A 56,553-nucleotide genomic window follows, 5' to 3' on the forward strand; every position below is an offset into this window, starting at 1 on the left:
GGGTGCGGGCCTCCCGGTAGACGCCCGACAGATACTCGCTCGCCTCCTCCCCCGCCATGAAGACCACGCGGGTCAGGCCACCCCGGATGCGCTCGGACCGCAGCACGACCACCGGGGCGGCCAGGCTGGCCCGGGGAACGTGGGTGCCGCCGCAGGCACTCACGTCGAAGGGGGTGCCCCCGGCGTCGCGGAAGATCACCAGCCGGACGTTCCCGCGCACCTTCGCCTCGCGGCGCAGGGGATAGCGGTGCAGTTCGGTTTCGGGGACCGTGGGCGTGTCCAGCGTCAGGTCGGTGCGGGCAAGCGTCTCCCGCAGCAGCGCCTCGGCGGCCTGGATGTCGGCCTCGGTGGGGTCGCCGGTCAGGTCGAGGGTGCCCTCGGCATTCCGCATGCTGACCGCCGCCACCCCGAAGGCCGGATTCACGCGGTGAAAAGCCTGGGCCAGCAGATGTTCCGCGCTGTGCCGCGCCATGTTGCGCCAGCGCCGCGCCGCGTCCACCTCGCCGGTGACGGGCGTGCCGACCGCAGGCACAGTTCCCGCAGACACACCTCCCGCAGGCCCTGCCAGCTCATGCCAGATCATCCCGCTCGCCCGGTCTTTGCGGGTCTCGCGCACCCGGACCTCGCCCCCAGGCCAGCGCAGCACGCCCGCGTCCCCGTTCTGGCCGCCGCCCTCGGGGTAGAAGGCCGTGGCGTCCAGCGCGGCGGCACCCTCCCGCACCTCCGTCACCGTCGCCGTGAACGTCAGGCGGGTGGGGGCTTCGTGGTAGAGGGGCCGGGTCACGCGGGCCGGTGGGGGCGCGGTGTCAGGCCCTGCGTGCGCACCAGCTTGCGGACCTCCTGGCAGCGGCAGCCCGGATAGGTGCAGAGCAGCGCCTCGGGGTCCTGGGTCAGCAGGCGCACGGTGGCGTCCACCAGGTCACGGACGCGGTACAGGCGCAGCGTGGCATTTCCGACGCGGGTGGACCGGCCGCGCACCTGCGGAGCCAGCCGCTCGAAGTCCGCCGAGCAGTTGGGAAAGGCGGTGGGCAGCACCTGACCCTCCAGCGGCACGTAACGCGTGAGCAGCGGCATGCCCGCCACGTGTTCGCCGTAATGCACGGACGTATTGCTGCCAAAGTCCACGCCCATCAGCAGGGCGTATCCGTTCAGGTCGTACAGCGCCCCGATGGGCTGGTACGGACTGGCGAGCGTCTGCGCCGCCGTGACCCGCTCCGCCTCCGCGCCCAGGGCAATGAAGCTGAGAGTGGGATGGAAGCTGCGCAGGGCGTCGGCCCGTTCCACCAGTTCCTGCGGCACCCGCCCGATATCGCGGCTGACCCTGGAATCCCGGTGAAAACGGGCGTGGACGGGGGACGTGGCGTGCCGCAGCAGGGTCTGGTAGGTGAAGGCCGGGGCCACCAGCGTGGCCGTCCGCGTGGCCAGCGTCTCCACCACGGTCCGCGCGCCGCCTTCCAGATGTCCGAAGGCCTTGAGGCTGGCGTGGACCATGACGTGCTGTGAGCCGTCCAGCCCCAGCTCGGCCAGTCCCGCCGCGAGGCTCTCGGGCGTGACGGACGGCTTGCGCAGCATGTTCAGCACAGCGTCAGTCTACCAGCGGTCAGCCGCCAGGATCAGCCGTCATGACACAGAACCTGCCCGGCGCAGAAGGGAGCCGTCCGGACGCGGACAGCTCCCCTGCTTTTTTTGCCGGGCTTCTTTTGCCGGAGGCGGGCCGGCAAAGGCCGAACGCTACTTCACGAACAGCAGTTGCCGGTAGGTCGGCAGCGGCCAGTGCCGGTCGGCCACGACCTTTTCCAGCCGGTCGGCGGCCTGACGCACCTCCCGCATGGCGGGCAGGACGTGGTCACGGACGTGGTGGGCCTTCTCGTGAATCTCGTCGCCGCCGAGTGCCCGGTTCTGTTCCCGCAGGGTCTGGAGGGCGTCGTACAGTTCGTCGGTCAGGCCCGCGACTTCGGTGGCCGTGGCGTCGAGGGCACGGCTGGGGATCTTCACGGCGCCGAGGTCGGCCAGATACCCGGCGGCGGCCGGCAGGATCAGCGTCTGGGCGATGTGCTCGGTCGTCTCGCCCTCGATGTTCACCGTCTTGAAGTAGATGTCGTACATGATTTCCTGACGGGCCGCCAACTCGCGCCCGGTCAGCACGCCGAACTTCTCGAACAGCGCCACATTCTCGGGATCGGTCAGGTGCGGGATGGCGTCCAGGCTGGTGCGGAGGTTCAGCAGGCCGCGTTCCTGTTCGGCCTCTCGGTGCCACTCCTCGCTGTAGCCGTCGCCGTTGAACACGGTGCGTTTGTGCCGGGTGTAGGTGGCCCGTACGATCTCACCGACCGCCGTATCGAGGTCCGCGCCGCCGTCCAGCTTCGCCTTCAGCTCGGCGGTGAGGCCCTGCACCGCGTCCGCGACGATGGTGTTCAGCACCGTGACCGGAAAGCTGATGCTCTGGCTGCTGCCCGCCGCGCGGAACTCGAACTTGTTGCCGGTAAAGGCGAAGGGGCTGGTGCGGTTGCGGTCCCCGGCGTGGCGCGGAATGGGCGGCAGCACGCTGGAGCCGAGGCCCAGCAGGCCCGCTTCGGTCCCGCGTCCGCCCTGACCGCTTTCCAGGCGGTCGAGGATCTCGGTCAGTTCGCTGCCCAGAAAGATCGAGATGATGGCGGGCGGGGCCTCGTTCGCGCCGAGGCGGTGGTCGTTGCTGGCACTGGCGACACTGATGCGCAGCAGGTCCTGATGCTCGTCGACCGCCTTGATGACCGCCGAGCAGAAGAACAGGAATTGCAGGTTCTCGTGGGGCGTGTCGCCGGGTTCCAGCAGGTTCTCGCCCGCGTCGGTCGCCATGCTCCAGTTGCAGTGCTTGCCCGAGCCGTTCACGCCCGCGAAGGGCTTTTCGTGCAGCAGGCACACCAGGCCGTACTTGCGGGCGGTGTTACGCAGCACTTGCATGATCAGCTGCTGGTGGTCGGCGGCCACGTTGCTGTTCTCGTAGATCGGGGCGATCTCGAACTGGCCGGGCGCGACCTCGTTGTGGCGGGTCTTGACCGGAATCCCCAGGGCGTACAGTTGCAGCTCGGCGTCGGTCATGAAGCTCAGCACCCGGTCGGGAATCGCACCGAAGTAATGGTCTTCGAGTTCCTGCCCGCGCGGGGGCTGCGCGCCGAAGAGGGTGCGGCCCGTCATCACCAGGTCGGGGCGGCGGTAGAAGTATTCCTCGGCAATCAGGAAGTATTCCTGCTCGGCCCCCAGGCTGCTGCCCACCTGCGTGCCCAGGGTGGCCCCGAAAAGGTGCAGCGCGGGCGTGACAGCCCTGTTCAGCGCCTCGCCGGAGCGCAGAAGCGGCGTCTTGTTGTCGAGCGCCTCCCCCGTCCAGGACGCGAAGACGGTCGGGATACACAGGGTCGCGCCGTTGGCGTGGCGCATGATGAAGGCCGGGCTGCTGGGGTCCCAGGCGGTGTAGCCGCGCGCCTCGAAGGTGGCGCGCAGGCCGCCGGACGGGAACGACGAAGCGTCGGGTTCGGCCTGAATCAGTTCCTTGCCGCTGAAGGTCGCCATCGCCAGGCCGTCGCCGTTGGGCGACACGAAGGAATCGTGCTTCTCGGCGGTCGCGCCCGTCAGCGGCTGGAACCAGTGAGTGTAGTGCGTCGCGCCCTTCTCCATCGCCCACGTCTTCATGGCGAGGGCGACCATGTCGGCAATCGCCGGGTCGAGCCGCTCGCCGCGCTCCACCGTCGCGCGCAGGCTCTTGTAGTCGGGCTTGCTGAGGCGGGTCTTGAGTTCTTCGAGGGTGAGCACGTCACTGGCGAACAGTTCACCGACGACCTGGGCGGGCGGCATGGGCGCGGGGGCATCAACGCGCCAGTTGCGCGCGGCGGAAATCACGTCAAAGTCGTGGTTCATGCGGGCTTCCTCCAGGCAGGGTGAGAGCGGGCGGAATCCTCCCTGCGACGCCGCGAGTATAGGCGCGGGCAGCAATCCGGTCAATGAAGGGGTGACAAGCTGCACAGATGAATCTTTTCATGTGAGTCCAGTGCCGGGCATTTTGCAGTTTGTTCCCGTCTTTCTGGGCGGAAAGCCATAAAGTGGGTGACAGAGCGGACGCCGATTGCCCGGCAGGCTTGCGCGGCTCCCCTCGCGCCCGCTACGGTCAGCGCAGCCCGGAGGCTTTGATTCCATGACACTCACCCCGTCCCCCCCACAGACTGCCCAGGACCTGCTCGCCACCCTCAGCGCCGAGGGCGTGGAATTTCTGCGCCTGCAATTCACCGATATCCTCGGCACCACCAAGAACGTGGAAGTGCCGCGCTCGCAGTTCGAAAAGGCGCTGCGGGGCGACGTGACCTTCGACGGCAGCGCGGTCGAGGGCTTTACCCGCGTCGAGGAAAGCGACATGCTGCTCTCGCCCGACCTCTCCACGTTCCTGATCTATCCGCCCTTCTCGCCCGAGGACGCTCTGGGGGGCCGGATCGCCCGGTTGATCTGCGACGTGACCTTGCCGGACGGCGCCCCTTTCGAGGGTGACCCCCGCTTTGTGCTGAGGCGGCAGGTGGAGCGCGCGCGCACCCTGGGCTTCGAGATGTTCGTGGGCACCGAACCCGAGTTCTTCCTGTTCGAGCGCACCGCGGCAGGCGTGGGCAGCACCGTCACGCATGACCGGGCCGGGTACTTCGACCTGGCGCCGATCGACAAGGGCGAGCGCATCCGGCGCGAGATCACGCAAAAGCTGGTGCAGATGGGCTTCGAGATCGAGGCGGCCCACCACGAGGTCGCCCCCGGCCAGCACGAGATCGACTTCCGTTACGCCCCCGCGCTGGAAACCGCCGACCGCATCGCCACCTTCAAGTTCGTGGTCAAGCGGGTGGCGCTGGAACACGGGCTGCTGGCGAGCTTCCTGCCCAAGCCCATCGCGGGCGTGAACGGCTCGGGGATGCACTGTCACCTCAGCCTCTTCCGGGAGGGGCACAACGCCTTCGCGGACCCGGCTGGTGAACACGGCCTGTCGGCCACGGCGCGGCACTTCATCGCGGGGGTGCTGGAACACGCGGGCGGCATGACGGCCATCACCAACCCGCTGGTGAACAGCTACAAGCGGCTGGTACCCGGCTATGAGGCCCCGGTGAACGTCGCCTGGAGCACCAGCAACCGCACGGCCCTGATTCGCATTCCGGCCAAGCGCGGCAATTCCACCCGCGCCGAGGTGCGGATGCCCGATCCCAGTTGCAACCCTTACCTGGCCCTGGCTGCCATGCTGGCGGCGGGTCTGGACGGGATTGCCCAGGAGCTGGAGCCGCCCCCCGCCATCGCCCGCAACATCTTCAGGATGACCGTACGCGAGAAGCGGCACCACCGCATCCGCGAATTGCCCGCCGACCTGCGCGAGGCCGTGGACGAGCTGGAAAAGGACCCTGTGGTGGCGGGTGCACTGGGCGACCACGTCATGGAGCATTTCGTGGCGGCCAAGCGGGCCGAGTGGCGCGAATACAGCACGACGGTCCACCCCTGGGAACTGGAACGCGCCCTCGACCTGATCTGAGGGCGTCCAGGCAGCACACCTTGCCCCCAGCAGCACCCCCCATCCGCCCGTCACCAGCCTGTGAGCCAAGTGTGACGGGCTTTAACCCGAGAGATATTGCTGCTTCTTACCGGACTACGCAACTCAGTATTTCCAAAGGGAATCTGACCACTCTCTTATTGCCCATTCGCTCATGAGTGCCACATTGACTTCCCTTTAAGACCTCCCTAGAATTGGTCGCATCTCAACACAGGCGCGCAAGCGCAGCAATATCCCCTGGAGGACGCATGAAGAAAACCGCCCTGAGCATTTCTCTGCTGGCCGCTCTCGCACTCGGCAGCGCCCACGCCGCCACGGTCGTCAAGATCGCCACCATCAGCCCTCTGTCGGGCAGCAGCAGCAACCTGGGCCTCCAGATCAAGAACGGTGCCCAGCTCGCCGTGAACGAGATGAAGCCCCAGTTCGCCAAGGCCGGCATGACCCTCGAACTGGTCGCCTACGACGATCAGGGCGACGCCGCCACCGGCACCGCCGCCGCCCGCCGTGTGGGTGCCGACAAGAGCATTCTCGGTGTGGTGGGCACCCTGAACAGCGGCGTGGCGATTCCCGCCAGCGCGGTGCTGGCCCCGAGCCACGTGGTGATGGTCAGCCCGGCCAACACCAACGAGAAGGTGACCGACCGCGGCCTGAAGAACATGAACCGCATCTGCGCCCGTGACGATTCTCAGGGGCCGGCGGGCGCCGACTTCCTGCTGGACACCCTCAAGGCCAAGCGCATCTATGTCCTGAACGACAAGACGCCCTACGGCCAGGGACTGTCCGAGCAGGCCGAAAAAGAGCTGAAGGCCAAGGGCGCGACCATCGTGCAGAGCGAGGGTGTCGCCGCCGAGGAGCGGGACTTCACGGCCATCATCACCAAGCTTCAGGCCCTCAAGCCCGACGCGATCTACTTCGGCGGCCTGTACGGGCAGGTCGGTCCCTTCGCCAAGCAGCTGCGCGACAAGGGCATCCAGACGCCCATCATAGGCGGGGACGGCTACGACAGCGATGACCTGGTCAAGCTGGCGGGCACCGGGGCCACCAACATCTACTTCACGACGGTCGCGCCGCCCGTGGACGCGGTGCCGGCGGCCAAGGCCGTCGCCGCCAACTTCAAGAAGACCTTCGGGAGCGACATCCAGGGCTTCGGCGTGATGGGCTACGACGCTGCCAAAGTGGTACTCCAGGGCATCCTGAACGCCTCCAAGGCCGCCGGAAACAAGGCGCCCACCCGCACCCAGGTCGAGACGGTGGTGCGGGCCGGCACCTACAACGTGCTGACCGGGCAGGTCAAGTTCGACAAGAACGGCGACCGCACCTCCGCCAAGATGTACGTGATCGCCGTCAAGGACGGGAACCGCAGCACCGCCGGGACCGTCACGATCACCCGCAAGTAACGCCTGTCAGGGCGGCGACCCGCAAGCCGCCGCCCACCTTGAGGATCAATCCGGAACAGAGTCACGCGGTCGGTTGTGCCCTGGAGAGGGGTTCACTCTCCTGCACAGTCGGCCGCGTGGCTTTTCTGAAGACAGGCCACCATGTTCCCGCACCCCGAGGTTCCCCGAAAACACCAGCCGTCGAAAGCGCTGATTTTTAGACCCGGCGGATTCCCGACCCTTTGGGGCAGACACCAGCAGCTCGCGCAACTCGGAATCGTCATCCTCAACTTTTTGGCAACAATAGAGCCTGGATCCGGATGAAAAATTGTACCGGTTGCAGGATTTTTCATGAGTTCCCCATTGACTTGATCTTTAGGCGTCCCTACAATCGGGCATCTCATCAAGGCGCAGCGCGCACTATTCCGGAGGACGTATGAAGAAACCCACCTTGAGCGTTGCCGTCGTGGCCGCCCTGGCTCTGGGAAGTGCCCAGGCCGCCACCGTCGTCAAGATCGCCACCATCAGCCCGCTGTCGGGCAGCACCAGTAACCTGGGCCTCCAGATCAAGAATGGCACGCAGCTGGCCATCAACGACATGAAGGCCCAGTTTGCTAAGGCCGGCATGACCCTTCAGCTGGTCGCCTACGACGATCAGGCCGATCCGGCGACCGGGACGGCGGCGGCCCGCCGGATCGTGGCCGACAAGAGCATTCTGGGGGTGGTCGGTCCCCTGAACAGCGGCGTGGCGATTCCCGCCAGCGCTGCCCTGGCGCCCAGCCACGTGGTGATGGTCAGCCCCTCGACCACCAGCAACACGGTCACGGACCGGGGCCTGAAGAACATCAACCGGCTCTGCACCCGCGACGATGCCCAGGGGCCAGCGGGCGGCAACTTCGTGGCAGGAACTCTCAAGGCCAAGCGCGTGTACGTGCTGAACGACAAGACCCCTTACGGTCAGGGGCTAGCGGATCAGGCGGCCAAGACCATGCAGGCCCGGGGCGTCACCATCGTGCAAAACGAGGGTGTGGCCGATACGGAACGGGACTTCACGGCCATCATCACCAAGCTTCAGGCGCTCAAGCCCGACGCGATCTACTTCGGAGCGGTGTACGGGCAGGTCGGTCCCTTTGCCAAGCAGCTGCGCGACAAGGGCATCCAGATTCCCCTGGTGGGCGGCGACGGCTACGACAGCAACGAGCTGACCAAGCTGGCGGGCAGCGGCGCCAACAACATCTACTTCACCACCGGAGCGCCGCCTGTGGACGCGGTGCCGGCGGCCAAAGCGGCGGCGGCCAGCTACAAGAAGACCTTCGGCAGCGAGATCCAGGGCTTCGGTGTCATGAGCTACGACTCGGCGAAGGTCGTGCTTCAGGGCATCCTGAACGCCTCTAAGGCCGCCGGGAACAAGGTGCCCACCCGTGCCCAGGTCGAGACGGCCGTGCGCGGCAGCACCTTCAACAACCTCCTGACCGGGCAGGTCAAGTTCGACAAGAACGGCGACCGCACCACCGCCAAGATGTACGTGATCGCCGTCAAGGACGGCAAGCGCAGCACGGGCGGTATCATCAACGTCAGCCGCAAGTAAGGGACGTTCTCCCACGTTGTAGGGAGCGCGCGGGTCAGACCGTTCGCTCCCCTCAGCAGTGGGCGGCAGTCCAGGCCACGGTTTCCAAGGCAACGGTTCTCGAGCGGTACGGTCAGGTGAGACATGGATCTACAGACGGTCGGTAATATTCTGCTTCAGGTGCTGGTCGGCGGCCTGAGCCTCGGCGTGCTGTACGCCATCGTGGCCCTGGGCTACACGATGGTGTACGGCGTGCTGCAACTCATCAACTTCGCGCACAGCGAGGTCTTCATCACGGGCGGGATCATCGCTTACCTGGTCTTCAGCGGCCTGCAGGGCGTGGCGATGAACGGCTACGTGAAGCTGCTGCTGGCGGGTCTGGCGGCGATGGCCGTGTCGGGCCTGCTGAACGTGCTGATCGAGCGGCTGGCCTACCGGCCCCTGCGCGGCGCTCAGCGGCTGGTCCCGCTGATCACGGCCATCGGCGTCTCGCTGGTCTTGCAAGACCTCCTGCGCTTTCTGGTGGGGCTGCGGGGCCAGTTCGACCTGAGTGTCCCGCTGCCGCAGGGCTTCGCCAATCCCATCACGTCGGTCCTGGGCATCAACATCAGTGTGCTGAACCTACAGGTCAAGGACGTGATCTTGATCGTGGTGGCGGCGCTGATGCTGGTCGGCCTGAACCTGCTGGTCAACCACACCCGGCTGGGCCGCGCGATTCGCGCCGTCGCCCACGACCGGCAGACCTCGGGCCTGATGGGCATCGACGCCAACCGCATCATCAGCCTGACCTTCCTGATCGGCGGGGCGCTGGGCGGCCTGGGCGGCGTGATGTTCGCGATGAAGTACCAGGCCCTCAACGCCTACAGCGGCACGGTGCCTGGCCTCAAGGCCTTTACGGCGGCGGTGCTGGGCGGCATCGGCAACATTCCCGGCGCGGTGCTGGGCGGGCTGGTGCTGGGCTGGCTGGAGACGCTACTGGGCGTGATCAGCCTGTTCGGCAGCATCCCCGGCCTGGCCTGGCTGGGGGCCATCAAGGCCGAATACAAGGACATCGGCGCGTTCCTGGCGCTGATCCTGATCCTGTTCCTCAAACCCGCAGGCCTGCTCGGCAAGGCCACCACGGAGAAGGTGTAACGTGACCAGCCTTTCTGCATCTCCACGCGGCCTCGGGGGCGACCGGACCCTGGCGCTGCTCGCCTACACCGCCGTGACGGCCCTGCTGCTGATCTTCATGCGCGGCTTCGTGGCCGACGGTCCGGCGCGGCTGCTGGCGCCCGTCCTGTTCGGCGCGTTCCTGCTCTCGCTGCTGTTCGCGTACCAGTGGCGCGCGGCGGGTTGGGCCAAGACCCTGGTATTTGCCGTCGGCATCGGCTTCGTGCTGCCCTTCATGGGGCGCGACAATACGTCCTACTTCGATCTGGTGATCCAGATGCTGATCTTCGCGGCGCTGGCACTGGGGCTGAATATTGTGGTGGGCCTGGCGGGCCTGCTCGACCTGGGCTACATCGCCTTTTTCGCGGTGGGGGCTTACTTGTGGGGCGTGTTCGGCAGCCCGCAGCTCGGGGCCGTCACCGGGAACCCGGTCTTTGCCAACGGCGTGAATCCCAACCTGTTCTGGCTCTTTATTCCGCTGGGGGTGCTGGCGGCGGCGCTGGTGGGCGTGCTGATCGGCCTGCCCGTGCTGAAGCTGAAGGGCGATTACCTCGCCATCGTGACGCTGGGGCTGGGCGAGGTGGTCCGCATCTTCGCCAACAACCTCGACGTAACAAACGGGCCGCAGGGCATCACGCCCATCGAGAGCGCGCCGGTGCCCTGGCTGAACACGCTGGCGCAGAACCTGGGCTTCTCGGAAGACCAGTACCGGCTGTTTTTCCTGTACTTCCTGGTGCTGGTCGTGATCGCCGTGGTGATTCTGGTCAACTACCGCCTCGACCGCTCCAAGATCGGGCGGGCCTGGGTCGCCATCCGCGAGGACGAGATCGCCGCGCAGGCGATGGGCGTGCCGCTGCTGCGGACCAAGCTGCTGGCTTTTGCCACCGGCGCGAGCTTCGCCGGGGCGATGGGCGTGATCTTCGCGGCCAAGCAGAACTTCATCGACCCCAAGAGCTTCGACTACTTCCAGTCCATCGGTGTGCTGAGCATGGTGATTCTGGGCGGCATGGGCAACATCGCCGGGGTGTTCCTGGGCGCGGTCGTGGTCACGCTGCTGAACCTGATGGTGCTGCCCACCCTGTCGGAAGTGTTGCAGCAGAGCTTTCCCAACCTGAACCAGAACCTCGACCCCAGCAAGTACCAGCGCCTGATCTTCGGGCTGGTGCTGGTGCTGATGATGCTCTACCGCCCCGAAGGGCTGCTGCCCAGCGCCCGGCGCAAGGCCGAGATGCACGCCGACGAACCGGCCCCGGACAGTCTGGTGACCCAGAACCAGCTGGAGGGCGACACCGGGAGCGAAGTGTTCTCCCCCGGCCTGAGCACCATGAAGGAAAACGACCGCACAGGAAGTGAACGATGAGCCTCCTCGACGTGCAGCACCTCACCAAGACTTTCGGTGGCCTGACCGCCGTGAACGACGTGACGTTCCAGGTCCCCGAGCGCAGCATCATCAGTGTGATCGGGCCGAACGGGGCAGGCAAGACCACCTTTTTCAACCTGATTACCGGCATCTACGCGCCGGACAGGGGCACGATCACGCTGGCGGGGCAGAATCTGGTGGGGCTGCGGCCCGATCAGGTGGTCAGCGCCGGCATCGCGCGCACTTTCCAGAACATCCGCCTGTTTCCCAGCATGACCGCCGAGGAAAACATCATGCTGGGGCGCGGCACTCGGCTGAAGACGGGGTTCTGGGACGCGGTGTTGCGCAACCGCACCTTTCACCGCGACGAGGACAACGCGCACGAGACGGCCTCGGTGCTGCTGGATTTCGTGGGCCTGAGCCGCTGGCGGGGCGAACTCTCCACCAACCTGCCCTACGGCGACCAGCGCAAGCTGGAGATCGCCCGCGCGCTGGCGACCACCCCCAAGCTGGTGCTTCTCGACGAACCGGCGGCGGGCATGAACCCCCGCGAAACCGAAGACCTCAAGGCCCTGATTCGCCGGATCCGCGACGACCTGGGCGTGACGGTGGTCCTGATCGAACACGACATGCGCCTGGTGATGACCTTGTCGGAAAACATCACCGTGCTGGATTACGGCACCAAGATCAGCGAGGGCCTGCCCCATCAGGTCCGCAACGACCCGCGCGTAATGGAAGCGTACCTGGGGCGCGGCGCGGCGGCGGGCGAGTACGGCAAGGAGGCGGGGCAGAATGCCTGAGACGCAAGTGATCGCGGGAACCCCCCGGACGGTGGGTGCCCCCATGCTGGAGTTGCAGAACATCCACACCTACTACGGCCAGATTCAGGCGCTCAAGGGTCTGAACATGACCGTGAACACCGGCGAGATCGTGGCCCTGATCGGCGGCAACGGCGCGGGCAAGACGACCACGCTGCGCACCATCAGCGGCATGATGAAGCCCCGGACCGGGACCGTGACCTACGAGGGCCAGAACGTGACCGGCGTGCCGTCCTACACGATCATGAGCCGGGGCATGAGCCACGTGCCCGAAGGCCGCCGCATCTTCCCGCAACTGACGGTGCGGGAGAACCTGGAAGTCGGCGCGTATACCGTGATGGACCGCCGCCTGATCGAGCAGCGCATTCAGGAAGGCTTTGCGCTGTTTCCCCGCCTCAAGGAGCGCGAGTCGCAGCTGGGCGGCACCATGTCGGGCGGCGAGCAGCAGATGCTGGCGATTGCCCGTGCGCTGATGGTGAATCCCCGGCTGCTGCTGCTGGACGAACCCAGCATGGGCCTCTCGCCCCTGTTCGTGGAGGCGATCTTCGACATCGTCGAGCAGCTGAACAAGGAACGCGGCACCACGATCTTGCTGGTCGAGCAAAACGCCAGCATGGCCCTGGCGATTGCCGACCGGGCTTACGTGCTGCAAACCGGCGAGATCAAACTCAGTGGCCCCGCCGCCGATATCGCGCAGGACGAGAGCGTCCGCAAGGCGTACCTGGGCGACGAGTAACCCGGACCGCAGCAGAAGGCGGGGAAGGCGAGCGCGAACAGCTCGACCTTCCCCGCCTTCTGCCAGCTTGACCACCATCGTTAGCACTCCATAAACTTGACATGACCACACTCAAGTCCCAGAATGGAGGGACTTGAGGAGGCCATCACTTTGAATCCCGAACGCTTTACCGAGGCGGCGACGCAGGCTCTGGCCGGCGCACAGCAACTCGCACAATCCAACCAGCAACAGACCTTGACCGTGGCGCACGTCCTGCGCGCGCTGCTCGACAACGACACCGCCGCCCGCGCGCTGACGGCCGCCGGGGGCGACCTGGCGGTCATCCGGCAGGCCCTCGACGCCGAACTCGCCAAACTGCCGCGCGTGCAGGGGGGCGGGGAAAACCTGTATCTCGATCCGGCGCTGAACCGCGCCTTGCAGGGGGCCGAGAAGGAAGCGCAGGCCCTGGGGGATTCATTCATTGCCGCCGACACGCTGCTGCTGGCCCTGCGCGCCGAGAGTCGTGCCCCCGGCCTGCCCCCCGAAGCTGTCCTGCGGCAAGCCGTGACGGACGCCCGGAAAGGAAAAACCGTGACCACCAAAACCGCTGAACAGCAATTCGACGCGCTGGAAAAGTACGGCACCGACCTGACGCAGCGCGCCCGCGACGGCAAGTTCGACCCGGTGATCGGGCGCGACGAGGAAATCCGGCGCGTGATGCAGATCCTCCTGAGGCGCACCAAGAACAATCCCGTGCTGATCGGTGAACCCGGCGTCGGGAAAACCGCGATCGCCGAGGGCCTCGCCATCCGGATCGTGAAGGGTGACGTGCCCGAGGGCCTCAAGGACAAGCGCATCGTGTCGCTGGAAATGGGCAGCCTGCTTGCCGGGGCGAAATTCCGGGGCGAGTTCGAGGAACGGCTCAAGGGCGTGATCGACGAGGTGGTGCAGTCGGCGGGCGAGGTGATTCTCTTCGTGGACGAGATTCACACCATCGTCGGCGCGGGCAAGACCGAGGGCAGCCCTGACGCGGGCAACATGCTCAAGCCGGCGCTGGCGCGCGGCGAACTGCACCTGATCGGCGCGACCACTCTGGACGAGTACCGCGAGATCGAGAAGGATCCCGCCCTGGAACGCCGCTTCCAGCCCGTCTTCGTGGACGAGCCGAGCGTCGAGGACACCATCTCGATCCTGCGCGGCATCAAGGAGCGCTATCAGGTCCACCACAACGTGGAGATCACCGACCCCGCACTGGTGGCCGCCGCGCAGTTGAGTAACCGCTACATCACCGATCGGCAGCTGCCCGACAAGGCCATCGACCTGATCGACGAATCGGCGGCCCGCCTGCGGATGGCGCTGGAAAGCAGCCCCGAACGGATCGACCAGCTCGAACGCCGCAAACTGCAACTGGAGATCGAGCGCGAGGCCCTCAAGCGCGAGAAGGATCAGGACTCGCAAAATCGCCTGCTGGACATCGAGGAGGCGCTGAAGGCCGTCACCGACGAGCTGAGCGAGGTGCGCAGCCGCTGGGAGGCCGAGCGACACGAGGTGCAGGCCCTGCGTGAGAAGCGCGAGGCGCTGGACCAGGTGCGGACCGACATCGAAAAGGCGCGGCGCGAGTACGACCTGGGCCGGGCCGCCGAGCTGGAATACGGCAAGCTGCCGCAACTAGAGCGTGAGGTGCAGGAGCTGGAGCGCAAGCTCAAGAGCGCAGAGTTCGCCCACATGGAAGTCACCGAGGAGGACATCGCCGCCGTCGTGAGCCGCTGGACCGGCATTCCGGTCAGCAAGCTGATGGAGGGCGAGCGTGAGAAGCTGCTGCACCTCGAAGAGCAGCTCCACAACCGGGTCATCGGGCAGGACCGCGCCATCGTGAGTGTGGCCGACGCGATTCGCCGTGCCCGCGCGGGTCTGAACGATCCCAACCGGCCCCTCGGCTCCTTCATGTTCCTGGGACCGACGGGCGTGGGCAAGACCGAGCTGGCAAAGGCCCTCGCGGAACTGCTGTTCGACTCGCCCGACGCGATGATCCGCCTCGACATGAGCGAGTACATGGAAAAGCACACTGTCGCCCGGTTGATCGGTGCCCCTCCCGGCTACGTGGGCTACGAGGAAGGCGGCCAGCTGACCGAGGCGGTGCGCCGCCGTCCCTACTCGGTGATTCTGCTCGACGAGATCGAGAAGGCGAACCCGGACGTGTTCAACGTGCTGTTGCAGGTGCTGGACGATGGTCGCCTGACCGACGGGCAGGGCCGCACGGTGGATTTCCGCAACACGCTGATCATCATGACCAGCAATATCGGTTCGCCCCTGATTCTGGAAGCCCAGGCGCGGGGAGACAGTGCCGAGAGCATCCGCGAGCAGGTGCTGAACGTCCTCCAGCAGAACTTCCGCCCCGAGTTCCTGAACCGGGTGGACGACATCATCGTGTTCGACGCGCTGACCGCCGCCGACCTGCACCGGATCGTGGACATCCAGCTCAGTGGCCTGCGCCGCCGCCTCGGTGAGCGCCGGGTGACGCTGCACCTGACCGACGCCGCCAAGGATAAGCTGGCCCAGATCGGGTACGACCCCGCCTTTGGTGCCCGGCCCCTCAAACGCGCCATTGCCCGCGAGATCGAGACGCCGCTGGCCCGCGAAATCCTGCAAGGCCAGGTGCCGGAAGGCAGCACGCTGAACGTCGACTACGACGGCCAGAAGTTCCGGTTCGAGACGGGTGTGCTGAACTGACGCCTTGAGGAAAGCCCTCAGGAAAAGCCGCCGCCCTCAACAGGGGCGGCGGTTTTTTTTGGATATTCAGCGGCGGGTGGTGGTGGTCGTGGTGGCCGCCGGCCGGGTATCCACGTAGCGCCTGCCACCCGACAGCCCCGCCAGACCGATTAGGCCGGCCAGCCCCAGCCAGCCCCAGTCGAAACCATTGCTGCGGGTCGTGGTGTTGGTGGTGGTCGTCCCCGTGGTAGCGGTGGTGCCTGCCGTGCCAGTGGTGTCGGTGCTCGTGGTGCCGGTACCGGTGGTATCCGTGCCGACCGTCCCCGCCGTATCGGTTGTTCCGGTCCCCGTGGTATCGGTCCCCGTCGTGTCGGTCCCGGTGGTATCCGTGCCAGTGGTGCCGGTGCCGGTCGTATCGGTCCCCGGCATCCCCGTGGCGTCGGTGGTACCCGTCCCCGTCGTGTCGGTCCCGGTGGTATCTGTCCCAGTCGTGTCAGTCCCCGTCGTGTCGGTGCCGGTCGTGCCGGTCGTATCCGTCCCGGTGGTCCCCGTGGTACCGGTCGTGCTGGTTCCGGTCGTGTCGGTCCCCGTCTGGGCCAGGGCACTCACGGGCAGAGCCAGCAGAGCGGTGAGGGTCAGGGTCTTCAGCGTCTTATTCATAGGTGACGCCAGTCTGATCCAGAATTCTGGTCAACACATTGCAGAGGGCAGGCCTTTCCTTGACCAAATCTCTATCAACAATTGAGCTGGACCCCCGCCTAGGCTTTCACCTTCCAGAGCAGACCCACGGCCTCCTCCACGCTGCGGACCCCCTCACGTCCGTCCAGGCCGGGGGGAACGATCAGGCTGCGGTAGCCGGCGCGCGTGGCTTCCTCGGCGCGGCGGAGTGCGCCCTGTGTCGAGCGGACCTCGCCCGCCAGGCCGACCTCTCCGAACACGGCGACGTTGCCCGGCAGCGCGCGGCCCACGACGGCGGAATACACCGCGAGGGCGACGGGCAGGTCGAGGCCGGGATCGGGCACCTTCAGACCGCCCGCCAGATTCACGTAGATGTCCAGTCCGCCCAGCGTGAGGTCGAGGCGGCGTTCCAGCACGGCCAGCACCACGTCCACGCGCCGGGGATCGAGGCCGACCACCACGCGGCGCGGGTTCGGGTAGGGCGTCTTGGCGGCCAGCGCCTGCACTTCCAGCAGCATGGGCCGCTGCCCGTCGATGGTCGCGGCGACCACGCTGCCGGGCACGCCCACGGGCCGCTCGGCCAGGAAGGCGGCACTGGGATTCTCGACCGCGACCAGCCCCTCGCCGCGCATCTCGAACACGCCGAGTTCTCCGGCCTGTCCGAAGCGGTTTTTCACGCTGCGCAGCAGGCGAAAGGCCCCCACGGTTTCCAGAAAGACGGTGGTGTCCACGATGTGTTCCATCACCTTCGGCCCGGCCACGGTGCCCTCCTTGGTCACGTGGCCGACGAGGACGGTCGCGGTGCCGGTTTCCTTGGCGGCGCGGGTCAGCAGAGCCGTCCCCTCGCGCACCTGGGCGACACCGCCGGGGGTCCCGTCGCCCTCCACCGTCACGGTCTGGATGGAGTCCACGATGCACAGGGCGGGCCGGTGTTCGGCCATCAGGGCGGCGACGTGTTCGGCACGGGTGTCGCGGGTCAGCTGAATCTCGGCGGACACCCCCAGGCGGTCGGCGCGCAGGCGAATCTGTTCCAGCGACTCCTCACCCGCCACATACAGCACGGTCGCGCCGCTGCGCGCAAGTTTGTCGGCCACCTGAAGCAGCAACGTGCTTTTGCCGATGCCGGGTTCACCGCCGATCAGCGTCACGCCCCCCGCGACCAGGCCCCCGCCCAGCACGCGGTCGAGTTCCGGGATGCCGGTGGGTGTGCGGGGTTCCTCACGCCGCCCCACGGTCGAGAGGGGCGTGAGTTTCCCGCCCGTGACGCCGCCGTAGCCCCCCGCTCCGCCCGCACGGGTCTTGCCCGCCGCCACCGTCGGCACTTCCTCCTCGAAGGAATTCCAGGCCTGGCAGTTGGGGCAGCGGCCCAGCGGCTTGGCCGACTGGTAGCCGCAGGAGGTGCAGACGTATCTGGTGGTGACTCTAGCCACGGCGCCTCCTAGCCATTCGGTCGGCTGTCCGCCCGCCAGTAGCTGCCGTCCTGCACGGCCAGGTAGTCACCGTCCACGAGTTCGGTCAGCAGGACGCCGGGTTCTTCCAGCGTGCTGTGGTCGCGCAAGATCGCCTGCACCTCGGCCTCGCCATACCGGCGGCCCGGCTCGAACAGGCCGGTGAGGTAATCGAGGATGGCGAGTTGATGCGCGCGGCGGCGGTCGGAGGGCCAGCCGGTGATGCGCCCGTGTTCGTCCTGGAAAGCGGCGATGCTCTTGGTCATAGAGACGCATCCTAGCGGCTCCGCACGCAGAGCAACGTGCCACATGCAATACGGGATTGCTCTGATTCCAGAACATCCGGGACACCACCAGATGTTCTTCCATCGCCGCCATCCCGTACCTTTTGCCACTCGCTCCGCTCGGTTGATTCCCAGGAATCAACGCCATTTCGTATAAGAGGGCCAGACGCAGGAGGCGGGGGCCAAGGTCTGCACCCTGGCCCCCGTCTCCCCCTTTCTTTTCTCCTGCTGGCCCTTCCGTCAGGCCAGAATCTGGGGCGGCGCCGCCTTGCCCCGCTCGAACTGGATGCCGTCGGTACCCAGCACCACGCGCAGTTCCTCGCCCGCATTCCCGATCAGTTCGAGGGCCAGCGGGTCCTCGATTTCCTCGCGGACCAGGGTGCGGAGCTGGCGGGAACTGCCGACGGCGTGCTTGGGGCTGCGGGCCTTGAGCTTGCCCACCAGCCAGGCGGCGATGGCCGGGTCGAAGGTCACGTTCAGCTCGCGGCTGGCGAGTTCTTCCCGCATCTCGCCCATCAGTTGCTGGGCCACCCGCACCAGTTCGTCCTCGCCCAGCGGACGGAAGCGGATCACGTCGTCGAGGCGGTCGAGGAACTCGGGCGTGAAGATGTGCCTCAGCGGCGTGTTGCTGTCCTGCGTGACCGGGCTGAAGCCCACCGTCGGGTTCACGTTGAAACCCGTGTTGCTGGTCATGATGATGATGGTGCGGCGGAAGTCCACCGTGCGGCCCAGCCCGTCGGTCAGGCGGCCGTCGTCCAGCACCTGGAGGAAGGTGTTGTACACGTCCGGGTGCGCCTTCTCGATCTCGTCGAGCAGGATCACCGAGAAGGGCTGACGGCGCACCGCCTCGGTCAGGCGGCCGCCCTGCTCGAAGCCCACGTAGCCGGGAGGCGATCCGATCAGCTTGGAGATGGAGTGCGATTCCTGAAACTCGCTCATGTCCACCCGGATGAGGCTGCGCTCCGAGCCGAACAGCGTGCGGGCCAGCGCCTTGGCGAGGTGGGTCTTGCCCACGCCGCTGGGGCCGACGAACAGGAAGCTGGCGGCGACGCGGGTGCGTCCGCCCAGGCCCACGCGCGCGCGGCGCAGGGCACTGGACAGCGCCTTGATCGCTTCGGGCTGGCCGTACACCTGATCGGTGAGCTGGTCTTCAAGGTCACTGAGCTGCGCCGCCGATTCCTCGGAGTAGATGCCGCCCATCGAGTTGATGACGCTCTCGATGTCCTCGCGGGTCACGAACGGCTCGCCGTCCTCGTTCTCGGCGACGGGCAGGCCTACGCTCATGTTCAGGCGCACGCGGCTAGCGGCCTCGTCGATCAGGTCGATGGCCTTGTCCGGGAAGTTGCGGCCCGGCAGGGAACGCTCACCGATACGAACCGCCAGTTCGAGCGCCTGATCCGGAATCTGCACGCCGTGGTGTTCCTCGTAGCGGGGACGCAGGCCGCGCAGAATCTGGAGCGTCTCGGCGGGGCTGGGTTCCAGCACGATCACCGGCTGGAAGCGGCGTTCCAGGGCGGCGTCCTTTTCGATGTAGCGGTGGTATTCGCCGGTCGTGGTGGCGCCGATCACCTGAATCTCGCCGCGTGAGAGGGCAGGCTTGAGGATGTTCGCCGCGTCCAGCGTGCCTTCCGCGCCGCCCGCCCCGACCAGGGTGTGCAGCTCGTCGATAAAGGCCATCACCTTCGCGTTGCGGAGTTCCTCGATAATCTGGCGCAGGCGTTCCTCGAACTCGCCCCGGTACTTGGTCCCGGCCACCACGCCCGAGAGGTCAAGGCTGACCAGACGCACACCGTGCAGGTTGGGCGGCGTGCGCTTCTCGTGGATGGCGAGCGCGAGGCCCTCCACGATGGCGGTCTTGCCCACACCGGGGTCCCCGATCAGGACGGGGTTGTTCTTGGTGCGCCGCGTGAGAATCTGGGTGACGCGGCGGATTTCCTCGCTGCGGCCAATCACCGGGTCGAGCTTGCCCTCGCGGGCCTGCTTGGTGAGGTCGCGGCCGTACTCGTCGAGGAAGGGCGTGGCGACCGGCTTGGCGGCCTTGCCCCCGGCGCTGCCGTCGCCCTGGGCCAGCACGCGCCAGCGGATGGTGTCCACATCCTTCGTGAGTTCTTGCAGGATGCGGAAGGCCACCCCGTCCCCCTCGCGGATGATGCCGAGGAGGATGTGCTCGGTGGAGGTGACCTGCGCGCCCAGGCTGCGGGCCTCGGCGGAGGCGAGTTCCATCACGCGGCGGGCGCGGGGGGTGATGGAGGGGGCGTCGTTGAGGCGGTTGCCCTCGCCCCGGCCGATGATTTCCTCGACGCGGCGGCGCAGCCCGTCGAGCGAGGCCCCGAACTCGGTCAGGATGGTGGCGGCGGTCCCGCCCTCGCGCATCAGGCCGAGCAGCAGGTGTTCGGGGCCGACCATAGCGTGCCCGAGGCGGTTGCCCTCCTCACGGGCGTAGTGGAACACGAGGCGGGCGCGGTCGTCGTATCTGTTCATGGGCTACCCCCTGTGTCGAGCGGGCTGGGGCGGTGCTGATTGGGGCTGGGCGGACTGCACCGCGCCTGGGCGCAGCGCGTGGGAAAGCGGATGTGGATGCTTCATTGAGTCTAGTCTACCGGTGGGTTCCCGTGTGGTACGCCGTTCAGCGTTACCTTCTGCCCACATTCAGGCTAGCGTCCTGGACCCGGCCCGCGTCTGTCTGCCCCGCTTCCTTTTGCAGGTCCGGTGCGGGTGAGGCGAGGGCCGACAGCGCCGCTTCCAACGTGGTGTCGCGGCCTTCAGCAGTCAGGACAGCGATATCGGTGGGGGCCGCCACATCCGGCGTCTGGAAGGCGGGCAGCGGGTCGCCCGCGTCGGTGTAGGCGCGCAGCACCGTGACCGACAGCACGCCCCCGTCCGGCATCGCCTCGAAGATCACGCCGCTGTTGCCCACGCCGCGCGTCTTCTCTCCCACCACGACGGCTCCGGCCTTGTGGGCGTAGTACGTGAACACTTCCGCGCAGGAGGCGGTGTCCTGGCCGACCAGCACGGCCAGCGGGCCACGCCACAGGCCCCAGTCGGGCCGGGCGGCGCGGGCCAGAAAGGCGAACACCTCCTCGCCCCGCAGACCCGCGTAGGTGTAGTTCCAGCCCTGCCCCCGCGTCCGGTACAGCACCGGCGCAAAGCTGCTGGCGGCGGCAATGCACTGGTTCAGGCTGCCGCCGCCGTTGTAGCGCAGGTCCACGACGAGTGCCCGCGCGCCTGCGGCCTGAGCCTCGCCCAGGCGCCTGAGGAACAGCCCGGCGCTGTCGCTGGCGAGGAAGGTCGGGTAATCGATGACGGCGGTCTTGCCGTCCGGCCCGGCCCAGCTCAGCGTGGGTTCGTCGCGGGCCTGGAGCCGGGCGGTGGGAAGGGTCACTTCCCGGTCGGGGCTGCCGGCGCGGCGCAGGGTCACGCGCAGGGGCGCGCCCGCACGTTCCAGGCGAATGAATTCGTTCGGGCCGACCGGGAGGTTCTTTCCCCCGGTGTCCTTCCCGGCGGCCTCACCGTTCACTCCGGTCAGCAGGTCGAAGCGGCGCACGCCCGCCCCTGCGGCGGGGCTGCCCGGCATGACCGACACGACCAGCAGGCCGCCCGCCGCCCGCACCACCCGCGCGCCCGTGCGGTTCACGGCGCGGTTCTGCGTGACCTCGGCCAGGCGCTCGGCCCCCTCCGCGTCGCGGATGTTGGTGTGGGCGTCGCCCAGTTCGCTCAGCAGGTCACCCAGCACGGCGCGGCCCGTCGCGTAGTCGCAGGCGTCCCCCTGGGGCGCGCACTTGTCCGCCAGAACGGACGCGTACTTCACGCCCAGACCCACGCGGTCCACGGTGGACCAGCCGTAATACTCGCTCTGGACGGCGCGGGTGGCGGCCTCAAAGAGGTCGGTGGCCGGACTCGCCCCCACCGGGAGGGCGGCGAACAACGCGAGAGCCAGGGCCAGGGCACGGCGGGTGGGCACGCCTCAGGCTAGCGCGTGCGGGCCGGGGGACACCGTGGGCCGGGCTAGCCGATCTGCGTGGTCAGCGTGCCGATTCCCCCCACCTCCACCTCGACCGTGTCGCCCCGGTGCAGCGCGCCGACGCCCTCCGGCGTGCCGGTCAGCACCACGTCGCCGGGTTCGAGCGTCACGTACCGGGTGATGTAGGTCAGAATCTGCACCACGTCGAAGATCATGTGGCTGGTGCGCCCGTCCTGACGCGTCTCGCCGTTCACGCGGGTCCGGACCCGCAGGTCGGTGGGATCGAGGTCGGTTTCCAGCCAGGGGCCGAGCGGGCAGAAGCGGTCGGCGGCCTTGGCCCGGAACCACTGGAGGTCCGTCTTCTGGAGGTCGCGGGCCGTCAGGTCGAGGCCGCAGGTGTAGCCCAAGACGGCACTCAACGCCATGTCGGGCTTGAGGGCGCTGGCCCGCTGCCCGATCACCAGTGCGAGTTCGCCCTCGAAATGGAAGTTCTCCGTCCAGTCGGGGAACAGCACGGTCCCGCCGGGTTCGGCCAGCGCATTCGGCCCTTTCAGGAAAATGCCGGGTTCGCCCGGCAGCCCCGCCGTGTCGTTGCCCAGTTCGCGGATGTGGTCGAGGTAGTTACGCCCTACGCACACGATCTTGGTCGGCTCGGCGGGGGCGAGCAGGGCCGCCCCGGAGAGCGCCAGCGTCTCCCCCGTCCGCTCGCCGGTCATGCCGCGCGTGAGGTGAATGGTGTCCCCCTCGATCTGCCCCCAGCGGGGCGCTGCTTCATGCTGAATCCTGACGAGACGCATGGGGGGAGGATATACGCTTCCGTATGCCGACCCTTCCCCAGCTCCGCGAACTCCAGTCCATCGCCCAGGCGGGCCTCACCTACACCCGCGATCCCTACGACCGCGAACGCTATGAGCGGCTGCTGGTCCTGACGGCCGAGCTGCTGGCCGGGGAAACGGGGCAGGCGGCGGGCGAGGTGCACGCGCAGCTGCGGGCCGAGCGCGGCTACCTGACGCCCAAGGTGGACGTGCGGGCCGTGGTGCTGAACGCGGCGGGCGAGGTGCTGCTGACCCGCGAGCGGCAGGACGGCTGCTGGAGCCTGCCGGGCGGCTGGGCCGACCCCGGCGACAGCCCGCGCGAGGTGGCCGTGCGGGAAGTGCGCGAGGAGACGGGGCGGGAAGTGCGCGGGGCGCGCCTGCTGGCCCTGCTCGACAAGGACAAGCATGGGCACCCGCCGGACCTCTGGGCCGTCTACAAGCTGTTCGTGGCCTGCGAGCTGACCAGGGACGCGGCCCACCCCGCCAACACCGAAACGCTGGAAAGTGGCTGGTTTCACCCGGATGCCCTGCCGCCCCTCAGCCTGGGCCGCAACCTCCCCGGGCAGGTGCGGCGCATGGTGGAGCTGAGCGGGCATCCCGAACTGGGGGTGGACCTCGACTGACCGGGCGGCCGCTAGACTGCCCCGCATGACTGCTTCTCTCCCGCCCGGCTTCATTCGCGCGCAGGACGTGCTGGACGAACGGCTCAGCCCCGCCGAGACGAGGACACTCGACATGCGCTACGGCAACGAGGAGTTGCTGTTCGGCCTCGACCTGCTGGGGCTGGCCGGGCCGTTTTCCCGCGTCACGCCCTGGGAACTGGAAGACGAGCGGGGCGTGCGGCGCATCAACGCCTCGGGCTACGCGGCGGTGCCTTTCGGGGAGATGCCCCCGGTCCTGACCGGGTTCCTGCGCGAGTTCCTGCAAAAGAACCGGGCGATGAGCCTGCCGCAGCAGTCCAGCTCGCCCTGGCGCGCGGCGCTGGAGGCCAATCTGGTGCGGCTGCTGGCGCGGGAGCTGCCCGATCATGCCGACTCGCAGGTCTTCTTCTGCTCCAGCGGTACCGAGGCCATCGAGGGGGCGCTGAAGTTCGCCAAGGCTTGGCGGCCCCGCGCCAAGTTCTATATCTCCTTTTCCAGCGGCTACCACGGCAAGACGCTGGGCAGCCTGAGCCTCACGCCCAACCCCGAGTATCAGGACGTGTTCCGCCCGCTGGTGCCGGGGGCGCTGACCAGCCCTTACGGTGATCTGGACGCGCTGACCCGGCTGATCCGGCGGCTGGGGCCGGACAACGTGGTGGCGGTGGTCGTCGAGCCGATCCAGGGCGAGGGCGGCGTGAATATCCCCCCGCCCGGCTTTCTGCGCGGCGCGGGCGACCTGTGCCGTAAGCACGGCATCGTCTGCATCGCGGACGAGATCCAGACCGGGCTGGGCCGCACCGGGCACTGGTTCGAGTCGGCGGCGCAGGGGCTGGACGCCGACATCATCACGCTCGCCAAGCCGCTGGGCGGCGGGATGACGGCGGTCGGCGCGACCATCGTCCGGCACGCCATCTACAAGAAGATGCTGGGCGGCCTGAGCAGCAAGCGGCACTCCAACACCTTCGGCGGCAACGCGCTGGCGATGGCGGTCGGCCTGAAATCGCTGGAATACCTGATCGAAGCCGACCTGCCCGCCCGCAGCGCCCGCCTCGGCGCCGTGGGGCTGGAGCGGCTGCGGGCCGTCCAGCGGCAATACCCCCGCCTGCTTGAGGACGTGCGCGGCCAGGGCCTGCTGCTCGCCCTGCAATTCAAACCGATGGTGGGGGTGCCCCTGCCCGGCGTGCTGAAGGAACTGGTCTTCGAGGCGACCGCCATCCTGGCCCTGCGCGAACTCCACGAGGCGGGCGTGATGGCGAACCTCAGCCTGAGCAGCAAGCGCACCGTGCGCCTCACCCCCGCTCTCGACATGCCGGAAGACCTGTTCGGCACGATGTTCGGCCGGGTGGACGCCTTCGCCCGGCGCAACCCCGCCTCCCGGTATCTGCTCACGAACACGCCGCCCGCGACCACGGCCCGGCTGGCGAAGTTCGCGGCCAGCAAGCCCAAGAAGCGGACGGAGAGCGACGGGTAATACCGACTTGCTCTGATTCCAGAACATCCGGGCACAACACCGGATGTTCTTCCACCGCCGCCAGCCGGTCTTCTCTTATTCTCGCTGTCTTGGGCAGAACGGACGCCCTTGAGGACGCCTGCCCGCTCCGCTCGGGTTCGTCTTCGACTCACCTTAAGTTTGTATAAGAGGGGGCGTGGGCCTGTAGAACGAGCCTTGCCCGAAGCCCCTACGCCAGCCCGCACGCCCGCTGCACCAGCAGATGCACCTCGTCGCGGCCCAGGCGGCGGGACTGGAGGGGCAGGCCGGTGGGCAGGTCCGAGAGGCCACGCACCAGGGGGGCGTACTTGAACTCGGGCCGGGCGATCAGGTCACGGGCCGCCGTGAAGGCCAGCACGAAATCGAGGCGCAGCTCGAAGTGGGCATTCAGTTCGGTGCGCAGCGGGTCCGCGTCACCCGCCAGCAGGGCCAGCAGGGCGGGGTGCGTCTCGAAGCCGTCCTCCAGGGCCTGGGTCACGCGGCCCAGGTCGAGGAGCAGGGCCGCGCCGGGCAGGGCATAACCGCTCACGCGGCGGCGGCACAGTTCGGGCGGGTCGCCACGCGGTACCCGGACCTCCCGTCCGGCGCGCTCGGCACTGGCAAGGTAGGTCCAGAAGCGCCCCAGACCGCTGTACCGCCCGAGTTCCACGTATCCGGCGGGCCGCGTGGGCAGGGGGCGGGTGGGCCGGGGGTTCACGGGACCATGCTAGAGCGTCAGCCTGTCCCCAGGCATTACTCGTGGGGCGGGGGCTGGTCGGGGTCGCAGTAGTCGATGGTGGCCGCACGGAAGTCGCCCAGAACGACCTCGCGCTTGAAGGGATAGCCGAGCCGCACGCCCTCCGCCGCGCACTCCAGCGTGAAGCGCTTTCCCCGGGGAACCGGCGTATCCCCGATCACCAGGGGCCGCCGCGCCTCGTAGATCGCGCAGTAGGGCGTGCAGAAATAAAAGCCCACCGGCTGACCGTCGGGCCGCAGGGCCACGGCGGCGCCCCCGCTGGACAGGGCACGCCGCAGATCGTCCCAGAGGGCCACGCTGGCCGCCGGCTCAGGGTCGAGCGCCCACATCTCCTCGATCACGCGCCGGGCATCCGGGTTGCGGCGCAACGAGGCGACGCTGTGCGGGGCCGTCATCGCCCAGGGATCGAAGCCCTTCTCGCCCGGCAGCGGGGTGCGCGGCAAGCGGTTCTGGCCCGGCTCGCCGCGCGCCGCCCCGCGTCCGGCGTCCGTCAGCAGCGCGGGATAGCTGATCAGTTGCCCGACCCGGTACAGCCCCTCCAGCGCGCGCTTGGCGTGATCCTCGATCTGTTCGTGCAGGGCCGGCGAGGCCCCCGGCGTGTACATACCCGAGACGTAGGCCGCCTGGGACAGCACCTCCGCGAACTGGCCGCGCAGGCGGGCCAGCCGGGCGGCGTCGGCCTCGGGCGCGGCGCGCTCCAGCTGGTGCATCGCGGCCTCGGCGTGCAGGCGCAGGGCGTCCAGGGCGGCAATCATGGCGTCGAGGTGTGGCCGGGGGCAGGGTTCGACCGGCGACCATTCCGGCAGGCGGGCCGGGAGCGTGCCCGGCGGCAATTCGAACTCCGGGTCGTGCGCGGCCTGGCTCGCGTGGCCCAGCCAGCGCTGCACTTCCGTGTAGTACCCCTGCACCTGGGCGAAGGTGACGGGCGGCAGGAACCCTGCCGTGGCGGGGTCGGCGGCCTCGTCCGCCTCCAGCATCTTGTCCCCCAGCGTTTGCAGCGCGAAGGCGTTCCAGGCGCAGGCCAGTTCCAGGCCCACATGACGCTTGACGGCAAAAGGACTCTGGCCGCTGAGGGTCAGGTCGAAGCGGCGGCGCTCGGCGGCGTCGAGCAGGGGATGAACCTGCGCCCCCGCCCGGCGGTAGGCATAGAGCGTCTGCGCCTCCTGCTCACCACGTGTAAAGGCCCGCAACCTCGCCCAGACTCCCGGAGTTTCCATATGCCGCACAGTACGCCGCGGCCCGCCGCCGCGTTCCCTCACCTGCCGCGCGGCAGTCCGATCCCCCGCCACGGTGCCCGGGCCAAACGCTGAACATTGGGTAAAGGCCGGGTGGGTGACGGCTCGCAGTGCCATTTTCTTGCACCGGGTACAACGGGGCCATGACATCCTCCTCGAAATTGCCTATGGAGTGGCTGGCACAACTGGACCTGGAGGCCCTGGGTCGCCTGAGTCAGAAAGTGGACCTGCCCGCGCTGCTGGGGGCCGCCTCGCGCATGAGTGACGGGGACCTCAGGCAGCTCTCGCGGATGCTGGCCGGGGGCGGGCCGACGCGGGCGCTGCCCGAGCCGAACGGCGACTTCTACGGGCAGCTGGGCGACCTGACGCCAGAGCAGCAAGCGGTCCGGACGGCGGTGCGCGGCTTCATGGCGGCGCAGGTCGCGCCGATCATGAACGACTACTGGAGCCGCGACGAGTTCCCCCGGCAACTGCTCCCGGAGCTGCGAAAACTCGACCTGCTGCGCCGCGTCTGGAACGAGGACGGCACCCGCAAGCCCGACGCGACGGTCATGGAAGGGCTGATCACGCTGGAAGCCTGCCGGGTGGACGTGTCGACCGCCGTGTTCTTCGGCGTCCACGCGGGCCTGGCCTTCGCGTCCATCGCGCTGGGCGGCAGTGACGCGCAGAAGGCCGAATGGCTGCCGAAGATGCTGGACCTGGAGGCGGTCGGGGCCTTCGGCCTGACCGAACCCGAAGGCGGCTCGCAGGTCAGCCAGGGGATGCGGACCACCTGCCGGCGCGACGGCGACGCCTGGGTGCTGAACGGCGAGAAGAAGTGGATCGGCAACTCGACTTTCAGCGACTTCACGGTGATCTGGGCGCGCGATGTGGACAGCGGCGAGGTGCGGGGCTTCATCGTGCGGGCCGGGACGCCCGGCTACCGCGTGCGGAAGATCGAGGGCAAGATCGCGTTGCGGATGGTGGAAAACGGGCAGATCACCCTGGAGGATTGCCGGGTGCCCGACTCCGACCGTCTTCAGGAGGTGCGTGGCTGGCGCACGACCGCCGAGGTGCTGCGCCTCACGCGGGCGGGCGTGGCGTGGCAGGGGGTGGGCTGCGCGCTGGGGGCCTACGAGCTGGCCCTGAAGTATGCCCAGACCCGCGAGCAGTTCGGCAAACCCATCGGCAGCTTTCAGCTGATCCAGAACCACCTCGTGCACATGCTGGGCAACGTGACGGGCGCGCTCGCGCTGTGCCTGCGCCTCTCGCATATGGCCGACGCGGGCCAGATGCGCGACGAACACGCCGCCCTGGCCAAGGTGGTCACGGCGGCGCGCTGCCGCGAAACCGTGGCGCTGGCCCGCGAGACCTTCGGCGGCAACGGCATCTTGCTGGAATACGGCGTCGCCAAGCACTTCGCGGACACGGAAGCGATCTATTCCTACGAGGGCACCAACGAGATCAACACCCTGGTCGTGGGCCGGGCGATCACGGGCCTCAGCGCCTTCGTGTAGCGCCCGGATGCAGCGGTTTTGTGAGCGGCGTGTTAAGCGTCAGGGCGGCGCACGGAAAGGCAGAGCCGTTTAGGGTGGACATCAAGAAGCCTCCTGACTTGAGAGGGGGCCGGATGGGGACCGCGACTCTTCCGCCGCGAAGAGGCCCCGGTGCAGCGCAACAAGCCATCACCACGGAATAAGGAGAAACTATGACATTGAACACCGATATGCTTTCCCGCCGCCTGAGCTGGCGCGGCGTTCTGGCCGGCCTGGTGATGGGCCTGGTCAGCACCCTAACGGTCGTGGCGCTCGGCCTGGTCATCACGGCCCTGACCGGCATCACCCTGACGGGCACCGGCATCCAGGCCGTGATCTGGGCCGCCATCGCGGCGCTGGTCGGGGCGTACCTGGCCGGACTGACCGCCGTGCGGGCCAGCGCCCCCGCGACCCTCAACACCGACGGCATCGCGGCCATGACCCACGACGACGCCACCCTGACCGGGCTGGTGACCGGCGGCCTGCTGGTGCTGCTGACGACGATGTTTCTCTACAACACCGCGAGTACCCTGGTCGGCACGGCCACCAACGCCGTGGGGACCGTGGCCAGCACCGCCGCCGCTGCGGGAACGGCCGCCGGGGTCGGGGCCGCGCAGAACGGCGGCGTGCAGGACTTCGTGAGCGGGATCAACGAACAGGACGTGGTGGACCTGATCGCCCAGAACAGCCCCAGCCTGAACCAGACGCAGGTGCAGGCCGCCGCCAACGTGGTGACGGGCATCTTCCGCCGCGCGCAGTATGACCTGGGCAACCAGAATCTGACGAACATCACCGACTTTGCCAGCGCCCGCGTGACCGCGATCCAGAACGCCCTGACCGGCCAGGAGTTCGTGACCCGCCTGGAGCGCCAGGGGCTGTCCAACGCCCAGGCCCAGGAAGTCCGCACGGTGATTTCCAACGAGGTGAACCGTCTCCAGAAGCAGGCGCAGGACCTCGCCAACACCGTCGAGCAGAACGCCCGCATTGCCGCCCGCAATACGGGCCTGGGCTGGCTGCTGACCGCCGGGCTGACGCTGCTGCTCTGCGTGATGGGTGCCCGCAGCGCCTCCACGCACCGCGCCATCTCCGCGCTGCCCACCGAGCGCCGCTGATCCCCGCCGCGACCCTGGCCGCCCCCCTCACCGGGGGCGGCGCTTTTTTGCCCCTATGCTGGGGCCATGCGCCGCCCATCCCACTTCCGCACGGCCCTGGTCGTGGTGCTGGCGTTTCTGGCGGGCGGGGCGGTGGGCCGGCTCAGCCCGCTGGTGCTGCGGCCACCCCTGGTGCTGGGCCAGGACGCGGCCCCGCCCGGCGTGGACGCGGCGGCCCGGTCCTGGCTGGAGCGGGAGCCGCAACCCTTCATCGATATCCGGCCCCGGAACGGCATGGCGGACATTCTCCTGATCCTGTACCCCGGCGGCCTGGTGCGGCCACAGGCGTACGAGTGGCTGGGGAAGGCCCTGGCCGCGAGGGGCGTGCAGACGGTGATTCCGGTCTTTCCCCTCGATCTGGCTGTTCTCGGCGCGAACCGGGCAGAGGGTCTGATCGCCCGCTTCGGGCCGGGCAAGCGGGTGGTGATCGCGGGGCACTCGCTGGGCGGCGTGATGGCCGCGCAGTACGCGGCCCGGCATCCGGCGCAGCTCTCGGGCCTGATCCTGCTGGCGGCCTATCCCGCCGAGAATGTGGACCTGCGCGCGGCGGGCTGGACCGTCTGCCCCCGGACACCACCCTCACGGTCCTGCCCGGTGCCGTCCATGCCTTTTTCGGGCGGTATGGCCCGCAAAGGGACGACGGTCAGCCGACCGTGACGCGCGGGGAAACCGAGAGGCAGATCGTCCGCGCCGTGACGGCGTTCCTTCAGGAACTCCCACCCCCGGAGCCGCCGCCGACACGTTAGCCTGCTGGTCATGACCGAGCCGTCAACCCTCTCTCCCGGCGCGCGGCGTGCCCGCCAGCTCGCCACCACCGGCCTGATCCTGGGCGTGTTCCTGGCGGCGCTGGAATCGAGCGTGGTGGCGACCGCCATGCCCAGCGTGATCGCCAACCTGGGGGGACAGAGCGCTTACGCCCTGCCCTTTGCCGTCTACCTGCTGACCAGCACCGTGTCCAGCCCGCTGTGGGGCCGCGCGTCGGACGTGGTGGGGCGGCGGCGGCTGTACCTGACCGGCGTGGTGCTGTTCCTGCTGGGCAGCGCCCTGTGCGGCCTCGCGCAGAGCATGGGTTGGCTGGTCTCGGCGCGCGCCCTGCAAGGGCTGGGCGCGGGCGCGGTGCTGCCCCTCACCATGACCATCGTGGGCGAAACGTACCAGCTCAGCGAACGCGGGCGGGTGCAGGCCTTCATCAGCGGCGTGTGGGGCCTCTCGGGACTGCTGGGGCCGCTGCTGGGCGGCTGGCTGACCGACACGCTGTCTTGGCGCTGGACCTTTTACGCCAGCCTACCCTTCGGCCTGGCCGCCCTCCTGATCGCCGTGCGGCACCTGCACGAGACGGCCACTCCGCGCCCCGCCCGCCTGGACTGGGCGGGGGCGGCCCTGTTCACGCTGGGCAGCGGCCTGACGGTGTGGGGCCTCGAAAGCCGGGGCTGGGTGCTCGTCGCCCTGGGCCTGCTGACCCTGCTGGCCGCCTTCTGGGTCGAGCGGCGGCACCCCGAACCCCTGCTGCCCATGGGGGCGCTGCGGCAACGCAGCACCGCCGTCGCCTTCGGGGGCAACCTGCTGGGCGGCGCGGCCTATTTCGGCGTGATCGCGTACCTGCCGCTGTACGCGCAGGGGGTGGGCGGGGGCGGCGCGACGGGCGCCGGGGCCATCCTCACGCCGATGCTGGTGGGCTGGACGCTGAGCAGCCTGCTGAGCGCGCGCCTGCTGACCCGGGTGCCGCTGGCCCGGCTGGCGCAACTGGGCTTTCTGGTGCTGACGGTGATGTTCGCGCTGCTGACGCTCGCGGTTCATGCGCCGCTGTGGGTCACGTCCGCGCTGGGCTTCGTGGTGGGCATGGGCATGGGCTTCGCGATGCTGAGCCTCCTGCTCTCGGCCCAGGAGCAATCCGAGCGGACGGAACTGGGCGCGGTGACCAGCGGCGTGCTGTTCGCCCGGCAGATGGGCGGCGCGCTGGGCGTGGCCGTGATGGCCCTGCTGATCGGCCCGGCAGCCATCGCGGCGGGCGGCGCGGCCCTGGCCGAAGGGCTGCAACGGGCCTACATCCTGGCCTTCGGGCTGGTGGCCGCCGGATTCGCGCTGAGCCTCGTGCTCCGCCCGGTCCATCACCGGAAGACGCAGCCCCAGGGCTGAGGGCGGCCGGGGCGAAAGGTCGGGCTGAAAACGGACCTGACCGGGCCTAGCCGTCCAGCGCGGTCAGCACCGCGTCGACGATCCGTTCGCCATACGCCTCGATGCGCTTCTCGCCCAGGCCGGGCAACCCCTGCAACTCGGCGAGCGTGCGAGGTTGCCGGGCCGCCAGCGCGTCCAGTGTGGCGTTCGGAAAGATCACGAAGGCGCTGCGACCTGTCTCGCGCGTGAGTTCCCGGCGCAGTTCGCGCAGGGCCTCGGCCACCTCGGGGTGGGGCTGGGGGTCGGGGGCTGCCGGGTGTGGGGAGGACGCAAAAAGGGCAGAGGGTGGAGGCGGAGGGCGGACCGCCGCCGGCTGGCCGCTTCCCCGCAGGACGCCCAGCACTGCCGCATTTCCCGCCGCTCCGCGCTCGGCGTCGTTGGGCTGGGGGCGGGCCACCGCTTGCTGGCTCCCCGCATGCTCCCGCACCACCTCCAGCACCTCCTCGCCGTAACTTTCCAGTTTGCGCCCGCCGACGCCGCTCACGCTGCCGAGGGTCGGCAGGGTGCCGGGGCGCAGCTCGGCGATGGTTTTCAGGGTCGCGTCGTTGAAGATCACGTAAGGGGGCACGGCCTGCTCGCGGGCTTTCGAGAGCCGCCACTGGCGCAGGGCCTCGAACAGCGGCTGAGCCTGCGCGTCCACCGGGGCGCGGTCCGGGCGGCCCGGGCGGACACGGTCGCGCTTGCCGGGCCGGGGGGCGAGGGTGTCTTCGCGCAGGTGCAGCGTCGCCTCACCTTTCAGCAGCGGGCGGGCCTTGCCAGTGGCGCTGAGGCCGTGATGCTCGCCCGCCGCGAGGTAGCCCAGGCTGACCAGCTGGCGCAGCAGCCCCCGCCAGGCCTTCTCGTCGTGGCCCTGGCCGACCCCGAAGGTCGGGAGCTGGTGGTGCCCCAGCGCCCGCACCTTTTCCGTCTCGCGGCCCAGCAGTACGTCGGTCAGGTGGGCCGCGCCGAAGCGGTTGCCGGTGCGGATCGCCGCCGAGAGGGCCATCTGAGCCTCGCGGGTGGCGTCGCGGACGCGGGGGGGATTCAGGCACACGTCGCAGTTGCCGCACGGCTCCGCGAGCGTCTCCCCGAAATACCCCAGCAGCACCTGACGGCGGCACGTGGCGGCCTCACAGTAGGTCAAGAGGGCGTCGAGCTTGGCGGCCTCGACGCGCCTCACCGCCTCGGGCGCGTCACTCTGCGCGAGCATCCGTTTCACGTTCACCACGTCGGCCAGACCGTAGACCATCCAGGCGGTGCCCGGCAGGCCGTCGCGCCCGGCGCGGCCCGTCTCCTGGTAGTAGCCTTCCAGGCTCTTGGGCAGGTCGAGATGCGCCACGAAGCGCACGTTGGGCTTGTCGATGCCCATGCCGAAGGCGACCGTCGCCACCACGACCAGCCCTTCCTCGTTCAGAAAGCGGTCCTGGGCGTGGTTGCGCTCGCGCGGCGAGAGGCCCGCGTGATACGGCACCGCGTCCACGCCCTGCGCGGCCAGCCACGCCGTCGTCTCCTCCACCGACTTGCGCGAGAGGCAGTACACGATGCCCGCGTCGCCCGGATGCTCGGTGCGGATAAAGTCGAGAAGCTGCGTCTTGGGGGCTTCCTTCTGGGCCACCCGGTACTGGAGGTTGGGGCGGTCGAACGACGAGATGAACTGCGGCGCGTCCTGCAAGCCCAGCACCCGCAGGATGTCGGCGCGGGTGCGGTCGTCGGCGGTGGCGGTGAGGGCCACGCGCGGCAGGTGCCCGAAGCGTTCGGGCAGCACGCCCAGTTGCCCGTACTCGGGCCGGAAGTCGTGCCCCCACTGGGAGACGCAGTGCGCCTCATCGATGGCGAACAGGGCCACCGGCGCGCGCTCCAGCAGGTCGAGGGTCCGGGGCAGCAGCAGGCGCTCGGGCGCGACGTACAGCAGGTCGAGTTCCCCGGCGAGCAGCGCCGCTTCGACCTCGCGCACCCCTTCCGCCTGAAGGGTGGAGTTCAGGAAGGCGGCCCGCACGCCCACCTGCCGCAGCGCGTCCACCTGGTCCTTCATCAGCGCGATGAGGGGCGACACCACGACCCCCACGCCGTCCCGCAGCAGCGAGGGCACCTGATAGCACAGGCTCTTGCCGCCGCCCGTCGGCATCAGCACCAGCGCATTGCTCCCCTCGGCCACCGTGCGGACGATCTCGGCCTGCACGCCCCGGAAGGCGCCGTAGCCCCAGACGGTCTTCAGGACTTCGCGGGCGCGTTGGTCGGTGGAGGCGGGGGCGGCGGTCATCGGGAGCAGGATAGCGCGCTACGCTGAAAACGTAAAAGCCGGACCCTCACCGGCAGAGGGTCCAGCCGGTTCATCTGGCGGGCCGGTTTATCTGAAGGAACGGGTCAGAACCCGATCTGGGCCTGAAGCTCCGCCATTGTGCGCCACTGCGTCTGACTGGCCCCCACCGCCGAGTTGGCCGCCGTGCCGCTGGCGCTGACCTGCCCGAAGACATTGGCCTGGGCCTCGATGTTCAGGTCGATGACATTCCAGCCGCGCTGGGTGTTCACGGTGACGGTGACGGGCAGCGTGCCGATCTGGGGGATGTTCAGCAGCCGGGCGCAGTCGACCGTGCCGCGCAACTGGGTCGCGCCGTCGGCATACAGCCAGGCGCGGGCGCTCACGTGGCGGCTCAGCAGACCGGGTTTCGAGCCTTCCACCGCGCTCACCTGCCGCGTTCCGGCAGTGTCCTGGGCGGTCAGGGCCGACACCAGAAAGCCCCGCGTGCCCGCCGCGCTGCTGCCGAGTGAACCGGTGCAGCCCAGCCCGGTCAGCACGTCGGCCGCCGTCAGGGTCCGGCCAGCCAGCGCCGCCTCGCCGGGCAGGACCAGCGCGAAGGTGCCGTCCGCGTTCACCGGGGTGCTGGCGGTGTCCAGGCCCGGAACCCCCACCGTCCCCAGGCCGCTCCAGGTGACGACCTTCCCGTTGACGACCGTGACGGGCGGTTGATCGGAAGCCTGCGGCGCGGGAGCCGAACCGCAGGCGGTCAGGGCGAGAGCAGCACCGGCGAACAGCGCGAAACGCGGCAGGGTGTTCATGTCGCCCCCAGTGTACGGCCCTGGCCCGCGCGCCCCTCCCTCCTGCTCACGGGCCGACCTCGATCACGGTGCGGCCCCGGACCCGCCCGGCCAGAATCTCCTGGGCCAGCGCGGGAACGTCGTCCAGGGGGCGAAGCTGCGTCACCCCGGCCAGCCGGTCGGCGGGAAGGTCGCGGGCGAGGCGTGCCCAGGCCGCGCGGCGGCGGGGGGTGGGGCAGGCCACCGAATCGATGCCCAGCAGGTTCACGCCGCGCAGGATGAAGGGAAACACGGTGGTGTTCAGGGCGCTGCCCCCCGCCAGACCACACGCGGCGACTGCGCCGTGGATCCGCGTGCTGGCGAGTGCCCCGGCCAGCGTGTCCGCACCGACGCTGTCCACCACACCGGCCCAGCGTTCCTTTTCCAGCGGCCGCTTCAGCGCGGGCAGGTCCCCACGGCCTATCACGTTTGACGCCCCGAGGGACCGCAGGTAGGCCGCCGCCTCCGGGCGGCCCGTGCTGGCCGTCACGGTATGCCCCGCCTGCGCGAGCAGGGCGACGGCGGTGCTGCCCACCCCCCCGGCCGCGCCCGTGACCAGCACCTCGCCGCTGCCGGGGGCCACGCCGTGGTCTTCCAGGGCCAGCACCGCCAGCATCGCCGTGAAGCCCGCCGTGCCCACGCTCATGGCCCATTCGGGCGTGGTGCCCTCAGGCAGGGGCACCAGCCACTCCGAACGGACCCGCGCGTACTCCGCGTAGCCCCCGTCCTGCCGCTCGCCGATGCCCCAGCCGGTCAGCAGGACCGGCGTCCCGGGCGGGTACGTCCCCGTCTCGTCCTGCACGACCGTGCCGGCCAGGTCGATGCCGGGCGTCATCGGGTACGCCTTCAGCACGCCCGGCTGACCCGCGACCGCGAGGCCGTCTTTGTAATTGAGGCTGGAATGTGTGACGCGCACCAGCGTGTCGCCCGGCGGCAGGTCGGTCAGGGTGAGCTGCTGGAACTCGGGATGCACGCCCGACTCGTCCTTGACGGCGCGCAGGGCACGGAAGGATTCGGGCAGACCGGGGGGGGCTGGGGGCACGGGCTGGGTCATGGGGCAACCTCCTGGGAAAAGTGGGGCTGGGGAACGTGGTGACGCTCGGCGGTACCCCCAGCCTACCCCGGGAGCCTGCCCCGCTCCCGCGCCTTCAGCGCACGTCCTCGAACTCGGTGACGGCGTGGGCCAGGGCGTCGGTGGTGGTCGCCTGATAGCCCGCCCAGGCGAGCCACAGGGCGTCCAGGGCACGCCGCGCCCCGGTCAGGGCGGCGGAGACGCCGGGCGTGAGTTCGTCTCCGGCGGCGGCCAGCGCGACCGTCAGGTGCAGCTTGGCGCTCAGGTAGCGGGTCTGCTCGGTGCGGTGGCCGTCGTACACGTACACCACGTCTGCCCATCCCGGCTCGAACGTGTCCCAGATCAGGCGCGTCACCGCCTCATGGCTGCCCAGGCAGAGGGTATGGGCCGGCGTGCCGTCCGGGGCGGACAGTCGACGCTCCTGACAATGCTGGGCGGCCAAGCCGCTGACATCCCGGTCCACACTGTCCCGGAAGCGGGCCTGGATAACGACTCGGGCAGAATCTCGGGAAGCTTTGGACATAGTGGCAATATTATATTCTGTTTTGAGCGAATCTGGGAGATAGAAGGGCAGGCCGGATGAAGGGCCAGACAGGGGGCGAACGCCGGGGCTTCGGGGTTTCTTCGCGGCCCGTCACGCTAGCCTGCCGGCTATGCTTCGCCACCTCCCCACCCACCTGGACCCCGAGATGCAGGCGGTGACCGACCGGGCCGCGAGCGCCATCCGGACCCACGCGGAAGCCTGCGAGACCGCACAGGACGTGACGCCGGAAGCGGCCGCCGCCCTGCGCGCCAGCGGGTACACGCGCCTCACCCTGCCCCGGGCTTCCAGGGGGCTGGGGGCCTCGCTGGAGGCGTACGCGGCCGCGCAGGGCGAGCTGGGGGAGGCGAATGCCGGGCTGGCGCTGGTGCTGGCGATGCACACGCATGTGGTGGGCGCGGCCTTTCAGGGGCGCACGCTGCCGGACCCGCTGCTGGCAGCCCTGGCGCAGGCCAGCGTGGAGGGCCGGCTGGTCAACGCCCTGGCGAGCGAACCGGAACTGGGTAGCCCCTCGCGCGGGGGTCTGCCCCGGACCACCGCCACGCCGGACGGGGACGGCTGGCGGGTCACGGGCCGCAAGACCTGGGCCACCGGTGCCCACGCGCTGAACCTGGCGCTGGTCACGGCGGCGACCCCGGGCGGGCAGGTCCTGCGCCTCCTGGTGCCGATGGACGCGCCGGGCGTGGGGACCGAGTCGACATGGGCCGGCGCCCTCGCCCTGCGCAGCAGCGGCAGCCATGACGTGACCTTCAGGGGCGTCCGGGTGCCGGGCGACCACGCCGCGCCGCCCTCGCCCGCCCACCCGGCCAGCAGCGCGTGGTTCTGGACCGCCATCGCCGCGACGTATCTGGGCGTCGGCTTCGCGGCCCTGGAAGCCCTGATCGGCTACGCGCGGGAACGGGTGCCGACGGCCCTGGGCCAGCCGATTGCCCGGCTGCCGCGCGTACAGGAACACGTGGGGCGGATGGCCGCCGACCTGCACGCCGCCCGCGCGCTGCTGGCCGGGGCCGCCCGGACCTGGGACGCGGCCCCCACGGCAGACTCGGTGCCCGCGCTGGCCGCCGCGAAGGCGCACGCGACCAATGCCGCCGTGGGCGCGACCGACCTCGCCCTGCGGACGGCGGGGGGCGCGGCCCTAACACCGGCGCTGCCGCTGGCCCGCCTGCTGCGCGATGCCCGCGCGGGGCTGACGCACCCCCCCTCCGACGAGGTGGGCTACGCGAGCCTGGGGGCCGCCCTGCTGGGCACCGGGCCGGAGGGGCCGCCACGGCCCGGCCCGCGTGTGCCCTGATACGAATTCCGGTTGAACAGTGACAAAAATTGTTCAACCCGAGCGGAGCGAGCCGGAAAGAAACGGTTGCCGGGAAAGGCGTTACCGAATCGGCGCTTTCCCGATTTGAGAACGGATTGGACGGAAACCGTATGACGCCCCGCCCAGACCGGCTCTCTCCGCAGGGGAACGGCGGCGCGTGATTGTGCCTCATCTGCGCGCCCGCTACACTCGCCGCGTGCGCCGCCGTGCTGTCGTTCCGATTCTGGTCATTCTCGCGGGCCTGACCGCCCTCTCTGCTCCCGCCTTTCCCGCGCTGGCCCGCTACGGCGCGCTGCCCCGCAAGGCGGACGGTCCCGTCACCGTGCTGCTGGCGGGTGTGGACGTGCATTACGACGAGACCGCAGCCGTATGGCCCTATCCGGCGACCCCCGAGGATTACAGCCAGCGGACCGACACCATCATGCTGGCGCAGTTCCGGCCCGACGGCACGGCCAACCTGCTGAGCATTCCGCGCGACACCTGGGTGAATCTGCCCGGCTCCGGCTGGGGCAAGATCAACGGGGCCAACGTGAAGGGTGGCCCGGACCTGCTGGTGGAGGCGGTGCAGGACCTGACGGGAGTGCGGGTGGACGCCTACACGCTGCTGTCGCTCAACGCGCTGCGTGCCCTGACCGACGCGGCGGGCGGCGTGACGCTGGACGTGCCGCAGCGCATGAAGTACGACGACAATGCCGGGCACCTGCACATCGACCTTCAGCCGGGCCGTCAGCACCTCAGCGGGCAGCAGGCCGAGGGCTTTTTGCGCTTTCGCCACGACGGCCTGGGCGATATCGGGCGGGTGGCGCGGCAGCAGTCGTACCTGACCGCGCTGGTGGGCCGGTCGAAAAGCCCCCTGAACTGGTGGCGGCTCCCCGCGATGGTGGGGGCCATCCATCAGAACACCAAGTCCGACCTGACGCGGACGGAGGTGGGCGCGCTTCTCGGCGCGGCGCTGAGTGGCCTGAAGGTCAACATGCACACCGTTCCCGGCACGTTCGGCGGCGGCGGCACCTGGTTGCCCGACCGCGCCGCGCTGCACACCCTGATCCACGAGCAGTTCCGCGACCCGAACGACCCGCGCGCCCTGACCGTCGCGGTCGTGAACACCGCCGCCCCCGACGGCAGCGCCCGCCGCCTCAAGGCGCACCTGGAGGAGCTGGGCTATCAGGACGTGCGGATCGCCGAGGAAGCCCGCGCCGCCGCCTCCACCACCGTGTCGGGGAAGGCGGCGGCCACCGTGCTGCGCGACGTGGGCCACGGTCAGGTCACGCAGCAGGGCGGCATACCCGGCGCGGACGTGACCGTGCGGCTGGGCAGCGACACACCCGCCAACTGATTCCGGCTTCACAGGCCGCCGCATGTTCAGCCACCTGGGGAGGTCGGCCCGCCGCCCTCCTGGCCCCACCCCGCGCTTTTGTGATGCCTTTCCCCGCCGGGGCGCACGGTTGCGGTATACTGCGGCAGTAAATCCTCGGACCGAGGTGGGAGCTTTGCCCCACCTTTTTTCGTGGAGGGGGTGGTTTCCGGCCCGCGTGTCAGCGGCCCACAATATGAATAACAACGCAGTTCACAATTCAACCCATACACCATCCGGCAACTTGCAGACCCTCGCGGACGGTGTCCTGCGGCCCCTGGGCTTCGAGGTGCTGGACGTGCAGGTGCAGAACCCGGGCCGCAGGCCTATCGTCGTGATTCGCATGGACCGCCTGGACGAGCAGCCCGTGACCGTCGAGGACCTGGAAACCGCCAGCCGCGCGGTCGGCGCGGAGTTCGACCGCACCGACCCTATCGCGGGCGAGTACCGCCTGGAGCTGGAATCGCCGGGCGCCAAGCGGCCTCTGACGCGCGCTCGGCACTTCGAGCGCATGCTGGGCCTCAAGGCGCGCGTGCGGGGCGAGGGCCACGCCTTTACCGCGCCGATCAAGGCCGTGGCAGGCGAGCAGGTCACCTTCGACGTGGAAGGCCAGGGCGACGTGACCCTCATGGTCGGCACGTTTCAGGGCAACCTCGCCGAGTTTCCGGACCGGCACCGCTGACCCCTCAACGGGCAATTCAGACAACAGGAAGGAAGAGTGGGATGACCCAAGGTGAATTCAATTTCGCGGACGCGCTGCGTGAAGTCGCGCAGGCCCGCAACATCAACGAGATGCAGCTGATCGAGGCCTTCGAGCAGTCGCTGGCGCAGGCCTACACCCGCAACGTGGAACCCGACCGCCGCGTCGAGGTCCACCTCGACCCCGGCAGCGGCGAACTCGAAGTGCTGATCGTGCGCGAGGTCGTCGAGAAGGTCGAGGACGAGAATCTTCAGATCTCGCTGGCCGACGCGCTCGAACTCGACCCCGGCGTGGAGATCGGCATGGAGATGGAGTTTCCGGTGGACCGCGAGAAGTTCTCGCGCATCGCGCTCCAGGCCGCCAAGCAGACCCTGACGCAGAAGATGCGCGAGACAGAGCGCAACGTGGTCTTCAACGAGTACAAGGACCGCGAGGGGCAAGTGCTCACCGCGCAGGTGGTCCGCAGCGACAACAAGGGCAACTGGTTCGTCGAACTCGGCGCGGGCGAGGCGATCTTGCCCCCCCGCGAGCAGATTCCCGGCGAGAAGCTGGTGCCCGGCAACCGCGTCAAGATCTACCTCAAGGAAGTTCGCAAGACGCCCAAGGGGCCGACCATCCTGGCCAGCCGGGCCGACGAGCGGCTGCTCGACTACCTGCTGCGGCAGGAAATCCCCGAGGTCGCCAACGGCATCGTGGAGGTCAAGGCCATCGCGCGCGAGGCGGGGCAGCGCTCCAAGGTCGCGGTGTTCAGCCACAACAGCAACGTGGACCCCATCGGGGCCTGCATCGGGCACCGCGGGAACCGCATCCAGGCCGTGACCGGCGAACTCGGCCGCGAGCGCGTGGACGTGATCCTCTGGGACGCCAATACCCGGGACTTCATCCGCAACGCGCTGTCGCCCGCCAAGGTGGGTCTGATCGAGGCGCAGCCCGACATCCGCGAGGCGACCGTGACGGTCACGCCCGACCAGCTCTCGCTGGCCATCGGCAAGGGCGGGCAGAACGTGCGGCTGGCCGCCAAACTGACCGGCTTCAAGATCGACTTGCGCGAGACGGCGGCGGTCAGCGACCTCGACGCCGCCATGCAGCAGGCCATGCAGGACGAGCAGGAGGGCCGCGAACCCAGCAGCGCCGCCGCCTCGGCCTTCGACGCGCTGTTCAAGGACAGCAAGTCGGTGGCGACCGCCAGCCCGGACGACGAGCAGGAGTAAGCCCGTTTGACGGCCGCACCTGCCACCCCCTCCCGGTACGTTCCGGAGCGCACCTGCGTCGCCTGCCGCCGCAAACGGCCCCAGGGCGAGTTCGTGCGCCTGACGCGGACGGCGGACGGCTGGCGGGTCCTGCCCGGCGACCGGACGGGCCGGGGGGCCTACGTGTGCGCCGACTCGCCCGGGTGCTGGCAGGAAAAGCGGCTGCGGCGGGCCTTCCGGGGAGACGCCCCGGCGGTCAGCGCCGCGCTGCAAGCCATGAACCCGACTCCCCCCATTCCGACACACAGAACACAACCACGGATCAGCCCATGACAACCTGATCCCTGCCCCCACCGCTCCTCCCTTTCGGGGCTGGTCGGCCCGGGGGCCTCACCGGAGGTGAGTATGTCGAAAGTTCGGATCTATACCCTCGCCAAGGACCTTGGCGTAGACAACGCGAAAATGCTGGAGATTCTCGACGGCCTGGGCGTCTCGTACAAGAGTGTGAGCAGCACCATCGAGGAAGACACGGTCGAACTCATCAAGCAGATTCTGGAAGAGGAAGCGGCGGGCGGCGCGGCAGCCACCACTGACGCGGCTCCTGCCCAGAACCAGAGTGCCCAGCCCCAGAGCACGCAGACCGCGCAGACCGAGGCCCAGAGTGCGGCGGCCCCGCAGTCGGCCGCGACCGCCACCGCCGAGCGTGAGCCGGAAGTGGCGGCTCCTGCCGCGCCCGAGACGCCGCACCGCGCCCCGGTCGTGACGATCATGGGCCACGTGGACCACGGGAAAACCAGCCTGCTGGACTACATCCGCAAGACCAAGGTGGCCGCCAAGGAAGCGGGCGGCATCACCCAGCACGTCGGGGCCTTCGAGGCCAAAACGAGCAAGGGCAAGATCGTCTTCATCGACACGCCGGGCCACGAGGCCTTCACGACCATCCGCGCGCGCGGGGCGAATGTGGCCGACATCGCCATCATCGTGATCGCCGCCGACGACAGCCTGATGCCCCAGACGCGCGAGGCCATCGCGCACGCGCAGGCGGCCAAGGTGCCCATGCTGATCGCCATCAACAAGGTGGACTTGCCGCAGGCCGACCCCGAGCGCGTCAAGACCGACCTGACGCAGCTCAACCTGGTGCCCGAGGAGTACGGCGGCGACCTGGTCGTGGTGCCCGTCAGCGCCAAGACCGGCGAGGGCGTGGAAGACCTGCTGGAATACATCAGCCTGACCGCCGAACTCGAAGACCTGCGGGCCGATCCCAAGGGCAACTTCAGCGGCGTGATTATCGAGAGCCGCGTGGACCGTCAGGCGGGCGTGCTGGCGACCGTGATGGTGCAGGAAGGCACACTGCACGTCGGGGACTTCCTGGTCGTGGGCGAGAACTACGGCAAGATCAAGGCGATGACCGACAGTGGCGGCGGACGCATCAAGGAAGCCGGACCCAGCACCCCGGTGCAGGTCCTGGGCTTTTCCGAGGCCCCGGCCAGCGGCGAGACGGTCCTCAGCGCCAAGAACGAGCACGCGGCCCGCGAGGTGATCGCGCAGCGCGCCAGCGACCGCCGCGACGCTGAGAACGCTCGCGTCCAGCGCAAGAGGACCCTGGAAGAGATGATGGGGCCGCTGGGCGAGACCCGCACGGTGAATCTGATCCTGCGCGCCGACACCCAGGGCAGCCTGGAAGCCATCCAGGGCATCCTCGCCAAGAAGGAAACCGAGGACGTGAAGCTGAATGTGCTGCTCGCGGGCATCGGGTCGCCCACCGAGGGTGACGTGCTGCTGGCCTCCACCGCCGAGGCGACCATCCTGTGCTTCAACGTGACGGCGGCGGGCGGCGTGAAGAAGATCGCGGAGAACAAGGACATCGAGCTGAAGAGCTTCCGCATCATCTACGAACTGATCGACGAGGTGGACCGGCTGATCAAGGGCAACCTCGAACCCGTCTTCGAGGAACGCTACCTAGGCCGCGCCGAGGTCCGCATGGTGATCAAGCACCCCAAGAGCGGCAACATCGCGGGGTCGTACGTCACCGACGGCATGTTCCGCCGCAACGCGAAGGCCAAGGTCACGCGCGGCAAGCAGGTCGTGTACGAGGGCACCGTCGTGGGCCTCAAGCGCTTCAAGGACGACGTGCGCGAGGTGCAGACCGGCTACGAGTGCGGCATCAACCTCGACTGGAACGACGTGCAGGAAGGCGACATCATCGAGGCCAGCGAGATGGTGGAAGTCGAGCAGGCGTAAGGCGAGCGGTCGGCTTTCAGCCGTAAGCAAGCAGCAAAAAGAGAGGGGCAGCTTCCCAGCTTGGGGGCCGCCCCTCTCTCTTTGGCCGGGTTCAGGTGCCCTGGTCGCCGGACTGGCTGAGGCCACGCGGTCCATTCTGACCGTCACGGTCATGCCCGCCGCGTCCGCCACGTCCAAACTCCAGGCCGAAGTTCGCATCCGCCTGGGCGCGGGCCAGCATCTGGTCGGCCTGGGCCTGGGTGAGGCGACCAGCCTGCACCTGGGCGGCGAGTTGGGTCTTGAGCGCGGCGAGCGCAGCATTCCGCACGGTCTGGGTGCCCACGCCCCTGGCCTGCGCGATCTGGGCGACCGTCTGCCCCTGCTGAAGCTGTTGCCGCAGCGCCTGCTCACTGAGGCCGAGGGCCTGGGCCACCGCTGCCGTCAGGGCCGGACCACCGGCACCCGTGCGCGGGCCGCGTTCGCCCACCGGCCCCGCGCCAGGGCCGCCGCGCCCGTGCCTGCCGCCGAAACCGAAGTTCAGCGGGGCGTCCTTCATCCTGGCCTTGAGGTCGGCGGCGCGGTCCTGGGGAATGTCCCCGGCCTGCACCCCCTGGTCGATGGTGGCGTTTCCGGCGCTGGTCGCGGCGGCCCGGAGGCGGTCCACACTGATGCCGAGCTGTGCGGCGAGCTTCTGAAGAAACACGTCCGCGTAGTGGGTGCGGGTCTGCGCTTGAGGGCGGGTCTGGGCCGGTTGCGCCCCGGTCTGCCCCGGCTGGGCCGGTTGCACACGCTGGGGGGGCTGGGGGTTCGTGGCCGACGTCCCTGCCGCGAACACCAGGCCCGCCGTGAGGGGGAGGGCAGCGGCAAGGGCGAGCAGGGCCGGGCGGGTCTTCTTTCTGGAATCAGTCATGCATCACGCTCCTGGGGTGCCCGGGCAAGAAGACACAGGCACAGGGTCAGGGTGCGGGGACACGGTTAAACGGGGGCTAACGGCGCGGCGCGGGCGGCCTCCGTCCTCACGGCGCTCTGCTATCCTGTGGCGCTTCCGCACGTAGCTTTTCTTCCGGCTGTCCGACAGCGCGTGCGCGGCTTTTCCTCATGCCCAGGCCCGAGCTTCCCTCCGTCCATGCCCACGTGACGCCCCCCCGGTGGTCGCGCCTGCTGGCGTGGCCGGGGATGCTGACACTGCTGTCGGTGCTGGCCGTGCTGCTGGGACACCACCCCCAGGTGACCGACCCGGGCGCGCGGATGACGGCGGGCAGCGTGGCCCCGGCCCTGCCGGAAGCGCGGCCCGCGCCGCAGCCGTCACCCGGTCCCGCAGTGCTGGCCGCCACGCCGCCGGAACCGTTCCGGCTGCCCAGCCTGCGCGGCGTGGCCCCGGCACCGCTCCTGGCCTGGACCTCCCCCGTCCTGCCGCGCAGCCTGGCCCTGCTGGGTCGGCGGCAGACGGACGGAGGCTGAGGAGAGCCGCCCCTCTGCCCTCAGCCTCAGCTCTCTGCCTTCTGTCCTTCGTCTTCCCTGGAGTTCACCCGTGACCTACAACAATCCGAACCGCAACCGGAACCGTCGCCCGCCCCCCCGGCGCGCGGCCCCCAGCGCCAGCAAACCCAACCCCTGGACGGGGCTGCTGCTGCTGCTGACGCTGCTCGCCAGCCTGCTGTATATCTGGCGGCCCTGGGACCACTCCAAAACGCCCCTGTCACTGTGGAATGACCAGTTCCAGTTCATGACGCTGGGCCTCGACCTCAAGGGCGGCCTCAGGATCGAACTCGCGCCCGAGAGCGGCACCGCCACCCGCGACGAACTCGACCGGGTCAAGACCGTGATCGAGAACCGCATCAACGCGCTGGGCGTGGCCGAGCCGACCGTGACCGTCTCGGGCGGCAAGCGCGTGGTCGTGGAGATTCCCGGCGCGACCCCCGCCGTGCAGAACCGTGCCCGCGAGATCATCGGGCAGACGGCGCGGCTGGAGTTCCGCATCGTGAACTCCGGCGCGCAACCCGACCCCACCCTGGCGCAGCAAAAGCCCCAGACCGGCGGCTACAAGCTCTCGGACCTGGGGCCGGTGCAGGCGACGGGTGAAGTGATCGCCAACGCGTCCTCCGCGACCGACTCCACCACAGGTCGCTGGGTGGTCACCTTCCAGACCACCGACAAGGGCGCGCAGACCTTCGGGGACTTTACCGGCAAGAACGTCGGGCGGTTGATGGCGGTCGTGCTCGACGATCAGATCCAGTCGGTGGCGACCATCCAGCAGCGCCTCTTCCGGGACGTGCAGATCAGCGGCAACTTCAGCGCCGAGGAGGCCAGCCAGCTCGCGCTGGTGCTCAAATCCGGCGCGCTGCCCATCAAGATCAAGACCGAGGCCGAACGCGCCATCGGGCCGACGCTGGGCGCCGACGCCATCCGCAGCGGCGCGATTGCCGCGCTGGTCGGCATCGGGCTGGTGTTCGGGATGCTCTTCCTGTACTACGGCTTCTGGTTCGGGCTGGTGGCCGCCCTCGGCCTGCTGTTTTCCAGCGTCCTGATCCTGGGCCTGCTGGGCGGCTTCGGGGCGACCCTCACGCTGCCAGGCATCGCGGGGCTGGTGCTGACCATCGGCGCCGCCGTGGACGGCAACGTGATCTCCTTCGAGCGCATCAAGGAAGAGATGCAGCGGGGCAAGGGCCTGAAGAACGCCATCGGCGCGGGCTACCAGCACTCCACCGCCGCGATCGTGGACGTGAACGCCTCGCACCTGCTCTCGGCGCTGGCGCTCTACAACTACTCGACCGGCCCGGTGAAGGGCTTCGCCGTCACCCTGATTATCGGCGTGATCGCGTCGACCTTCTCGAACCTGGTGTTCGCCAAGTGGGGCCTTCAGGTGCTGGCGCAGCGTAAGCCGAATGCCAGTGCGCCCACCCGCATCCCGCACACCAACATCAACTTCATGAAGGCCGCGCCCATCGTGACCTCCATCAGCGTGGTGCTGGCGCTGGCGGGCAGCCTGATCGTGGGCACCAAGGGCCTGAACTACGGCGTGGACTTCACCTCCGGCACCACCCAGACCATCCGCGCGAGCGCCGCGACCACCACCGAGCAGGTGCGGGAGGCCGTGACGGGCGCGGGCCTGCCCAAGGTCACGCCGCAGAGCGCCACCATCCAGCGTGACGTGATTCCCGGGATCAGTGGCACGCAGTACACGGTGAAGGTGCCCGAACTGACCGCCGCCGAGTCGCAGCGCCTGGGGACCGCCATCGCCAAACTCCCGGGCGGCGAGGTGCTGTCCAGCGAAACGGTCGGCCCCGCCGTCGGGCAGGAGCTGACGCAAAAGACGGTCTATGCCGTGCTGCTGGGCCTGGGCCTGATCCTGGTGTACGTGGGCTTCCGCTTCGACTTCATCATGGGCCTGGGCAGCATCCTGGCCGCGATTCACGACGTGGCGATCGCGATGGGCCTCTTCAGCCTGCTGGGGCTGGAGTTCTCGATTGCCAGCGTGGCGGCGCTGCTCACCCTGATCGGCTACTCGCTGAACGATTCGATCATCGTGTCCGACCGCATCCGCGAGAACCTGCGCGAGATGCGCGGGCGGCCCTACCGCGAGATCGTGAACACGTCGATCAACCAGACCCTTTCGCGCACGGTGATGACCTCGATCAGCACCATGCTGCCGCTGGTCAGCCTGCTGATCTTCGGTGGCCCGGTGCTGCGCGACTTCTCGCTGATCCTGCTGATCGGCATTCTGGTCGGCACCTACTCCTCGATCTTCATCGTCGCGCCGATGGTGGTGTACCTGGAGGAATGGAAGGACAAGCGCAAGGGTGGGGCGCCAGTCAAGGCGTAAGAGCAGCGCCTGGCTTCTGGCTCTTCGCCCGAGGCAGGAAAAGAGGGGGCGGCTTCCGGGTGGAAGACGCCTCCTCTCTTTGGGTCAGGTCTTTGGGTCAGGGCTGGCGGAGGTGCCCGTTCTCGTCCAGGGCGGCAAGGACGGAAGACGGTTCGGGGAGGCCGGGAGGCACGCTCTCCTCGCCGTCCGTGGTGGTCAAGGCGACGGCGGCCACCTCCCAGCGGGAGCGGGCGGGCAGCTCGGGCGGCTCGCCGGAACCTGGCCTTTGGCCGGGGACGATCACGTACAGCGGTGCCCAGAGGTTCAAACCGGTGAGGCCGCCTTCCAGGGACCAGCCCGAGAAGCCCTCTGCGGGGAGCGACACGCAGAACCCCGTCATTCCCAACCCGACCTGAAGTTGCTGCGGGAGGCACCGTTGCGAATCCGTGCCGACGGTCACGCGCAGCCTTCCCCGGCGGTGAGCCTCGTCAGGCAGAGGGGAGACAGAGTACAGGCCGCTGGAGACCCCATAAGCTACGCCCTGTGCCCCTTTCGGGACAGGCACGATAAAGGCGACCTTGCGTCCCTCACGCTGCTCCTCGTCGGTCAGGGATGTCTCATGGGCTGCCGGGTCACGCGGGGCACAGGCCGCGAGGGACAGGGCGAGGGCGAGGACCGGGAACACCTTCACCCACCCATCCTCGCCTGTCTGAGTCACCCCACGCTCTCCCCCGCGTCTTTCCCCTACCTTGAGGCATGACCGACACCCGCACCAAGCGCAAGCTGAACTGGAACAGCCACCACATCACGCAGGGCGACGAGCGCGCCCCCAACCGCGCAATGCTCCGGGCAGTGGGTTTTCAGGACGGCGACTTCGAGAAGGCCATCATCGGTGTGGCGCACGCCCAGAGCAACATCACGCCCTGCAACAACGGGCTGGGCGAGCTGGCGGACCATATCACGGGCGCGATTCACGAGGGCGGCGCGATGCCCCAGATCTACGGCACCATCACCGTGTCCGACGGCATCAGCATGGGCACCGAGGGCATGAAGTGCAGCCTGGTCAGCCGTGAAGTGATCGCGGACTCCATCGAGACCGTCTCGCGCGGGCAGTCGCACGACGGCGTGATCGTGGTGGGCGGCTGCGACAAGAACATGCCCGGCGCGATGATCGGGATTGCCCGGCTCAACATCCCGGCCATCTTCGTCTATGGCGGCACCATCAAGCCCGGCCACTACGACGGCAAAGACCTCACCATCGTCAGCGTGTTCGAGGCGGTCGGGGCGTACGGCGCGGGCAAGATGAGCCGCGAGGACTTCGAGCAAATCGAGAAGCGGGCCTGTCCCGGCAACGGCTCCTGCGGCGGCATGTACACCGCCAACACCATGAGCAGCGCCTTCGAGGCGATGGGCATGAGCCTGCCGCACTCCTCCACCATGAGCGCCGTGGACGCCGAGAAGGCCGTCTCTGCCGCCGACAGCGCCCGCGCCCTGATCGGGCTGATCGAGCAGGACATCCGGCCCCTCGACATCCTGACGAAAGAAGCCTTCGAGAACGCCATCACGGTGGTCATGGCGGTCGGCGGCTCCACGAATGCGGTGCTGCACCTGATGGCGATTGCCCACGCCTGCGAGATCGACCTCACCCTGGCCGACTTCGAGCGTATCCGCGAACGCACGCCGGTCTTCTGTGACCTCAAGCCCAGCGGCAGGTACGTCGCCACCGATCTGCACGAGGTCGGCGGTATTCCCCGCGTGATGAAGATGCTGCTCTCGGCGGGCCTGCTGCACGGCGACTGCCTCACCGTGACCGGCAAGACGGTGGCCGAGAACCTGGCGGACGAGCCGGACCAGCCCAACCCTGGCCAGGACGTGATCCTGCCCTTCGAGCAGCCGCTTTACCAGCAGGGGCACCTGGCCATCCTGCGCGGGAACCTGGCCCCTGAGGGCAGCGTCGCCAAGATCAGCGGCCTGAAATTCATCAAGATCACCGGTCCCGCCCGCGTCTTCGACTCGGAAGAGGAGTGCATGGCGGCCATCATGGGTGACCAGATTCGCGCCGGGGACGTGCTGGTGATCCGCTACGAGGGACCGAAGGGTGGCCCCGGCATGCGCGAGATGCTCTCGCCTACCAGCGCCATTATCGGCAAGGGCCTGGGCGACAGCGTGGGCCTGATCACCGATGGGCGTTTTTCGGGAGGCACCTACGGCCTGGTCGTCGGCCACGTCGCCCCCGAAGCCTACGTGGGTGGCCCCATCGCGCTGGTGCAGGAGGGCGACACCATCGAACTGAACGCCGAAACCTGCGAACTGACGCTCCATGTGGACGAGGCGGAACTGGAACGCCGCCGGGCCGCGTGGATCGCGCCGGAACCGCGTTACAAGCGGGGCGTGCTGGCGAAGTACGCGCGGGTGGTGAGCAGTGCGGCGCGGGGGGCCGTGACGGACTGATTCTAGACACGGACAGAGCGGGGCCGCTGAACTTCGGGGAAGCGGCCCCGCTCCTTCGTAGAGGGCAGAGGCAGGCGGGTGATGGGAAGCCCTCGCACCGCACTGGTGACGAAAGCCTGCCCCGGCCTGATCGACGGTCCTCAGCCTGCCCGGCGGATCACCACGAGTGGGCCGTAAATCCTTCCCTCGCCGGGTGACCCAGGGCATAGCTTGAAGGATGTACAGGCGCTTGCCCTTCGCGGTGGGTGGCGTGAACGGGTGACCCCAGGTCTGTGCGCCGCACTGGACCGGCTGGAGGCGCAGGGGGTGGAGTTCTCCTGGACCTGTGCCGGGCCAGCTGGCCCAGGCGGGTACGTGTTCCAGGCGAGACTGAACGCGGCCCTCCTCGCGTCGCACGACGGCTCGGAAATGCCCCGGCAGGCCATCAGCGAGGTGATTCTGGGGACAATGACGGCGCTGGACGTCTTTCCGCAGCGAACGGCCGCAGGTTCGCCCGGGGCGGGGCGCCCTTCCTCTTCCCGTCCCCTGCGATCAGGGTGATCCGGCAGCGCTATGGAGGAAGCCCTGGACGTGGGCCTGATGCAGGCCGAGATTTACCTCAGTGGGTGCCGCCGCGCTTCCCTATCTGGAAGGGGCGCGCAAGGCCGTCGCGGGTGTCCTGCTGGGGCGTCTCCAGAACTGAGGCCGGCTTGAGGGCAGGAGTCTGTGCGGAACATCAAAGCAACGTCACCCACACGGCACCGGGCCGTGAGAAGCTCAGTGGGAACCGCCGCTGCGTTCGCTTCCCTGCGCCGCGTCCCTGAAACAGAGGTCCCTATGTCTCCATCGTCTACCGTCACGCTCCGCTGGATGCCCGGCACGACCGACCGGGTCCGTTTCGAGAAAAGTGGCCGGAGGTTCACCGTGCTGCTCAGGGATATCGAACGGGTCAACGTCCACACGCTCAACCCACTGTACCTGAACGGGAAAGTAACCCTCCAGATCACCCGCGTTCACCTGTCGGACCTGATGGGCCGCCTGCGTCAGCACGTGACGCCCCGGACCGAAGGCACCGCCCTGAACGCCTGGGTAAACGAGGGTGGTCTGGCCGCCGACGAACCGGCGGACGACCTCCCCTAGCCTTAATCTGGCCTCGGGGTGACCGGGCGCGCGCTGGGACCTCAGGCGCGGGGTGGGAACGACAGGTGGCCCTCGAACTGCCACAGGTTGAACTTCTTGGGCTTCTTCTCGGTCAGGGTGCCGCGCATCAGGCCGTGCTGGGTCAGAACATGCACGTCGCAGCAGCCCCCCGCAGCTTCGCAGGCTTCACGCAGCGCCTGGATGTCCTCGTCGAGCGTGCCGGCCTGCTGCGCGCGGGGTTCGGCGAAGATGGTCAATCGTTTGTTCTGTGCGACGTGGTATTTCCCCTGCAAGGTCAGCATCGTCGTACCGTACCCCAAAGCGGGGCGGGCAATAGTTCCAGGGGACGAGCAGCAGGGGACGCGCGCCCCGGCCCGCCTCCCCTCCCTCCGCTAGACTCCCCGCATGTTTGCCCCCTCCGGTGCCCCGTCCGTCACGGTGGCTTTTCTCGCGGGCCTGATTTCCTTCCTCAGCCCGTGCGTGCTGCCGCTTCTTCCCAGTTACCTGGGCGTGATCGGCGGCGCGCGGGCACCGGTGGTGCGGGCGCTGGGCTTCATCCTGGGCTTTGCGCTGGTGTTTATCGCGCTGGGGGCGACGGCAAGCAGCCTGGGCGCACTGCTCGCGCCGCACAAGATTCTGCTGGGGCGGGTGGCGGCAGTGCTGATCCTCTTCTTCGGGCTGGTGATGCTGGGCGTGGTTCGCCTGCCGGTGCTGATGCGCGACACGCGCGCGCTGGCCGATGCCGGGGGATACGGCCCGGTTGCCCTGGGAGCGGCCTTTGCCTTCGGCTGGAGTCCCTGCCTCGGTCCGGCGCTGGGCAGCATCCTGGGGCTGGCCGCGAGCAGCGCGAGCCTGGGCACGGGCGTGGGCCTGCTCGCCGCGTACACCCTGGGCCTGGCCGTGCCGTTCCTGCTGGCCGCGCTGCTGTGGGACCGCCTGAACTTCCGCCGCCTGAACCGCTATGCGGGCATTTTTGAAAAGGTCGGTGGGGCGATTCTGGTCCTGGTCGGCGCGCTGATGTTGACCGGCCAGTTCACGCGGCTGGCGACGTTTTTTTATGAGGTGATGCCCGCGTGGCTGAGGGTATGAGGGGGCAGGAACAGACCGAGCAGGAACTAACCGAGGCCACCCCGCACCAAGGCCGCGCGCCACGCACCGCCCACGCCCTCCAGCTCCGCGACATCTGGCTGAGACTGGGCCGTGAGGTCATCCTGCGCGGCGTGACCCTGGACGTGCCCGCCGGCCAGGGCGTGACGCTCCTGGGCGAGAACGGGGCGGGCAAAACCACCCTGTTGCGGCTGCTGGCGTCGGGGCTGCGGCCCACACGCGGCGAGGGACGGGTGCTGGGGTTCGACCTGCGGGACGGGCGAGCGGTGCGTGACTGCATTCACCTGATGCCGGTGGACGCGGGGCTTTACCCCGACCTGACGGGGGCGGAGAATCTCGACTTCGCGCTGAAGATGCACGGGCAGCGCGGGGACGTGACGGGGGCGCTGCGGCGGGTGGGGCTGGAGCGGGCCGCAAACCGCCGGGTCCGTTTCCTGTCGGCGGGTATGCGCAAGCGGTTGGCCCTCGCGCGGGCGCATCTGCTGGCCCGCCCCGTGACGCTGGTGGATGAGCCGTTCGCCAATCTGGATGACGCGGGCCGGGCACTCACTTTGGACTTGCTGGGCGACCTCAGCACGCGGGGCGTGACACTGGTGGTCGCCGCGCACGAACCGCACCTCGCGCGGCAGGTGGCTCCCCGCGCGCTGCGGCTGGCAGGCGGAAAGCTGGAAGAGGCGTGAGGGTCGTGGGCCTCTCTCTTTCCCGGCAACCCACAACCCATAGCACAGCCCACAGCCCACACCCCCCGAAAGGCCACGCATGAACTCCGTCCTCATCCTCGCCCTCAAGGATCTGCGGGTCGTCGGGCGCACGCGGGACACGCTGCTGGCGACCGCTTTTTTCGCCGGGCTGGTGCTGCTGGTCCTCGGCCTCGCGCTGGGTGGGGACGGGGCAGCGCGCGCGCCCGCACAGGCAGCGGGGGTGGCGGCGGGAGCGGTGTGGACGGCGCTCGCACTCGCGGCCGCGGTGGGGGCGCAAAGGGCCTTCGCGCAGGAGCAGGAGGCCGGGGCGCTGGAGCAACTGACGCTCTATCCGGGGCCGCACGGGGCGCTGTACGTGGGCAAATTGCTGGGCGTGCTGGGGCCGCTGCTGCTGGTCGCGGCGTTCACGCTGCCGGCGGGCCTGATCCTGTTCGGCGCGGCGGGCGCGGGACGGGCGGTGCCCTGGCCAGCGCTGGCCCTGCTCACCGTGTTGGGCGTGGTGGGCTTTGCGGCGGGGACGACCTTTTACGGCTCCATCACCGTGAGCCTGCGGGCACGGGAAGCGCTGCTTCCAGCCCTGGCCTTCCCCATTCTGGTGCCGGTCGTGATCGCCACCGTCAAGGCCACCAGCCTGCTGCTGACAGGCGGCTGGACGCCCGAGGTGACGACCTGGGTGGTGTTCCTGGCCGCGTTCGACGTGGGAACGGTGATTCTGGCAACGCTGCTGTTTCCCTTCGCGGTGGAGGGGTAAAGCGGGAAGCCCCCGCTCCAGTGGCGTATGAACCACCAACATGCGGCGGGAAGACAGGGACTTGAGTTGTTGACGGCGCTTGAAGGCCGCCCGGAGCCGCCCCCCGCCCAGCTCAACCTGAACAGTTGCCGCCTGTCTTCCCTGCCGGACCTCCTGCGGCACGGTCAGGAAGTCCGGGTCCTGAGCGTGTACGACAACGACCTGCGCGACCTGCCGGACTGGCTGTGGGACTTCACGCGGCTGACCACCCTGAATCTCTCCGCCAACCGGCTGGCCGAACTCCCGGACGGGCTGGGACGGCTGACCGCGCTGCGGATGCTGGACCTGGGCCACAACGAGCTGCACTGTCTTCCCGAGGTGTTTACCCGCCTGACGGGGCTGAAGTTCCTGTATCTCAGCCACAACCGCCTCACGAGCCTGCCGGAATCGCTGCGGCAGCTGCGTTCGCTGGCCTACCTCAACGTCACGGACAATGCCTTCACGGCCCTGCCGGAGTGGCTGGGGGAGCTGGAGCAGCTGGTGGAGTTCCGCGCCTACAACAATGCCCTCACGTTTCTGCCCGGCAGCCTGGGCGACCTGAAGGAACTGCGGGAACTGCACGTCATGAAGAACGAGCTGGAACGCCTGCCGGCCGAGTTGGGCGGCTGCACCCGGCTGAACCGGCTGATGCTGCAAAGCAACCGGCTCACGGCCCTCCCGGAAGAGGTGGGAAAGCTCCCGGCCCTGGCCGAACTGGACCTGCGCTTCAATGCCCTCACCGCTCTGCCCGCCTCACTGGCCGGTCTGGAGGGGCTGCGCTTTCTGGACCTGCGGGCCAACAACCTGACGACGCTGCCAGAGGGGTTGGCCTTTCTGCCCCAGCTGGAGAAGCTGGACGTGCGCTGGAACCGGCTGTCGTCCCTCCCCCCCGCCTTTCGCCAGCTGGAGGAGCGGGGGTGCCTGATCTATACTTGAGGGCACCCCGCTTCCCGGACTACGCGCCGCCCGCCACCAGCAGCACCGCCCGCCCGTCGTGGTCCCCGGTCGTCTCGCCGGGCGTCTCCAGCCGCGACCCCAGGTCCACGTACCCCGCGCGCTTGTACGCACTGCGGCTGTTCAGCTTGTCGGCCAGGTCTTCGCGCGCCCCCTGAAAGCTCCGGTAGGGATGGCCGGGGCGGGGCAGCAGGCGAATCCCCTCCAGGCTGAAGGCTCCGGTAAAGGCGTACCCGCTTGCCAGCGGCACCGGGCCGAAAATCCGCCCGTGGTTGTTGGGCACCCAGAACGGCCCGTCGCTGAACGCCTCGCCCGGCCCGGTGGGGAGCATGGGATACAGGCGGCCCCCGACCTCGCCCCAGTAGCCGGTGCTGTGGCCGCCCTTCGGGCCATACCCGGCGGCGGTCATCGCGGCGAGGAGGCGCTCGCGGGCTTCCTCGGGCGTGCGCGCGGCGCGGTCCACAAAAATCACGTTGACCGGCTCGCGCAGGGTCCGCCCCCCCACCTTCTCACCCAGCCAGGTGGCGGGCACGAGGTCCTTGGTGATCATCCAGCGGCCCACCTCGCCCACGTCGGGGACCGGCACGGGGGCGTCGGCGGGGCGGTACGTGGCCGGGTCGGGCAGAGGCACGGGGGCGGCAGGCGCGGAGGCCGAGGGGGCGCAGGCCGCCAGCAGCGCGGCGGACAGGGCGGCGAGGGCCAGCAGGGGCAGGACACGGGAACGCTTCATGGGGCAGACCTCCGGGACAGAATCTCAGATAAGAACAGGAACAGGGCGTTGGCCCCTTCACCGTAGCAGCCGCCCGCCCCCCGCGCACGCCAGCGGGGACACTCGCACTTGTCCCGGCCCGGCCCGGGCGGGATGCTGCGCGCGAACGAAGTCCCGCGCCCCCCCACGGTCCGGGCATCACGGTCTGGGGGGCCAGGACGGGTCAGAATGGGGTTTGACATGAGACAAGACCGCGTGACGACGCTGCTGGGGGCCGCGACCCTGCTGGCCCTGGGGATAGCGGCAGTGCTGGGCCTGCGCGCACCGCTGGATCAAAATCAGGGGTCCCTGGTGCGGCTGATGTTCGTGCATGTGCCGAGCGCGTGGCTGAGTTACCTGGCCTACGGCGGCACAGGTCTGTTCGGGCTGCTGTACCTGCTGACCCGGCAGAGGCGCTGGGACCGCCTGGCGATGAGCAGCGCCGAGATCGGGGTGCTGTTTACCCTCTCCACCATCGTGGGCGGGATGCTGTGGGCCAAGCCGACCTGGGGCGCGTACTGGGTGTGGGACGCCCGGCTGACCACCACGGCGCTGAGTCTGGTCGTCTACGGCGGTTACCTGCTGATTCGCAGCCTGATGGACGACCCCGAGCGCCGGGCGCGGGTGGCGGCGGTGATCGGGCTGGTGGGCACGCTGTACGTGCCGGTCAACTACATGGCGGTGGAATGGTGGCGCGGCGTTCACCAGACCCAGACGCTGCGGCTGCTGGGCAAACCCAGTTTCGAGGCGGCCCCGATCTACGGCTGGGTGCTGCTGGTGGGGACCGTCGCCTTTACGCTGCTGTACTTCTACCTGCTGCGTGTGCGGGGCATCCTGGCGGCCCGCGAGGACGCGCGCGAGGAACGCGAACTGATGGACGAACTGAACGGGCTGGAGGTGGCGCGTGGATAAATATGCCGGGTACGTGGCCGTGGTGTACGTGGTGACCTTCGTGCTGCTGGGCGCGTATCTGGCCTGGATGTGGCTGAGACTGCGCGCCCTGCGTGAGGAGGACCGCGAATGACGCCCACCGCCCCCCTGCCCCGGGCCAGACGGCGCAGGCGGAGCCCGTTGCCGGTCGTGCTGGGCGTGGTGGCGCTGGTGGCGCTGACCGCCTTTATCGCCTTCGGGAACCTGGGTAAGAGCCTGGAATACTTCGTGACGCCCACCGAGTACCTCCAGCAGCGCTCGGAGCTGGAAGGCCGCCCGCTGCGTATCGGCGGGCTGGTGAAGGCGGTGCAGTACAACCCGCAGACCTTGAACCTGAAGTTCGACGTGACGGACGGCGGCGCGACCTTTCCGGTGCAGTACCAGGGCGCCGTCAGCGACCTCTTCAAGGAAAACCAGGGCGTGGTGGTGCGCGGCGAGTTTCAGGGCAACACCTTCCACGCCACCGAACTCGTTGTGAAACACAGCGAGGAATACCACGTGCCCCAGACACAGGCCGAACTCAAGGACCTGCTGAAGCAGAGCGAGTGATGAGGCGCGGGCCATGCTGAACCTGATCTCCTTTCAGGCAAGCGGACTGGGGGCGCTGGGACAACTCGCGCTGCTGGCGGCGCTGGCCTTCACGCTGGGCGGAACGTGGCTGGCGGTGGTGGGCGGGCTGCGGGCCGACACCCGGGCGACCGAGGCGGCGCGCCGGGCGGTCTGGGCCGTCTTCGCGCTGGTGAGCCTCGCCACTCTGACCTTGATGGTGGCCCTGCTGCGCGACGACTTCAGCGTGCGGTACGTGGCCGAACATTCCATGCGGACCTCCCCGACCTGGGTCAAGGTGACGAGTCTGTGGGGCGCGCTGGAAGGCAGCATTCTGCTGTGGGCGTGGCTGCTGGCCGGCTACGCCTTCATTCTCAGCCTGACGGTGCGGCGCGACGCGCTGCGGCCCTGGGCGCTGGGGGCGATGTTCGTCAGCCTGCTGTTCTTCGTGGGGGTGTGCGCGAGCATTGCCAGCCCCTTCACGCCGCTGGCGCAGATTCCCGCCGACGGGGCCGGGCCGAATCCCGCCCTGCAAAACCACTGGATGATGGCCGTTCACCCGGTCCTGCTGTATCTGGGGTTCGTGGGCCTCAGCGTGCCGTTTGCCTACGCGGTGG

General features: G+C 68.9%; 51 protein-coding genes (1 of these 51 only partly in view). 32 read left to right on the forward strand and 19 right to left on the reverse strand.

Features of this window, described 5'->3' with window-relative positions:
- The 3 genes from DEIPH_RS00005 to DEIPH_RS00015 form a co-directional block, all read right to left on the reverse strand.
- The coding region (locus DEIPH_RS00005) for a serine-tRNA(Ala) deacylase AlaX (protein ID WP_034351884.1) at positions 1-784 on the reverse strand (784 nt) is incomplete at its 3' end.
- Positions 781-1,581, reverse strand: coding sequence for an AAC(3) family N-acetyltransferase (locus DEIPH_RS00010; RefSeq protein ID WP_034351886.1), 801 nt, complete (start codon positions 1,579-1,581; stop codon positions 781-783). The genes DEIPH_RS00005 and DEIPH_RS00010, both read right to left, overlap by 4 nt.
- Positions 1,582-1,731: 150 nt before the next feature.
- Positions 1,732-3,891 carry a glutamine synthetase III family protein gene (locus tag DEIPH_RS00015; protein ID WP_034351888.1) on the reverse strand — a complete coding sequence of 720 codons (2,160 nt, stop codon included), beginning with the start codon at positions 3,889-3,891 and terminating at the stop codon, positions 1,732-1,734.
- Positions 3,892-4,165: 274 nt separating this feature from the next.
- On the opposite strand from DEIPH_RS00015, the gene glnA reads away from it, so the two are divergent.
- The 8 genes from glnA to clpB all read left to right on the forward strand — a co-directional run bounded on the left by glnA (position 4,166) and on the right by clpB (position 15,260).
- Positions 4,166-5,524 carry a type I glutamate--ammonia ligase gene (gene glnA / locus DEIPH_RS00020; protein ID WP_034351890.1) on the forward strand — a complete coding sequence of 453 codons (1,359 nt, stop codon included), beginning with the start codon at positions 4,166-4,168 and terminating at the stop codon, positions 5,522-5,524.
- A gap of 266 nt (positions 5,525-5,790) precedes the next feature.
- Positions 5,791-6,939 (forward strand): branched-chain amino acid ABC transporter substrate-binding protein, encoded by a 1,149-nt coding sequence (locus DEIPH_RS00025; protein WP_034351891.1) that lies wholly within the window; start codon positions 5,791-5,793, stop codon positions 6,937-6,939.
- Between the two features lie 415 nt (positions 6,940-7,354).
- A complete protein-coding gene (locus DEIPH_RS00030; protein WP_034351892.1) occupies positions 7,355-8,506 on the forward strand; it encodes a branched-chain amino acid ABC transporter substrate-binding protein in 1,152 nt (383 codons plus the stop codon).
- Positions 8,507-8,629: 123 nt separating this feature from the next.
- Entirely contained in the window at positions 8,630-9,619 is a 990-nt protein-coding gene (locus tag DEIPH_RS00035; protein WP_034351894.1) for a branched-chain amino acid ABC transporter permease, read from the forward strand.
- A 1-nt stretch (position 9,620) separates the two neighbouring features.
- Positions 9,621-10,997 (forward strand): ABC transporter permease subunit, encoded by a 1,377-nt coding sequence (locus DEIPH_RS00040; RefSeq protein WP_034351896.1) that lies wholly within the window; start codon positions 9,621-9,623, stop codon positions 10,995-10,997.
- The gene (locus tag DEIPH_RS00045; protein WP_034351898.1) at positions 10,994-11,797 is read left to right on the forward strand and encodes an ABC transporter ATP-binding protein; all 804 of its coding nucleotides are present in this window, start codon (positions 10,994-10,996) and stop codon (positions 11,795-11,797) included. The genes DEIPH_RS00040 and DEIPH_RS00045 overlap by 4 nt, the downstream gene beginning before the upstream one ends.
- On the forward strand, positions 11,790-12,551 hold the full coding sequence (locus tag DEIPH_RS00050) for an ABC transporter ATP-binding protein (RefSeq protein WP_034351900.1): 762 nt from the start codon (positions 11,790-11,792) through the stop codon (positions 12,549-12,551). Before DEIPH_RS00045 ends, DEIPH_RS00050 begins: the two co-directional genes overlap by 8 nt.
- 150 nt (positions 12,552-12,701) lie before the next feature.
- A complete protein-coding gene (gene clpB / locus DEIPH_RS00055; RefSeq protein ID WP_034351902.1) occupies positions 12,702-15,260 on the forward strand; it encodes an ATP-dependent chaperone ClpB in 2,559 nt (852 codons plus the stop codon).
- A gap of 66 nt (positions 15,261-15,326) precedes the next feature.
- On the opposite strand, the gene DEIPH_RS20505 is transcribed toward clpB, so the two are convergent.
- The 6 genes from DEIPH_RS20505 to DEIPH_RS00085 form a co-directional block, all read right to left on the reverse strand.
- Positions 15,327-15,899: a hypothetical protein gene (locus DEIPH_RS20505; RefSeq protein WP_051517027.1), complete on the reverse strand. Its 573-nt coding sequence runs from the start codon at positions 15,897-15,899 to the stop codon at positions 15,327-15,329.
- A 98-nt stretch (positions 15,900-15,997) separates the two neighbouring features.
- Positions 15,998-17,347: a DNA repair protein RadA gene (gene radA, locus DEIPH_RS00065; RefSeq protein ID WP_034351903.1), complete on the reverse strand. Its 1,350-nt coding sequence runs from the start codon at positions 17,345-17,347 to the stop codon at positions 15,998-16,000.
- 8 nt (positions 17,348-17,355) lie between these two features.
- The gene (locus tag DEIPH_RS00070) at positions 17,356-17,631 is read right to left on the reverse strand and encodes a DUF2087 domain-containing protein (RefSeq protein ID WP_034351904.1); all 276 of its coding nucleotides are present in this window, start codon (positions 17,629-17,631) and stop codon (positions 17,356-17,358) included.
- A 258-nt stretch (positions 17,632-17,889) separates the two neighbouring features.
- Positions 17,890-20,130: an ATP-dependent Clp protease ATP-binding subunit gene (locus DEIPH_RS00075; RefSeq protein WP_034351905.1), complete on the reverse strand. Its 2,241-nt coding sequence runs from the start codon at positions 20,128-20,130 to the stop codon at positions 17,890-17,892.
- Between the two features lie 151 nt (positions 20,131-20,281).
- Positions 20,282-21,610, reverse strand: coding sequence for a S41 family peptidase (locus DEIPH_RS00080; RefSeq protein ID WP_235183124.1), 1,329 nt, complete (start codon positions 21,608-21,610; stop codon positions 20,282-20,284).
- Positions 21,611-21,654: 44 nt separating this feature from the next.
- Positions 21,655-22,407 (reverse strand): fumarylacetoacetate hydrolase family protein, encoded by a 753-nt coding sequence (locus DEIPH_RS00085; protein WP_034351906.1) that lies wholly within the window; start codon positions 22,405-22,407, stop codon positions 21,655-21,657.
- Between the two features lie 23 nt (positions 22,408-22,430).
- On the opposite strand from DEIPH_RS00085, the gene DEIPH_RS00090 reads away from it, so the two are divergent.
- Complete coding sequence (locus DEIPH_RS00090) at positions 22,431-23,048, forward strand: NUDIX hydrolase (protein ID WP_034351907.1); 618 nt, start codon at positions 22,431-22,433, stop codon at positions 23,046-23,048.
- A 25-nt stretch (positions 23,049-23,073) separates the two neighbouring features.
- Positions 23,074-24,537, forward strand: a complete 1,464-nt coding sequence (locus tag DEIPH_RS00095) for a class-III pyridoxal-phosphate-dependent aminotransferase (protein WP_034351908.1) — start codon at positions 23,074-23,076, stop codon at positions 24,535-24,537.
- Positions 24,538-24,745: 208 nt separating this feature from the next.
- Here DEIPH_RS00095 and DEIPH_RS00100 read toward each other — a convergent pair whose 3' ends face one another.
- Together DEIPH_RS00100 and DEIPH_RS00105 are read right to left on the reverse strand one after the other, a co-directional pair.
- Positions 24,746-25,252 carry a hypothetical protein gene (locus DEIPH_RS00100; protein ID WP_034351909.1) on the reverse strand — a complete coding sequence of 169 codons (507 nt, stop codon included), beginning with the start codon at positions 25,250-25,252 and terminating at the stop codon, positions 24,746-24,748.
- A gap of 35 nt (positions 25,253-25,287) precedes the next feature.
- Positions 25,288-26,508 carry a hypothetical protein gene (locus tag DEIPH_RS00105; protein ID WP_034351910.1) on the reverse strand — a complete coding sequence of 407 codons (1,221 nt, stop codon included), beginning with the start codon at positions 26,506-26,508 and terminating at the stop codon, positions 25,288-25,290.
- A gap of 161 nt (positions 26,509-26,669) precedes the next feature.
- On the opposite strand from DEIPH_RS00105, the gene DEIPH_RS00110 reads away from it, so the two are divergent.
- From DEIPH_RS00110 to DEIPH_RS00125, 4 genes are all read left to right on the forward strand, one after another.
- Positions 26,670-28,022, forward strand: coding sequence for an acyl-CoA dehydrogenase family protein (locus tag DEIPH_RS00110; protein ID WP_034351912.1), 1,353 nt, complete (start codon positions 26,670-26,672; stop codon positions 28,020-28,022).
- Positions 28,023-28,213: 191 nt separating this feature from the next.
- Positions 28,214-29,152 (forward strand): hypothetical protein, encoded by a 939-nt coding sequence (locus DEIPH_RS00115; RefSeq protein WP_034351914.1) that lies wholly within the window; start codon positions 28,214-28,216, stop codon positions 29,150-29,152.
- Positions 29,153-29,218: 66 nt separating this feature from the next.
- The gene (locus tag DEIPH_RS18520; protein WP_235183125.1) at positions 29,219-29,848 is read left to right on the forward strand and encodes an alpha/beta fold hydrolase; all 630 of its coding nucleotides are present in this window, start codon (positions 29,219-29,221) and stop codon (positions 29,846-29,848) included.
- A gap of 99 nt (positions 29,849-29,947) precedes the next feature.
- On the forward strand, positions 29,948-31,327 hold the full coding sequence (locus DEIPH_RS00125; protein WP_034351916.1) for an MFS transporter: 1,380 nt from the start codon (positions 29,948-29,950) through the stop codon (positions 31,325-31,327).
- 46 nt (positions 31,328-31,373) lie between these two features.
- Here the strand turns inward: DEIPH_RS00125 and recQ are convergent, their stop codons facing one another.
- From recQ to DEIPH_RS00145, 4 genes are all read right to left on the reverse strand, one after another.
- A complete protein-coding gene (recQ, locus tag DEIPH_RS00130) occupies positions 31,374-33,605 on the reverse strand; it encodes a DNA helicase RecQ (protein ID WP_034351918.1) in 2,232 nt (743 codons plus the stop codon).
- 104 nt (positions 33,606-33,709) lie between these two features.
- Positions 33,710-34,402, reverse strand: coding sequence for a hypothetical protein (locus DEIPH_RS00135; protein WP_034351921.1), 693 nt, complete (start codon positions 34,400-34,402; stop codon positions 33,710-33,712).
- Positions 34,403-34,448: 46 nt separating this feature from the next.
- Positions 34,449-35,474: an MDR family oxidoreductase gene (locus DEIPH_RS00140; protein ID WP_051517028.1), complete on the reverse strand. Its 1,026-nt coding sequence runs from the start codon at positions 35,472-35,474 to the stop codon at positions 34,449-34,451.
- A 94-nt stretch (positions 35,475-35,568) separates the two neighbouring features.
- Entirely contained in the window at positions 35,569-36,015 is a 447-nt protein-coding gene (locus tag DEIPH_RS00145; RefSeq protein WP_034351923.1) for a hypothetical protein, read from the reverse strand.
- 130 nt (positions 36,016-36,145) lie between these two features.
- On the opposite strand from DEIPH_RS00145, the gene DEIPH_RS00150 reads away from it, so the two are divergent.
- The 6 genes from DEIPH_RS00150 (at position 36,146) to infB (ending at position 42,830) form a co-directional block, all read left to right on the forward strand.
- Positions 36,146-37,324, forward strand: a complete 1,179-nt coding sequence (locus DEIPH_RS00150; RefSeq protein WP_051517029.1) for an acyl-CoA dehydrogenase family protein — start codon at positions 36,146-36,148, stop codon at positions 37,322-37,324.
- Between the two features lie 217 nt (positions 37,325-37,541).
- Complete coding sequence (locus DEIPH_RS00155; protein WP_034351925.1) at positions 37,542-38,681, forward strand: LCP family protein; 1,140 nt, start codon at positions 37,542-37,544, stop codon at positions 38,679-38,681.
- A gap of 214 nt (positions 38,682-38,895) precedes the next feature.
- A complete protein-coding gene (gene rimP / locus DEIPH_RS00160; RefSeq protein WP_034351973.1) occupies positions 38,896-39,381 on the forward strand; it encodes a ribosome maturation factor RimP in 486 nt (161 codons plus the stop codon).
- Positions 39,382-39,422: 41 nt separating this feature from the next.
- Positions 39,423-40,610 carry a transcription termination factor NusA gene (gene nusA, locus DEIPH_RS00165; protein ID WP_034351927.1) on the forward strand — a complete coding sequence of 396 codons (1,188 nt, stop codon included), beginning with the start codon at positions 39,423-39,425 and terminating at the stop codon, positions 40,608-40,610.
- A gap of 6 nt (positions 40,611-40,616) precedes the next feature.
- The gene (locus tag DEIPH_RS18995) at positions 40,617-40,922 is read left to right on the forward strand and encodes a YlxR family protein (protein ID WP_081790688.1); all 306 of its coding nucleotides are present in this window, start codon (positions 40,617-40,619) and stop codon (positions 40,920-40,922) included.
- A 72-nt stretch (positions 40,923-40,994) separates the two neighbouring features.
- The gene (gene infB, locus DEIPH_RS00170; RefSeq protein ID WP_034351929.1) at positions 40,995-42,830 is read left to right on the forward strand and encodes a translation initiation factor IF-2; all 1,836 of its coding nucleotides are present in this window, start codon (positions 40,995-40,997) and stop codon (positions 42,828-42,830) included.
- A 91-nt stretch (positions 42,831-42,921) separates the two neighbouring features.
- Here infB and DEIPH_RS00175 read toward each other — a convergent pair whose 3' ends face one another.
- Positions 42,922-43,719, reverse strand: coding sequence for a hypothetical protein (locus DEIPH_RS00175; protein WP_034351931.1), 798 nt, complete (start codon positions 43,717-43,719; stop codon positions 42,922-42,924).
- Positions 43,720-43,943: 224 nt separating this feature from the next.
- Between DEIPH_RS00175 and DEIPH_RS00180 the strand changes: the two genes are divergently transcribed.
- Both DEIPH_RS00180 and secD read left to right on the forward strand, forming a co-directional pair.
- A complete protein-coding gene (locus DEIPH_RS00180; protein ID WP_235183126.1) occupies positions 43,944-44,270 on the forward strand; it encodes a hypothetical protein in 327 nt (108 codons plus the stop codon).
- A gap of 70 nt (positions 44,271-44,340) precedes the next feature.
- Positions 44,341-46,632, forward strand: a complete 2,292-nt coding sequence (gene secD / locus DEIPH_RS00185) for a protein translocase subunit SecD (RefSeq protein WP_034351935.1) — start codon at positions 44,341-44,343, stop codon at positions 46,630-46,632.
- A gap of 97 nt (positions 46,633-46,729) precedes the next feature.
- Here the strand turns inward: secD and DEIPH_RS18525 are convergent, their stop codons facing one another.
- Complete coding sequence (locus DEIPH_RS18525) at positions 46,730-47,329, reverse strand: hypothetical protein (RefSeq protein ID WP_152544711.1); 600 nt, start codon at positions 47,327-47,329, stop codon at positions 46,730-46,732.
- Positions 47,330-47,367: 38 nt separating this feature from the next.
- Between DEIPH_RS18525 and ilvD the strand changes: the two genes are divergently transcribed.
- Both ilvD and DEIPH_RS00205 read left to right on the forward strand, forming a co-directional pair.
- Entirely contained in the window at positions 47,368-49,062 is a 1,695-nt protein-coding gene (gene ilvD, locus DEIPH_RS00200; protein ID WP_034351941.1) for a dihydroxy-acid dehydratase, read from the forward strand.
- An 816-nt stretch (positions 49,063-49,878) separates the two neighbouring features.
- Positions 49,879-50,181 carry a hypothetical protein gene (locus DEIPH_RS00205; RefSeq protein WP_235183127.1) on the forward strand — a complete coding sequence of 101 codons (303 nt, stop codon included), beginning with the start codon at positions 49,879-49,881 and terminating at the stop codon, positions 50,179-50,181.
- Positions 50,182-50,222: 41 nt separating this feature from the next.
- Here the strand turns inward: DEIPH_RS00205 and DEIPH_RS00210 are convergent, their stop codons facing one another.
- Positions 50,223-50,483, reverse strand: a complete 261-nt coding sequence (locus DEIPH_RS00210; protein ID WP_034351945.1) for a hypothetical protein — start codon at positions 50,481-50,483, stop codon at positions 50,223-50,225.
- Between the two features lie 103 nt (positions 50,484-50,586).
- Here DEIPH_RS00210 and DEIPH_RS00215 point away from each other — a divergent pair, with 103 nt between their 5' ends.
- From DEIPH_RS00215 to DEIPH_RS00230, 4 genes are all read left to right on the forward strand, one after another.
- Positions 50,587-51,270, forward strand: coding sequence for a cytochrome c biogenesis CcdA family protein (locus DEIPH_RS00215; RefSeq protein WP_034351947.1), 684 nt, complete (start codon positions 50,587-50,589; stop codon positions 51,268-51,270).
- On the forward strand, positions 51,267-51,968 hold the full coding sequence (locus DEIPH_RS00220) for an ABC transporter ATP-binding protein (RefSeq protein WP_235183128.1): 702 nt from the start codon (positions 51,267-51,269) through the stop codon (positions 51,966-51,968). Before DEIPH_RS00215 ends, DEIPH_RS00220 begins: the two co-directional genes overlap by 4 nt.
- A 79-nt stretch (positions 51,969-52,047) precedes the next feature.
- Positions 52,048-52,740: a heme exporter protein CcmB gene (locus DEIPH_RS00225; protein WP_034351950.1), complete on the forward strand. Its 693-nt coding sequence runs from the start codon at positions 52,048-52,050 to the stop codon at positions 52,738-52,740.
- Positions 52,741-52,809: 69 nt separating this feature from the next.
- Positions 52,810-53,694 (forward strand): leucine-rich repeat domain-containing protein, encoded by an 885-nt coding sequence (locus DEIPH_RS00230; protein WP_161636010.1) that lies wholly within the window; start codon positions 52,810-52,812, stop codon positions 53,692-53,694.
- A 19-nt stretch (positions 53,695-53,713) separates the two neighbouring features.
- Here the strand turns inward: DEIPH_RS00230 and DEIPH_RS00235 are convergent, their stop codons facing one another.
- A complete protein-coding gene (locus DEIPH_RS00235) occupies positions 53,714-54,442 on the reverse strand; it encodes a hypothetical protein (protein WP_034351952.1) in 729 nt (242 codons plus the stop codon).
- Positions 54,443-54,661: 219 nt separating this feature from the next.
- On the opposite strand from DEIPH_RS00235, the gene ccsA reads away from it, so the two are divergent.
- The 4 genes in view from ccsA to DEIPH_RS00250 are tightly spaced (at most 13 nt apart) and all read left to right on the forward strand, a layout consistent with a single transcriptional unit that may run on beyond the window.
- Positions 54,662-55,372 (forward strand): cytochrome c biogenesis protein CcsA, encoded by a 711-nt coding sequence (gene ccsA, locus DEIPH_RS00240; protein WP_034351954.1) that lies wholly within the window; start codon positions 54,662-54,664, stop codon positions 55,370-55,372.
- Positions 55,365-55,484 (forward strand): heme exporter protein CcmD, encoded by a 120-nt coding sequence (gene ccmD, locus DEIPH_RS19000; protein WP_081790690.1) that lies wholly within the window; start codon positions 55,365-55,367, stop codon positions 55,482-55,484. The genes ccsA and ccmD overlap by 8 nt, the downstream gene beginning before the upstream one ends.
- The gene (gene ccmE / locus DEIPH_RS00245; RefSeq protein ID WP_034351956.1) at positions 55,481-55,939 is read left to right on the forward strand and encodes a cytochrome c maturation protein CcmE; all 459 of its coding nucleotides are present in this window, start codon (positions 55,481-55,483) and stop codon (positions 55,937-55,939) included. The genes ccmD and ccmE overlap by 4 nt, the downstream gene beginning before the upstream one ends.
- A gap of 13 nt (positions 55,940-55,952) precedes the next feature.
- Positions 55,953-56,553, forward strand: partial view of a heme lyase CcmF/NrfE family subunit gene (locus DEIPH_RS00250; protein ID WP_034351958.1) — the 5' end (the start) only. 1,382 nt of this gene lie beyond the right edge of the window; only the first 601 of its 1,983 coding nucleotides appear in the window; it begins with the start codon at positions 55,953-55,955; its stop codon lies off the right edge, out of view.

The sequence above is a fragment of the Deinococcus phoenicis genome (genome assembly GCF_000599865.1).
GTDB classification, from domain to species: Bacteria; Deinococcota; Deinococci; order Deinococcales; family Deinococcaceae; genus Deinococcus; species Deinococcus phoenicis.

What these genes read in the sequence shown, in the direction of transcription:
- DEIPH_RS00220 (WP_235183128.1), top strand. Translation starts at nt 51,267, where the DNA reads ATGAGGGGGCAGGAACAGACCGAGCAGGAACTAACCGAGGCCACCCCG.
- DEIPH_RS00030 (WP_034351892.1), top strand. Translation starts at nt 7,355, where the DNA reads ATGAAGAAACCCACCTTGAGCGTTGCCGTCGTGGCCGCCCTGGCTCTG.
- DEIPH_RS00105 (WP_034351910.1), bottom strand. Translation starts at nt 26,508, where the DNA reads ATGGAAACTCCGGGAGTCTGGGCGAGGTTGCGGGCCTTTACACGTGGT.
- DEIPH_RS00235 (WP_034351952.1), bottom strand. Translation starts at nt 54,442, where the DNA reads ATGAAGCGTTCCCGTGTCCTGCCCCTGCTGGCCCTCGCCGCCCTGTCC.
- DEIPH_RS00175 (WP_034351931.1), bottom strand. Translation starts at nt 43,719, where the DNA reads ATGACTGATTCCAGAAAGAAGACCCGCCCGGCCCTGCTCGCCCTTGCC.
- DEIPH_RS00015 (WP_034351888.1), bottom strand. Translation starts at nt 3,891, where the DNA reads ATGAACCACGACTTTGACGTGATTTCCGCCGCGCGCAACTGGCGCGTT.
- DEIPH_RS00125 (WP_034351916.1), top strand. Translation starts at nt 29,948, where the DNA reads ATGACCGAGCCGTCAACCCTCTCTCCCGGCGCGCGGCGTGCCCGCCAG.
- glnA (WP_034351890.1), top strand. Translation starts at nt 4,166, where the DNA reads ATGACACTCACCCCGTCCCCCCCACAGACTGCCCAGGACCTGCTCGCC.
- ccsA (WP_034351954.1), top strand. Translation starts at nt 54,662, where the DNA reads ATGAGACAAGACCGCGTGACGACGCTGCTGGGGGCCGCGACCCTGCTG.
- DEIPH_RS00050 (WP_034351900.1), top strand. Translation starts at nt 11,790, where the DNA reads ATGCCTGAGACGCAAGTGATCGCGGGAACCCCCCGGACGGTGGGTGCC.
- DEIPH_RS00205 (WP_235183127.1), top strand. Translation starts at nt 49,879, where the DNA reads ATGTCTCCATCGTCTACCGTCACGCTCCGCTGGATGCCCGGCACGACC.
- DEIPH_RS20505 (WP_051517027.1), bottom strand. Translation starts at nt 15,899, where the DNA reads ATGAATAAGACGCTGAAGACCCTGACCCTCACCGCTCTGCTGGCTCTG.
- DEIPH_RS00150 (WP_051517029.1), top strand. Translation starts at nt 36,146, where the DNA reads ATGCTTCGCCACCTCCCCACCCACCTGGACCCCGAGATGCAGGCGGTG.
- DEIPH_RS00225 (WP_034351950.1), top strand. Translation starts at nt 52,048, where the DNA reads ATGAACTCCGTCCTCATCCTCGCCCTCAAGGATCTGCGGGTCGTCGGG.
- ccmE (WP_034351956.1), top strand. Translation starts at nt 55,481, where the DNA reads ATGACGCCCACCGCCCCCCTGCCCCGGGCCAGACGGCGCAGGCGGAGC.
- DEIPH_RS00090 (WP_034351907.1), top strand. Translation starts at nt 22,431, where the DNA reads ATGCCGACCCTTCCCCAGCTCCGCGAACTCCAGTCCATCGCCCAGGCG.
- DEIPH_RS00035 (WP_034351894.1), top strand. Translation starts at nt 8,630, where the DNA reads ATGGATCTACAGACGGTCGGTAATATTCTGCTTCAGGTGCTGGTCGGC.
- DEIPH_RS00210 (WP_034351945.1), bottom strand. Translation starts at nt 50,483, where the DNA reads ATGCTGACCTTGCAGGGGAAATACCACGTCGCACAGAACAAACGATTG.
- DEIPH_RS00135 (WP_034351921.1), bottom strand. Translation starts at nt 34,402, where the DNA reads ATGAACACCCTGCCGCGTTTCGCGCTGTTCGCCGGTGCTGCTCTCGCC.
- DEIPH_RS00110 (WP_034351912.1), top strand. Translation starts at nt 26,670, where the DNA reads ATGACATCCTCCTCGAAATTGCCTATGGAGTGGCTGGCACAACTGGAC.
- DEIPH_RS00140 (WP_051517028.1), bottom strand. Translation starts at nt 35,474, where the DNA reads ATGACCCAGCCCGTGCCCCCAGCCCCCCCCGGTCTGCCCGAATCCTTC.
- DEIPH_RS00025 (WP_034351891.1), top strand. Translation starts at nt 5,791, where the DNA reads ATGAAGAAAACCGCCCTGAGCATTTCTCTGCTGGCCGCTCTCGCACTC.
- DEIPH_RS00045 (WP_034351898.1), top strand. Translation starts at nt 10,994, where the DNA reads ATGAGCCTCCTCGACGTGCAGCACCTCACCAAGACTTTCGGTGGCCTG.
- DEIPH_RS00145 (WP_034351923.1), bottom strand. Translation starts at nt 36,015, where the DNA reads ATGTCCAAAGCTTCCCGAGATTCTGCCCGAGTCGTTATCCAGGCCCGC.
- DEIPH_RS00095 (WP_034351908.1), top strand. Translation starts at nt 23,074, where the DNA reads ATGACTGCTTCTCTCCCGCCCGGCTTCATTCGCGCGCAGGACGTGCTG.
- DEIPH_RS18520 (WP_235183125.1), top strand. Translation starts at nt 29,219, where the DNA reads ATGCGCCGCCCATCCCACTTCCGCACGGCCCTGGTCGTGGTGCTGGCG.
- DEIPH_RS00085 (WP_034351906.1), bottom strand. Translation starts at nt 22,407, where the DNA reads ATGCGTCTCGTCAGGATTCAGCATGAAGCAGCGCCCCGCTGGGGGCAG.
- ilvD (WP_034351941.1), top strand. Translation starts at nt 47,368, where the DNA reads ATGACCGACACCCGCACCAAGCGCAAGCTGAACTGGAACAGCCACCAC.
- DEIPH_RS00070 (WP_034351904.1), bottom strand. Translation starts at nt 17,631, where the DNA reads ATGACCAAGAGCATCGCCGCTTTCCAGGACGAACACGGGCGCATCACC.
- infB (WP_034351929.1), top strand. Translation starts at nt 40,995, where the DNA reads ATGTCGAAAGTTCGGATCTATACCCTCGCCAAGGACCTTGGCGTAGAC.
- nusA (WP_034351927.1), top strand. Translation starts at nt 39,423, where the DNA reads ATGACCCAAGGTGAATTCAATTTCGCGGACGCGCTGCGTGAAGTCGCG.
- DEIPH_RS00115 (WP_034351914.1), top strand. Translation starts at nt 28,214, where the DNA reads ATGACATTGAACACCGATATGCTTTCCCGCCGCCTGAGCTGGCGCGGC.
- DEIPH_RS00075 (WP_034351905.1), bottom strand. Translation starts at nt 20,130, where the DNA reads ATGAACAGATACGACGACCGCGCCCGCCTCGTGTTCCACTACGCCCGT.
- DEIPH_RS00215 (WP_034351947.1), top strand. Translation starts at nt 50,587, where the DNA reads ATGTTTGCCCCCTCCGGTGCCCCGTCCGTCACGGTGGCTTTTCTCGCG.
- rimP (WP_034351973.1), top strand. Translation starts at nt 38,896, where the DNA reads ATGAATAACAACGCAGTTCACAATTCAACCCATACACCATCCGGCAAC.
- recQ (WP_034351918.1), bottom strand. Translation starts at nt 33,605, where the DNA reads ATGACCGCCGCCCCCGCCTCCACCGACCAACGCGCCCGCGAAGTCCTG.